The following is a 57,671-nucleotide window of genomic DNA, read 5'->3' as shown; positions in this document are numbered from 1 at the left end:
GCTCTCGGAGTGGGAATACGTGCCGCCGTGCATGAATATCAGCGCCCATCCAACGCTGATGTGGTACTATGACCATTTTGATGCCTTGATTGGACAGATTGATAAAAACGCCGAGACTACCGTGCAGAATGTGTATTTGAAAGCGCAGGACGATTGGTCAAAAAATGTGGGGATATTGGCCCAAAAAGTAATCCTGCACATAGCCGACTCGTACGATCATTATCGTTTGATACTCAACGAATCATCGCCTGCGTATTTTGTTGAATATTTCGCGCGATTTGCCCGGGTTTTTATGGGCACGTTGCGTTGTTTGCCCCAACGTAACAAAGAATACATGTACAATTATTTTGGACAACGTTTTGGCGTGACGCAGGCTTCGTTTGAGGCAAAACTCAATTTATTGGTAAAAATTCAGTATAACCACAACGACGTCGTTCCTGCTTTTGCCCTCATTAAAGATTTTCTGGACAATCTCAACGCCATTTTTAATGAATTAAGTGGCCTTGAATACGTCTACAAAGGCGATAGCGACGGCGGGTATCGCGGACGGGAGCAATATCGGTCGTAAAATGGGAAAAGTTAAAAAAGTGTCTGCTTGTAAAGAAATGGCATGAGCCTTCATTAAGTGTTTATTATAAAGGTTAAATCGGTCACCGAAGCATGAGCCCTTTTCTAAAATATATTTTGGTTAGTTTGCTGTTTTTTGGGTTGCTGACGGCAATCAGTTACCGTTTTCTGAACCCGCGCTCGGCTGGTAAAGCGGCGCTCTCTTCCCAAACGGAGGCCCGGTTTTTGACGGATGTACAGTTGTTGGATACCCTTTATCGTTCGTTCAGGATGGCCATCAAAGGCACTGATCAGAGCGCTTTGGTGCAAACAAAAAGTACTCTTCAAGAACAACTTACTGCAATGCAAAAACGCCCCGCCGAGGCTACGGTGCTCGATACCGTTTTCAGACGCGTAGTTCGCAATTATAAATTTCTAATACTGGTCAATGAAGAAGCCGTTGCCAATCAAAAAGAGATATTTGCTAAAAAACAGGCATATAAAGACCAAATTGAGCATTTGGCGCAGGATAATCAATTTTTGAAACTCCAGATTGCAACCATGCAATCACAGCCGCCACCACCGCCCGTTGCGCCCATTAAATAAGCGCGAAAATGGTATCGTAGATGTGTTCAATTTTGCCTTCTAAATTCGAATTCCTAAAATATGAAAGCCCTTAATACTGAAATCCGCCGTTCTCGCATTATGTACTTCTGGGCCTGTTATGCCAGCGTTGTGGTCTTGTTGGGTATTTCAATCTATCTAAACCTCCGTAAAATTCCTGAATTAGCCCTGCAACGGAATCAATCGACCGAAACAGAAATCAAGGGTTTTTTGGTCGAAACTGACCGCTTGGATGATTATATCGAAGTGCTGACCCAAACAAAACCGTTTTCTGCCAAGCAATTACAGACTGTTTTCGGGTTTATCACCCGCCTTCAGCAGCGATATGACAAACCGCTTTTTAGGTCTGTCCTGAAAAGTTACGAGGCGTATTTGACCGACTTGGGCAATGCAAGGTTAATACAAGACGATGAATGGAAACAACTCACGGATAAGTACGGTCAGTTGGTTCAGGAAAAGCAAAGCCTTGAACTGCGGCTCCAACAACTTGAACAACAACGCATTCAACGGTAAATTTACCTCTGTAATTGTCACGATATGATTCGCCTACTTTTTGTTTTTGGTTGTATCCTTTTTTCGATCGCAGCGGTTGCTCAAAAAGTAACTTTTGATGACTACAAAAAACGGGCGGATGCGTGTTTTAAGAAACAGGATTATCAATGCGCCAAAGAAAATTATGAACGTGCGTTGCGCATTCGAAACGAAGAACCTTACTGTAAAGGCCAACTCCAGAAATCCATCAAAGCGTTGGCTCAGAAAACTAACGCTTCCGTTACGCCCAATCCCACGTCGTTTCCCCGAAATAATACAAATTCAAACCCTGCCCCCGAAAAAAATGTAAGCCGCGCTGAATTACCCGATTTTGTACTCGTAAAAGGGGGTACATTTTCAATGGGGGACGACAAAGGAGCCATTGATGAGCGCCCCGTACATTCCGTAACCCTCGCTGATTTTTTTGTGGCAAAGCATGAGGTGACGGTTGCTCAGTACCGTACATTTGCCAAAACTACTGGAAAAGTCATGCCCGCGCCGCCCAATTGGGGCTGGCAGGATGAGCATCCTATAGTGGGGGTTTCGTGGGACGATGCCGTGGCGTATTGCGAATGGCTTTCAGGACAGCTAAAAAAAAGAGTTCGTCTTTTGACCGAAGCCGAATGGGAATACGCTGCCTGCGGTGGTGTGGCTAAAAATACGGTTTCTACCGAAGAGTTGGGGTGGTATGCTGGAAATACCGATGGCGCGGGAACAAAGCCCGTCAACACCAAAAAAGCAAACAAGCTAGGCCTGTTTGACATGGGTGGAAATGCCGCCGAATGGTGCGCCGACTGGTACGATAAAAATTATTATGCCAACAGCCCAAGTACTGCACCTGCTGGCCCACCGCAAGGAAGCGGTCGAGTGGTGAGAGGCCGTTCGTTTGGCGACGAACCCAAACCGCTTACGTTTCGTTACGGATTAGCACCTGCGTCCAAAAAAAATACGGTAGGCTTTCGGGTGTGTTATGAGTAATTGATGTATACTAAAACAGGCTCGATATGCCCGATGTAATTCTTTTTGACGGTGTCTGTAATTTCTGCAACGCGAGCATCAACTTCGTCATTGACCGTGATGCCGCGCGCAGGTTTCGGTTTGCCTCGCTACAATCTGATTTCGGTCAGCGACTCTTGGCCGAGAATCAGCGCCAACTGACTGATTTTGACACCGTACTTCTGCTAAGAGACGGGAAATTATACGAAAAATCGGATGCGGCACTGGAGATAGCGCGTTATCTAAAAGGCTGGTCTTGGCTGTATCTGTTTCGCGTCGTGCCTCGTTTCATCCGTGATTTCTTCTACGATATCATTGCCAAAAATCGCTACCGACTTTTTGGCAAGAGCGAGTCCTGCCGTATCCCCACGCCCGAAGAGAAAAAATTGTTTGTAATAGAGTGAGTTAGGGAGGGAGTGATTAAGTTTGCAGTCATTAATTCATAATTCACTCAATAATAACCTTAATGAAAGCATACGTTTTCCCCGGCCAAGGCTCTCAGTTCAGCGGAATGGGCAAAGATTTGTACGAAAATAATGCCCAAGCCCGTGCGATGTTTGATAAAGCAAACGAAATTTTAGGTTTTGAGATTACAAAAGTAATGTTTGAAGGAACCGACGAGGAGCTCAAACAAACCAATGTGACGCAGCCTGCCATATTTTTACATTCCGTTATTCTGGCTTCTACCATTGAAGATTTCAAGCCCGATATGGTGGCGGGCCATTCATTGGGAGAGTTTTCGGCGTTAGTAGCGGCGGGAGCATTATCTTTTGAAGATGCTTTGCGATTGGTTGCCAAACGAGCTGACGCCATGCAACGGGCTTGTATCATCAGTCCGTCGACGATGGCGGCAGTGTTGGGTTTGGATGATGCTAAGATTGAAGAAATTTGTGCCTCTGTTGAAGGAGAAGTGGTTGTAGCAGCCAATTTTAACTGCCCCGGTCAGGTAGTAATTTCGGGGACGCATGAAGGTGTGCGCCTCGCAGGTGAAAAATTGAAAGAAGCAGGTGCTAAGCGCGTTTTACCGCTTCCTGTGGGTGGCGCGTTTCACTCGCCGTTGATGGAGCCAGCTCGCGAAGAATTGGCGGCGGCCATTGAAGCAACGGTCTTTTCAACTCCGCGTTGCCCTATCTATCAAAACGTAAACGCCCAGGCGGCTACTGAGGTAGAAACCATCAAAGAAAATCTGATTTCGCAACTCACCGCACCCGTACGCTGGACCCAATCGGTGCGGGCCATGGTGGCCGACGGGGCAGTTGAATTCATAGAGTGCGGTCCTGGAAAAGTCTTACAGGGCTTGGTTAAGAAGATAGCGGCTGACGTCACCACGGCAGGAGTTTAAAATGTGGACAAAAAAGTTTGTATTTTTATTTTTCATAAACTCCCTGATTATCAATTCTAAAGACGTAGGCTTATTTTTTTTATCAGTTTTTTTTCAAAAACGACTTGACACGTAACCGATAAAGGGCTACTTTTGCACCACCAAAACGGAATTGGTGGATGGTGTAATGGTAACACAGAAGATTTTGGTTCTTTTATTCAGGGTTCGAGTCCTTGTCCGCCAACTGAAAAGCCTCGCAATTGCGAGGCTTTTTTTATTTGGGATATTTCAACTTCGAAAAACGCTTGAACCAGCCACGATTTTATCGTTACACAAACTGATCCAGCACCAAAACACCCAGTAAACCTACGATTGAGACGATGGTTTCCATAACCGTCCAAGTTTGGAGTGTTTCTTTGATGGAAAGGTTGAAGTATTCTTTAAACAGCCAAAAACCGCCGTCGTTGAGGTGGGAGCAAATCAAACTACCCGAGCCAATGGCCAATACCATCAATTCGGGCTTTACCCCTTGACTTTGGACCAATGGCGCAATAATACCTACCGCCGTAAGCCCGGCCACGGTGGCGGAGCCTACACAAATGCGAATCACTCCCGCAATGGCCCATCCTAAAATAAGTGGAGAGATTTCTACCCCTGCCAACAGCTCTCCAATGTACTTACTCACGCCCCCATCGGTCAAAATTTGTTTGAAGCCCCCGGCACCGGCAACAATCAACAAAATAATAGAAACGCTCTTGAAAGCTTCTTCGAGCGATTTCATGACGTTTTTGGTCGTTCTGCCGCGTTTAATCCCGAGAAAGTAAATGGCTACCAGCACAGAAATCAACATCGAGATTGAAGGGTCGCCCAAAAAAGCAAAAACCGTGTAAAGAATGCTTTCTTCCGCAAAATTACCTTTCAACCAAGGCATAAGCGTCAGGAGCAATAAAGGCAACAACGCCACGATTAAGCTGATGCTCAGACTAGGCATTTCCGACTCGCTGAAATGTTTGGTGTTAAATAAAGAAGCGTCGGGTTTTGGGTCGTATTTTTTGAGGGTTTTGGCAAAAATAGGCCCTGCCAGAATAATGGCTGGGATAGCGACGATTAAGCCGTAAAAAAGCGTTTGACCTACATCCGCCTTAAATTGTGCGGCAATGGCCGTAGGAGAGGGGTGAGGCGGCAAATAACCATGCGCCACCGACAATGCCGACAACATCGGAACTGCCACGTACAGCATGGGTAATTTGGTGGATGCGGCAATGGTAAAAATAAGCGGGATAACAATGACAAACCCGGCATTGTAGAACAACGGTAGGCCAATGATAAAACCCGCCAATGCCAACCCCCAAGGCAAATATTTTAGGCCAAAAATATTCATTAGGGTAGTGGTAATCCGCTGGGCTGCTCCGCTGTCGGCCACGAGTTTTCCGAGCATCGAGCCAAAACCGATAATAATGACCAAGGAACCGAGCGTACCACCAATGCCTTTTTCGAGCGATTGACTAATCGACGTCACACTCATGCCACACGCCAGGCCAAGCCCAATACTGACTAAAACAAACGAAATAAAAGTATCTAAATGAAAATAAGCAACTAAGATAATAAGTGCTAAAATGCCCAGCAGGACGTACAATAAGAGCATACAGGGTAGGAGTTAAGAAGTTAGGATTAGTAACTGACTTGGTACAGTTAATTTGTGCAATAATACTAACTTAATGGGTTTAAGTTGTACAAAATCGTGAGTCGGATAATTTTAACCTAACTGTCCAAGTTTTGAAAAGTAAGCAGCAGACGCTGGTAATCTACTCCCATACCAGCTGAAGAGTTCGCCATCTACCACCAAAATGGCCGCATCTGGACAAATATTCTGAAATTCCTGAAGATGTTTTTCTTTAAAAGGATAAGGCTCGGAAGATAAAAAGATATAGTCAGGTTGGGCCTCTCTAAGTTGCTCAGCGGATATTTCAGGATAACGGCTCAATGAACCAAAAACATTCTGAAATCCTGCGCGTTTGAGCATATCGTCAATAAATGTACCAGAAGCGGCTACCATGTATGGTTTACGCCAAATAAAGTACGCCACTTTTTTGGGTGGGAGCTTCGTCGTTGGAAGTGCTGAAAAACCCCTCTGGATGTTTAAAACGATAGATTCTGACTCTGACTCTTTTCCTACCAATACTCCAATCCGTAAAATCATATCGACGGCATCCTCAAGGTTAAAAATATCGGACATCCACACGGGAAAGGATTTTTTGAGGGTGTTTATCCCTTTTTCTTCGTTTTCCTCTTTATTACCGATAATTAAATCTGGATTGAGCCTTTTGATGACCTCGACATCAAAGTTTTTAGTGCCTCCAACCTTGGTTTTGTGCTTTGTTTCCTCGGCGGGATGAATACAGTAGTTAGTAACTCCCACGATTTCTTCGCGCAGTCCGAGGGCAAAGAGTAACTCAGTTTGTGAAGGTACAAGCGAAACAATACGTTTTGGTGAAACAGGCCACGTTACTTCCTGATTCATTTGGTCTTTTACGGTTTTTGTCATGGCAAAAAAGGGTTACTTTTTACCCGACCAAGTTTTACGGATACCAATTTTACCGCCAAACGTATTGGTATAAAGTTGTCCCTGATCAAGGGCAATGGCGGCGTTCCATTCAAGGCCTTCCCATAGGCCAATTTGGCCATCCACTTGTAGCAAACCCGAAAATTGCTTGGGTACAGATTCATAAGGGAAACCGTAGGTTCCGTAATTCAAGCTGTAGGAAAGTTTACTCAAAAAATGCAGTTTTTCGCCATAGTAGCCTTCAAAGCCAAAATGATAAACCACTACGCGGTTGTTGTTGGCGATTTCGTTGCTGTTATAATCATCAGAGTTATTCGTATCTCGGTAATTGGTAATGAAAGGAGTGCCTATGATGCGTCGTTTGTATGACCAACCATCGAAGTATTGTTGGTGATTGAAATAGTTGTCACGACCAAAAATACCGCCTTCAAAATCAAACGTCGAGCCTCCTTGGCTTTTGGTGTATAAAAACTCAAATAATACTTTTTTTAGGCTAAGTCTCCCTTTTTCTCGTTCAGGGTAAAGAAACTTCAGCACGATTCCTTGAAGGCCATCAGCGATGTTGTTGGCTTCTTTTCGAAGTAAAGAACCATCATCGTATAGACTCTGTCGGTAAATGGAAAGGCTCATACGACGAAATTCAAATTCTGCACCGACATCTAATGTGCCTAAGTGGTTTCCAACCCTATTGGTTGAATCAAAAGCGGTATTTCCTAGGTTTCTAGCTCCAGTAACTACCGATATGTAATCCTTAAAGCTTACGGGAAAGGTTCGATTATTGACGGTTCCAATGTCACCGTAGGTTTTGCCCCCCCACTGTACCTGATGATTGAAGCCACCGTATAATCTTAGTTGGGAAGTGGGTTTACCTATGCGAACATAAAATGTTTTCTGGTGAAGGAAGTAGCCGTAGGCGAAATCCCCTGAGCCAAACCATCCATGAGCGTATGAACCTTTGAAAGAAATCAGATTTTTGGTGAAAGTGAGTGGAAGAAAGTCTGCAATGGCTAGTTGAATTTTTGGAATGGGAAGGGCATTGCCAGACCAAACATAAGAACCACTGCCAAGGAGCGTATCACATAAACCTACCGTTTCGCGTTTTCTCCCAACATAAAGCTCCCATTTCTTAAACTGTACTTTTCCGTAAAGTTCTGGTAAAATTACCTGACTGTTGGCTGACATATTTGCCACTAGGTCGATACCGTACCCCGCTTTCAAATGAGGTGTTTGAGCAATAGAAAATAGGTTTTTTGAACCTGCACGAATCATAAGTCCTGATGCCTCTGGCACCGTAGCATATTGATTGGTTCGCATCCAAAATGGTGTCCTGGCTGTTGAGCCATATCCTGTTAGCGATACATATTGTTGATTATGGTTGCTTTGTGTCGAATCTTGGGAAAATGCGTTGTGAGAAACGAAAAAGAGCCCTTGAAAGAATAAGTGTAATACAATGGTTTTTTTTTTCACACAATTATAGCTCTTTGAATGTATAGTAGGGATATTGGTTATTCTAAATGTAAACTGCTTTTGAACAAACATTTAAAACTGGATTAGTTGACAAATAAAATCAAAAAAATACGCCCCTCAAAAAGTATCTTCTTTATATTGCTTGCTAATACAATAATAATGACCCTCGAAGAAGTAAAAAAAATCATCGGTATTCGACAAGACCAAATTTGGTTACTAAAAGCGGCCCTTTTTGCTCCTGAGCAAGCGATTACCTATTGGGAACGTTGGAAAAAATACCAGAATCTCAATCATATAACGAAAGAGGATGCAAACTATTCCATTTTCTCTGGGGTTGATACTGAATCTTTAAGGGTTCTTCCTTTAATTTATCGAAATTTAGAACATAGTGGAGATTCCCTTTTGCCAGCATTACGGGATGCCTATCGAAACACATGGATGGCAAACCAAAAGTTGTTGTATAGGGCACAAGAGATAGTTCGAGCTTGCAATGAAGCGGGTATTCCAAACATGCTGCTTAAAGGTATTCCGATGTCGTTGCATTATTATAAAGATATGGGGGTACGACCGATGGGCGATATTGATTTGTTAGTTCCATTGGAGTATATTGAGTCAACCGTTTCACTGTTAGCTTCCTACGGTAATATTCCCGATGCTATTGAGGACAAATACCGTCATCTTATCCATGCGATGCACTGTTTTGATGAAGGCGGGGTAGATGTGGATTTGCATTGGCAAGCTTTTTTCTTTCAAGAGCATCAACAAAGTAATTGGGTTTTTGAAAAAAAATATTCAGAAAAACTACAGCTTGACCCCGAAAACGCCACATATATTTTAAATGATTCATATCAACTTTTTCATACCATTATTCATGGAACATTGGAAGGGCAACCAACCATTCGATGGATTTTGGATGCCGTCAAAATTTGCAAAAGTCCTTCTTTTAATGGAGACATTAATCAAATAACGGAGTTTGCCGCCGCTAACCATCTTGATTATGCTTTGAAAGTATGCCTTTTTTATCTTAAAAATGAGTTTCAATTATCAGACTTTTCGGTAAATACTGATGCTAATAGCATTAAAGAAATTAATTTACAAAAAAAATTTTTTCGTTTATCAGGCGAATACTCAAGCAACAGTATGAAGCGTACAGTACGCATGTTTGTGAGACAAGGTATCGCCTATGATTTATTTTATAAAGGCTTAACTAAAAAAACAAAATTTGTGTGGTTATTTGAGCGTCTTAAGTTTAGATTACAGCAAGAAAAAAAACGTTTAATCAATCAATAGCTTCAATCTAAAGTAAGCATTTCAAAAGATAATAGCACATTTTACTTCCCTTTGGCTTTAAGCATCACTACTACCGTTTCCCAAATAATCAACATATCCACAAACAGCGAAACTTTTGTTAAATATTGTAAATCAAATTCCAAACGCTGAATCATTTCCTCGACGTTCTGTGCGTATCCAAATTTTACTTGGCCAATCGAAGTGATGCCTGGCTTGACCGTCAATAATTTAGTAAAATCAGGGGCAATGGGAGTTATTTGGTCAATAAAGAATTGACGCTCAGGGCGTGGGCCTACTACTGACATATCGCCTTTTAAAACATTGTAAAATTGTGGGATTTCATCCAAGCGCATTTTACGCATAAATTGTCCCCAGGGGGTTATTCTGGGGTCTTCATTGCCAAATGATAATGCGGGGCCTTCTTGTTCCGCATTCACGTACATGCTTCGAAATTTGTAAATGTTGAAAGGTTTTCCTGACTTGCCAATCCTTTCCTGAGAATAAAATATGGGCCCTTTGGAAGAAAATTTGGTGATTAAACCTAAGATAATCCAAATTGGCATACCCAGAAAAAGTATAAATGAAGAAAAGGCAATATCGAAGATACGTTTCAGGATTTGTACTTTTATGTCCTCCCAAAAGCGATTTGAAATATCAATTATCGGCAACATATCATGGTATTCTACCGTCGATTGCCTGCTGAGAATGGAAGAAAAATCGATGACTAACTTTACTTGAAAGTTTTCTTGCTCTGACTGAGTGATGATGTTGCCTAATACTTCATTGTTGATGTAAGGGGTACAGCAGTACACGCAATCAATGGTGTTTTGTTTAATAAATGTTGTTAAACGATCATAATCTCCCCGCATAATGGATTTGTTATTTTCGTCTATATCTCCAAAAAAACCGTAAAATTCATAACCAAACTCGGGGTAATTCTCGTAAAACTCTTTTAAAGTAGTGGCTAGTTTACCGTGGCCAACAATGATGTAGCGTCGTATATTATGACCTGAGGCGCGGTAAAATTTTATGAAGACTACGGCAAAGACTCGCCAGGTAATTCCTAGCGCCACAAATACCATGAGCATATACAACATGTGCAGACGGGATAAATTCAAGTCCCTTAAAATAATCCACGCAAATGCCATACAAGCCGCAAATACCCCTGAAAGTGATAGGTACTGATACAAGATATTGAAAACATGAAACTTGATGCGGGTGTAATTATAGGGCTTCACGATGACAATTAAGCCCAACCATATTAGGTTACAAACGAGCAAAAACCATTTATATGAAGTATTTAATTCAGTGGAAAGTCCAAATTTAATTACGTGTGCAATCCAAAAAGATAGATTTAGAAGTATCCAATCAAGAATAAGTTGAAATGGTAAGAAAAGAAATGAGTAACGATGTTTCATATTTTTCAATGATGAAGTGATTATTTTAATATAATACAGCTTCAGTAGAACCTTAAACCATTAAATAAGTGTGCCCAAGATAGAAGTATCTTGGGCACACTTACACAAAGAACAGCTCAATATTACTTAGTAATAAGTAAGTTTTGTACAAAACTTTGGTTTTTTTCGGTACGAAGGACTCGTAGAAAATAACTGCCGTTGGATACTTTATCACCTATCGAATATTTAGTTGAAAAATCTTTGACTTTGCCCTCCTGCTTAATCAATGAACGTCCACTCAAATCTGTAATATCAAGCGAAATATTTTCGTTGGCCGAAAACCCTTTCAAGCGAACATCAAATGAACCATTGCTTGGATTGGGATAAACGCTCACTTCTGCATTTTCGGATGCTTCTGCAATTTGTGTGCCAATCGTAAAGTAAGATGCTCCATTCAATACTGTTTGCGCCGAAACTACATTGTTTTCGACACTTCCCGCTGCCAAATTCCATTGATTGTCGCGCAATTGTAGGATTTGGTTGTTGGCTTGTTCTGAGGCAACACTCACTTGAATGTTTTGGTTTTTGATACCCTCCACTGCCCAATAGTTGTTGCCAGTCACTTCGGCAACTGCATCAGCTAGTTTATTGGACAGACGAGTGGGGCTCTGCGTCACAAATCCGACCGAAATTTTATCTTCAGTTGCGGGTTTAGAGATGGCAAAAGTATGTAGTTCGAGTCCATCTCCCACGGGGAAATCAAACGCATCATCGCCCGACTTTTGAACGTATCCCTTCACGTGTGAGCGGTTGGAGGCTCCCGTAATTTGAGCGTTATCGGCTATTTCTAAGGGGAATAACGCCGTATTTTCAATAATTCCTTTACCAAATTTTAGCTCGTTCTGTACAATTAATGGAGCTTGCAGATTCACTTTTCCGACTTGAGAAAGCAAAAGGGAGCCTACGTTGATAGAATTAGCACTCTGAATGAGTTGCGTTCCTTCTCCGTCCAATACGACTTGACCGTTCAGCGTCATTTGGCCTTGATTGCTTATCCCTTTACGGAGATGAAGCGTACCGTCGGACTTCAAGTTACCTTGGTTAATTATTTCGTTGTTCAAGGTAACAACGGCACCCGAACCAATATAGACTTCGGTGGAGGAGTAAAACTGGGCATGAGCAGCAGGAATACAGAGAAAACCCAGAAAAACGAGTAGTGGCTTTTTCATATTATAAAAAACATTTATGTCTGTTTTGAAAATTCAATGAGTAAAGCTAAGTTTTTTTTGGATTATCCACAACAAGATGGACTATAAGTTATCTAACGGTATCTTTGAGCCATTAGATTGAGGTTTGACAAAATAAAGTAAAGCGACTGTCTTGTTGTGCAAAAAAAATACCAGCAATTAAATCAGCGGTTACCTCATTAAATTGACGGTGCCAAGTTTAGAATAAGACCTTTCTTTCGTATCAGTATATTCTATTCTATAGGTATAAAATCCTGGGCTGAGCGCTCTTCCGTTTACGTCGGTTCCGTTCCATCCATTTGTTAAATCTTTTGTGTTATAAAGTACATTGCCCCAGCGGTCATAGACCGTTATTTCTAGCTTATTGATCAATTGTCCTTTTATCTCAAATGTATCGTTTAGTCCATCATTGTTGGGGGAGAAGGTATCTGGAACAAACAATTTGACCGTTCGACCGTAGCTGATGGCATTAGATAGGCTATTTTGCCCACTAACGCTCGTAGCACGAACGCGATAAACTACTTCAGCGTCATTATCACTGATGTCAATTGGCCATTCTGTAGTATTGCCAACCGGATAAGTGGCAACAACCTGACCATTTTCATTGAGCTTTTCAACTGTATAGGTGTTGACTGCAGTCGAAAAAGGCGATTCTGGAGACCACTTTAAAGTTTCCTTTTCTACTTGCAGGTAAATGGTGCAAACTGTGGGTCTTGTAGCGGGTTTACGGTCGCATGCATCGGCATAAGCCACTTGGTAGCAAGCGCCACTTTGAGTAGCATTTAGGCTGGAATCAATAAAAATGCTATTGACACGGGTTAGTTCAGTACCATTTTTGGTGAACGAATAATTTTTTACTTTTACCGTGTTGGGTACCGTTATGCTTACCTGACTGTACAGATTATTTACTACGGTGGCCGTAGCATTTGTAATAGGAGCGGGATCATTCAACACTTCAAAAGTTTGCAGGTCGCTATCCGCATTACATCCACTCAATGCTAGGGTTCCTTCCCCCCTCACCCTAATTTGATAAGTGCCAGAAGCTGCATATGTGTAAGTAGGAGTAGGTTGACCAGGTTTAAACACTTGTGCCTGCTTCCCATCTCCCCAATCAATGAAATACTGTCCAAAAGCAAGACCTGTGGTATTTATCGTTAACTTGGTTGTGTTTCCGCATTCGGATGCGAGTGAAAAGGTGGGTTTTGCCGTAGCATAGACTTGAATAGAAATGCAGGCGACCGATGGCTTGCCATTAACTATGCCTATTTGAACAATATTGTAGTATCCAGGTTGGGGGTAGGGGTAAGAGGTAGTTGATTTTGCTCGTGAAGTATCAGCAATGTTTTTGTAATCAAAAATATAACGAGCATTCACCACTGATGTAGGGGTGGTTACCGTAACAGGTCGACCAGTGCATTGTGTTCCTACTTCAATGCCAGTAATTCCAAAACTTCCATTAACCCACTGGGGACCAAACTGTGCTGGAACGGGGCATTGTGCTAAAGTAACCTGTGTGAATACCAATCCGCACAGGCACATTATATAAGGTAGAATATACCGATAGTTGAAGCAAGCCATTGTGAATAAAAATTGTATTTGCGAAATTAGAAAGAATAAGCAATATTTAAACGTACTTAAAGGCACAAAATGCTACCGTTAGATAATTTTAAGGCAAAGCATTTTTTCATTCTGTATTTATCCCTTATTTTCGGAAAGTGAAATAGAAACTGAAACAAAAAACATATCAGACACATGAAAAAAATTCTTACTCTAGCGTTGGCCTTTAGTTGCGGGGCTGCATTAGCACAGAAAGCGGATAATGTCGGGATTGGGACGACAAAGCCTGACCCTTCGGCGATTTTGGACCTTAATTCTAACACGAAAGGGTTGCTACTACCCCGAATGAATCAGGCTCAGCGCGACGCCATCAAAAATCCAGCGGCAGGTTTGGTTATCTTTCAAACCGACCAAGTAGTAGGTACATATACCTTTGACGGTACAGCATGGCAACCTTCTAATGCTCGTACGTCTGCTGTTAGTTCAGTGGGGGCGTGGGATAAGCAAGGGAATGTGATTGATGGTACTGATTTTTTGGGTAGTACTAACAATGAGGCTTTAAGGTTTAAAGTTAATAACAACAACTCTGGACTTGTTGAGCATACAGGTAGTTTGCGAACTTTCTTGGGCTATCAGTCGGGGTTAAATACTACTGGGCAGTATAACACAGCATTTGGTTGGCAAGCCCTTTTGAATAACACAACTGGACAGAGCAACGTTGCTGTAGGCACTGGAGCATTAACAGGAGCAACAGGAAGTAATAATATTGGTATAGGGGTAAACGTTCTTCATGGCAATGGTGCTTCGACAGGTGGAAATGATAACGTTGCAATTGGACATTTTTCTACATTTAAAAATACTGCTGGTTCAAGTAACGTAGGCATAGGCTTTTTCTCTCTTTATAACAACACTCTTGGCTCACATAATTTGGCTGTTGGAACTTTTGCAATGGAGAATAGCAATTCAGGAACTTTCAATGTGGGTATTGGTTCAAGTGCATTGAGAGCTAATACAAGTGGGTCTAATAATATGGCTATCGGGGCTAACGCATTGGGTTCCAATACCGGTAGTAATAACGTAGCTATTGGAGCACAAGCTTTGCGCACAAATACAGGAAGTGGTAGTGTTGCCATAGGTGGCGGCGCAGGTGAGAACGAAACGGGTAGTAATATGTTGTACATCTCAAACTCAAACACGGCCAACCCGCTAATCAAGGGGCAGTTTTATGCTACATTACCTTCTGCAACAACTCCATGGTTAAGAATAAACCTTCGTTCCGTTCCAGGGTCTCCAACTCCAAGTACTGTCGGATACTTAGCGATTGGAGATTTTGATACTGCACCTGGTGGGGCTGGGGCTGGAGGTTTGGCTCTTCCAAGTAGCTTTTCAGGTGGCCCATATCGTTTATATGTGCAAGATGGTATTATGACAGAAAAGTTGAAAGTTGCCCTCCGCAATTCTTCTGATTGGGCTGACTATGTATTTGCGCCCAACTATAAGTTAATGCCATTAAACGAAGTTGAGAAATATGTAAGTGAAAATAAGCATCTACCTAACATCCCATCTGCCGAGGAAATGTCAAAAAATGGCTTAGATGTTATGCAAACCTCTGCTAAATTAATGGAAAAAATAGAAGAATTAACCTTGTATGTCATAGAGTTAAACAAGGAGATTCAGGCATTGAAAAAGCAAAACGCACAAAAATAATTTTAGTAATATCTGTATATTCACATTAAGGGGATAGTTACATCCCCTTAATGATTTTTTAGGGTCACTTGGTAAACACGGTCTAACCAATAGAATATTTGGTTAGACCGTGTTGTTTTTTGTTTAGTTGGTTGGCATTGTTAAATTTTTAGCCAATACTCTATAAATGTCACTGTAATTACGACACATACTTAAAGTGTCAAATTCTCTTAATAGCTTATTATACGAATTATCTCCATGAAAAGCCAAGACCGATGTATCATTAAGATAGTTGATTATGTGGCTCAAAGCTTCGTTTTTTGTTTTAAAACAGTATCCATTAATACTGTTACTGACTAAGTCAATATTACCAACGCATTCATTTAGTAGTAAAGGTAGCCTATAATTCATAGCTTCTAAAACAGCAAATGGCAAACCCTCCCAAATTGATGTTGAAATATATAAATCACTATTTGATAAATATTTTTCAACTTCTGCCGATGATATCCACCCCGTTATTTTGATATTAGGGGAAGATAAAGTGGATCTAAGTTCTCCATCCCCAACCCATATAAAGTCTATTGGATAGTGTAAAAGGTTCTTGGCTATATCATTGAATAAGTGTGGGTTTTTTTGAGTTGAAATTCTCCCGATAGTAACAATTGAAAATCGCTTTCCTAACCTTATTTTCTTCTCATAACTTTTGATGCGTATACCATTATTTATAGTAATAGCTTTTACCCCTATGCTGTGAAATAATTGTGTTTCTGATTTTGATACACATATGACTTGCCCACATAATAGGCTTGAACAATATTCAATAGTTTTATATAAAGTTATTTTTAGTCGTGTGATGTCTTTTCTTGCAAAGGATGCACCATTAGGTGTATAAAGTATTATTTTGTCTGGGAAAAATAGACCCACAACTCTTCCTATGGCACCTGCTTTTGATGAATGAAGGTGAATAACATCATAGTTGTCGGATTTTAAAAAACGATATAATTCTATGCTTGCAATTACATCATTAAATATATTTATCTCTCTTTTTGCACTTTTCCAACTGACAAATCTAACATTGTATTTAAAATCCTTTTTTAATTCGTTGATATCTATTTCTCTTTGGGCATAAAAAATGGTATGTTCACATTTAATCCCGTCAGTCAGATTTTTAATAAAAGTTATTATTCCACTACCAAATGCTTCAACAATGTGAGCTACTTTCATTCTATGTATTTTTTAATAAATGAAGGATTTTCTTAGAACATTCTATCCAAGAATACTTTTCAAGAATATGTTTAGATTTACTATGTAACTTTAATGTAGTAAAGGGGTCATTTAGTAAAAGTAAAATTTGTTCAGAAAGACTTTCAGGGCTTTGAGGGTCACAATATAGTACAGAATCTTGATAAATTTCAGGTAAGCATGATGTGTTAGAAATTATACAAGCACATCCACAACTCATTGCTTCTAAAGGAGGTAAGCCAAAACCTTCAAAAAACGAAGGATAGATAAAACAAAACGCATTTTTATATAAGCTTTTCAATTCTGAATCAGAAACTCTTCCTAAAAAGGTAACATTTTTATTTTTGAACGAAACGGCATTGCCAAATATTTTAGGGTTAGGTTTTCCGACAATAACGAAATGTACGTTGTTAATATGTTTCAAACATGAAAGAATGATATCAAAATTTTTATTTTTATTTAGACTGCTAACCCCAAGAATGAATGGCTTTGAGTTATCTATTTTATTTAAGATTTCTTTATTCTCTTCTATTTCATCAAAATGTTGATACCCTTCATAAATTACTGTTATTTTTGATGGTTGTATTCCAAACTTTTCTATAATTTCATTTTTAGTGTAGTTTGAAATTGCTATTATTGATTTTGAAAGTTTGCCACAAATAAAGAAGATGATTTTATACCAAAGTCTAAACTGCCATGTAAAGCCTTCTGGGAAATTGATAAAATTTACATCGTGAAAAGTTGATACTTGATTTGTTTTAAAAAGCGGGCCTGTCGCACAAGGATTAAATAATAGACCATTTCTACAATATAGCGGCAACTCTATTTGCTCCCAAAGATGCCCTGTCAAAAAACCAACTTGTTTGATACTTATTCTTTTTAAATTTAATTCTATCGTTTGACTTTTTGGGGTTAAAATTACAACAACATCATTAGGACTAATTAATATGTCGATTGCTTTCGTAACTTCCAGGGCATACCTTTGAACGCCAGTTATTTCCTGAGTTAAAAATCTGCCATTTATGTATATGTTCATTCCTTTATTTTCTTTAAAAATGACCCTAAAATTATGAACCCTATGAATACATAGTACTGCCAAAAATTTGCTGTCAACATAATTGCATTAGCTGATGTAAAAAGGAAGGAATAGCTATAACTTTTCATAAAATTTGGAGTATTCTTCACTAATTCAGTGTTTATTTGTTTATTAACAATTGATAGTGCACTTCCCCACAAAAATCCAATAACAATAACACCTATTATTCCAAAGTTTAGATATGATTCAAAAAAAGGGCCTCCTCTGATACCTCCATGTGTTCCATCTTCATATCCGAGAAAATTATTAGTGTATGCACTAATTGCATACGTGTTTCTAAAGTCTGAGATATACCTTGGTATAAACGAAATGAAACCTGCTATATAAGACTTCCCATAAAGTAAATTCTCATCCCAGAATGATAGTATATAAGCAAAGTCTCTCAAATCTGAAAAATTATTTCCATATAAAAAGGAATAAGTAAAGAACCCTAAATTCTCAATTTCATATTCCCGCCCTCCGTCTCTCAAAAGACCAAGAAAAAATACTGAATTTACCAACCCAAAAGCCCATAAAGATAGCTTTCTTAACTTTAATTTATGCCTTAAATAAATAAGATAAAAAATGCTTCCATTTAGTGCTGTAAAAAAAACAGTTGACCTATTGCCAGTAAATGTCGCAAAAATAGAAAGTAAAATGACTACAAATAATGTCATTTTTGCCTTTTTTTGAATATATATAATGATCAAAATAGGAATAAGAACATTATAAAATGATGTCCAGAAATTAAAAATGGGACGAATTTCAGGAATAGCCAAGTAGTCATTTCTTATTTTGAAGCTAAATCCAAATCGAGAGAACGAATATACCAGTCCTAATACAGTAAAAAATAGAAGAAACGAAATGCAAAAATTTATATATACTTTATTTGATATAGTTTCAAATAAAAGTTGTCCGCCCCAGTTGTTTATCTTAATGATTGTGCGGTTAAAAGTGGAAAATACATTTAGACTAAATAGATAGTTAGCAAGAATAATGGATATATAACCTGTAAGGGTGATAAGAAAAGCATCATCTACTTTCTCTTTTATCATATCCATTCGTCCACCCATGGCAATACCATTTAGGTAAGAAGCCGCAAATGGATACATGAAAAATATTACAAATATGTAATTGTAGAATATATAAAAATGCCAATAATCAATTTTGAATCCTTGTTTATAGCATTTATAGTACCAGCTGTATAAAAATTGTAAAAACACTAAAAATGAAATAAAAAGATTGACAATGTTTGCATCAATAGCTCCAAGAAATAGTTCAACTCGTGAATTCATTTTCTAGTACAGAATTATTTCTTTTAATATTTGTTTCAATACAAAATTTACTCTTGATTTCAACTACTGTGTCATTCTCCACTAAGCCGCAACCGCTTTAAAGTAGAGACTTTGATTTTGGTCAATAAGTCATTTGGGAGTTAAATAACCTAAAATAGATAACAAAAAGTCCACTCCGAAAGGTATATATTTTTTTGAAAATCAGCCATTTCTCACTCTAATTTTATGTACTAGATTTTCAATAAAATAAATATTTTTGTATAATTTAATGATAAATACTTTTCGGAATGGACTCGATAAAATCATTTTATATTTTTCATTAAGTTCCTATGTCCCCAAAATAATAATAATATTTTTTTAGTTAAATTTATCTTTAACAAAGGGAGAATTATATATTTTACTATTTTATATTTCAAGTTATAAAAAATCACTTTTTTATAAATTTCTTTTTCATGGTAGTGTACATAATTTTTGTAAATTATATATTCATCTTTATTTCCTATTAATAACTTTACTATGGCAAAAGCAATTTCAGAGTAGATTAGGCTTTTTCTACTTAATTCAATACCTTGTGTCATTTCAGGTAGATTGTGCTTCATGTATTCTATTATACTTTTGTATAACAGTAAGCGTTCATCAATGAAGTGTTTTGCTGTATTATATCTACTACTTTCATTATCAGAATGAATTCTAAAAGTATAAGATGGTGTATCAAGAAATGCTACTTTACCATGTGCTGTTAACCGTAAATTTATGTTGATATCTCCATAAAAAAAATTAGAGGAAGGTATTTTTAAAAGTATACTTTTTCTTAGACAACATGCTTCCCACCCTAAACCAACTTTACCATTACAATAGTCTTTGAATACTTGAAAACCATCTACTATTTTATTTGAGTAATAGTCACTATATTTTCTTTTCTTTAATAATTTTTTATCATGGTAGAAATCAAGTTCTTTCCCTTTTACATATACGATGTCGCTTTCTTCCTCTAAATAGCTCACAGATTGTGATACAAACTCACTATTGATTAAATAATCGTCACTTGATAAGTACACAATGTACTTACCTTGTGATAATTCATAAATAAGTTTGTTGATATTCGCTTTTGAACCAATATTACTTTCATTGTAGTGAAACCTTACTCGTTGATCTTTTAAATAGTTTATAATTACTTCTTTTGAATTATCTTTTGAATTATTATCACAGATTATTATTTCAAAATTACTATAATCTTGACTAAGAGCACTTTCTATCGCCATTCCTATCCATTGTGCATTATTATATGAGGGAATGATTATACTTACCAGTGGATTTGATTCCATATTTTTCTATTTAAAAAATAAAATCTTAGTTGAGGCACAATAATTATGTAAGCGACTCCTGAGGTTACTAGCAGTATAAGAAATTGTATAAAACCAATGGATTGAAAAAAATGTATTTGAAGATACTTAAAAGGGACAAAAACTACCAAAGAATAAAAAAAAGGTACTATTATACTTTCTAAAAACCATTTTTTTGTCCCACTATGAATATACAGATAATGAATCAAAGGAATACTAAATAAAACATAACATATATTCACAAAAAGCCAGACTACTCCGGCTCCCAAGATGCCATATTTATTAGATAAAAAAATAATCAATGGAACAGAAATAAGAGCAATAATAATATTCTGATAAAATGTAAATTTTGTAATTCCTCTTGAAAGTAAATAAAAATATGGAACCCACATAAGAGCATTAAAAGTTGCTCCCATAGTCACAACCTGCATTAATAAAGACGTCTTATGAGTTAGAATTGTATTTCCTGTCCAAAACAATAAAATTTCCTTCGCATAAAATATAAGCTGTAAACTTATAGGGAAAATAATAATAGATACCCAAGTACAAGACTTATAATAAAGCGTCATAAGTTCATTTGATTTGAGTTTAGTATATAACTCAGTGAACTTAGGAAATAAAAAAGATTGAATAACTACTACACCTTGACTAATTATTCCAGATACAGTAAAAGCTAAATTGTAATAACCTACATTTTCTAATGATACTGTTTTACTTACTATTAGTTTATCAATTTGTGTTAAAAAAAAAGTAACTAGTGAGATCCCAGTCATCCCAGTAATGAATTTCCAAATCTTATTAATATGAGAAAGGGAAAATCTAAATTCTAAATTAGGTTCTATAAAAGACTTAATTACTCTCTTGAATAATAAAACAGTAAAGAACATAACAGCAGCTTGTAATAAAAAGTACAACTCTATATCTTTATTAAAAAAATATATTATGAGAAATACTCCTGCATTTTTTAACGTCATGTATAAAATAGATAGTAGAGCAACTTGATTTTGTTTAGAAATTCCAATTAAAATTCCGTTATATAGGCTTATTGGAAACTGAAAAACAAGCACTATACTCATATACTTTATACAATTACTAATAGTATCTATATCTACTGTAACAGTGTTTAGCCACTCTCTTGCAATAAAATCTGATGACACTAAGAGAATAATTCCCACTGTAAAAGCAAAAACCCAATAAATGATTTCAACAGATTGTATTAGATTATTTCTATCAATTTTGATTTTTGAATTTGATTCAAAAATTGCTATTTCGCGTGTAACTGCTGTACTAAAACCAACATCTAATATTGATAATGAAGTTGAAAGTGTTGAATAAAAAGTTATTAGTCCAAAAGATTCTACTCCCAATATATCTACATATAATGGAATGAAAATTAAGTTGATTAAAACAGACCATAACTTACTAAATATTGTCAAAAAAAAAATTTTGTGAGTCATGAAAGAAAATCATTATAAATATTTCGCTATTTTATTTTCTTTAAAAACCCATCAGGAGCTACGCTAATCAACAATTTATTATCTATAGACTTATCAATTTGAAAGTCTTCGGCTGTTTCTAAGAACTCAAAAACTGCAGTTTTAGGGTTATTGCCTGGATTCCAAGGCCTTCCACCTGGCATGTAATCACTTGGTAAATCTTCAACTATTGTATCAAATACTACACAATAGCTACCAATAGAAGTCAAATGTGCGTATAGTTTTAACTCTTGCAGAACGTGTTCATGTGTATGGTTTGAATCTAAGCATACCATGATATTTTTTTTAGTTTTTGCTACTTCATAAACTTTTTCTGCTGTTGATTCTTCTATTGAAGAACCTTCTATCATTTGAATACGCTTAATCATTGGGTGAGCCTCTATCAAGTCTCTATTGTGTCGTCTTATATCAATATCAATACCCAACACGAGGCCATCCCCTCCAATCAACTCTAGTAATGATGCATAATAAATAATAGAACCACCATGCGCAATGCCTGCTTCAATGATTAAATCAGGCTTTATTTCCCAAATCAATTCCTGCATGGCTATCATATCTTGTGGGTATGCAATGATAGGGCGACCCATCCAAGAAAAATTATAAGAGTATTTTGCCTTATTAGATTCTACATTGAACTGATATGCAGCATTAGTCAATGCTTTGTTCTTCCCGTTAGAGGCAATTAATGCTTCTCTTTCTTTTTGAAATTCTACTATTGGATTATTCATTAATTATATTATTTAATTTTTGATTATTTCCCCAAAAGGCTAAAGGTTCATAATTGGGATAAGGGTAAAACCCAAAATTGAGTTTTATTGAATAGTTATTTTTAGAAATGTAATCTTCAACTAGTCTTCTAACCGAAATGGGTTGACCACTACAACAATTAATAATACCAACTATTTTTTTTTGTAGAGCAATGGCAACAATATTTTGAGCAACTTTGTCTATAGAGAGATAATCCCTTAATTGTTCGCCACCTGACATGTTAAAAACACTATCACCTTTTTGTACCGCAGTGTCTAACTGAGATAATAACGCTTTGCTATATTGCCCTTCTCCATACATGTAAAATAATCGAATCCAATGAAAAATAAAAAACTGATTTTTCTGAAGCTCTTCTATAAAACGTCTTAAGCTATCTTTTGCAATAGCATAAGCACAGTCGGGTTCTGGTACTTTATCCTCACTTAGACAGCCTTCATTCTTGCCATATTCTAAACATGTGCCAATTGCCGTAATGTGCTTTCCACCATTTTGGATATAATTTTTCAAAAATTGATAATGGGTAAATAAATTTTTTTCAATATGTACTATATCTAAAAAGTTAGGTAAGCCATCCCAGGCTAAGTGTATTAATACATCTGGGCGATTGAAATATTCGTATAAATTAAGATTACTATCAAAGTTTGATATATCAAAAGGAATATACTTTACCTTATTATACCATGTTTTTTGACGAACTTTATTTTCATCTCTTGAAGTAGCAATAACTTGATGTTTTTGACTCAACAAGTTATTTACAACTTGATTTCCTATAAAACCTGATGCTCCTGTCACTAATACTTTCACAATACTTTAACATTTGGAATAGGTATAACAAATTGACCATCCCATTCTCTAATATAGTTTAACTGATTCATAATTTCATTTATTAAGTTCCATGGCAAAATGAGTACAAAGTCTGGTTTTTGTGTTTTGAGATAGTTTTCCTCCATTACAGGAATATGGCTTGCTGGTAAAAACTTATGTTGCTTATGAGGGTTAGCATCTACTACAAAATTAATCAAATCAGCCTTTATGCCACAAAAATTCAATAAGGTATTACCCTTGGCCGCGGCACCATAGGCAGCTACTTTTTTGCCTTTTCTTTTTTGCTCAATCAAAAAAGTTAGTAAATCTAACTTTACTTTCATGACTTTTTCTTGAAAGCCGGCGTAATAAAATAGTTGGTCAATTCCTTTCTTTTTTTCTTTTATAACTAACTCGCCTACTCTTGAAGAGATTAATTTTGATTTGTCTTCCTGATGTTTTGCGTAAATACGTAAAGAGCCACCATGAGTAGGTATTTCTTCTACATCAAACATTTCTAAGCCTGCAGCCTCAAATATTTGTTTGACAGTATAAAAAGAGAGGTATGAAAAATGCTCATGATAAATGGTATCAAACTGAATATTGTCAATTAGTTGAGCCAAATGTGGAAATTCCATGGTTATTACTCCTTCTTCAGCCAGTAATAGTTTCATCCCATCAACAAAATCAACAATATCAGGTACGTGTGCCAATACATTGTTACCTAATAACAAATCAGATTTATAGCCTTCCTTTGCCAGCTTTTGAGCTAATTTTGTCCCAAAAAACTCAGTAATGGTTTCAATGCCTTTAGCACGGGCTACTTCGGCAGTATTTGACGTAGGCTCTATACCAAGCGTAGGTATGCCTTTTTCCTTAAAATATTGCAAAAGATAACCATCGTTTGAGGCAATTTCTGTTACTAAGCTTTGGCTGTTAAAACCAAAGCGTTTGACCATTAAATCCGTATATTGCTTAGCATGAGCCAACCAACTTTTGGAGTATGATGAGAAATAAACATAATTACTGTCAAAAATAGAATCAGATTTTTTATATTCATCAACTTGAACCAAAAAGCAATTATGGCATGTAAAGACTTTTAGGGGGAAAAATGTTTCCGGCTCGTTTAGTTGCTCCTTTGTCAAAAAAGAATTGGAAGCGGGTGAGTTAACGAGGTCTATAAAAGTATGTTCTAATTTGGTATTACAAAATCTACATTTCATTATGATAAAATTAAATCTATGCCTTCAAAAGATCGCGTAAGATATTGATGGTTTAAGTCTCTTTCTGAAATATCAGTAGGTTCTAACGGCCATTTTATATTCAAAAGTGGTTCATCATATCTTAATGCGCCTTCAGAATTCTTTTCATAGTACATAGTATGATGATAAATCAATTCACAGTTAGCTGATAATGTCTGAAAGCCGTGTGCGAAGCCTTTCGGAATATACAACATCTTTTTATTTATTGCCGAAAGTTCGATACTAAAATGTTGTAAAAACGTTGGAGAACCTTTACGAATATCTACTATTACATCTAAGACTGCTCCCGCAATACAACGAACCATTTTTATCTCACTATGTGGAGGGTACTGAAAATGCATACCCCTTATAGCTCCTTTTGTTACAGTAAAAGAGTGATTGAGCTGTACCCATTCTTCGCTGTGTCCAATTTTTTCAAAATCTTTTTTACAAAAAGTTCGGGTGAACCAGCCTCTATTGTCTGAAAATGATTGTAAGCTTATAACATAGCTATTTTTTAGTGGTGTTTCTTCAAAAATCATTTATTTTGGTAGTCATTAATTTGCTTTTTTAAGTATTCCAGTGGTTGTGTATCACCAAACTTATAAAAATTAATCGTTTCTTGTATAGCTTGCATAGCACTCCATTTGGGCTTCCATCCTAATTCATTGATGGATTTGTTGATATCTAATTTTAAAAGGCCAGCTTCATGTGGTTGATTTGTCAAGTTAGGTTTTTCCAAATTACCTTGTCCCCAAATTGTGATAGCTTCTCTGACGAGGCTTTCAACTGTAAAAGTGTCATCTTGTAAAGGCCCAAAATTCCAGGCCTCTGCATACTTTGTTGGATTTTCGACAAGTCTTGCTCCCAAAAGTAAATAGCCACTTAGAGGCTCTATCACATGCTGCCAAGGACGAACCGCTTGCGGGTTTCGTACAATTACGGCTTGGTTTTGCTGCAAAGCTCGAATCAAATCAGGTATAATTCGGTCTTTTGCCCAGTCGCCGCCTCCGATTACGTTACCTGCTCTTGCTGTGGCAATAGATTTGTGGTGGTTGATGTATTCGTTTTTATTGAAAAAACTATTTTGATAAGAACTTACTAATAATTCAGCCATTGCTTTACTGGCACTGTAGGGATCATAGCCCCCCAATCGGTCGTTTTCTCGGTAGGGATAATGCCATTCTTTGTTATCATAGACTTTATCCGTAGTAATAACCACCACAACACAGGGGCTTTCTAAAAAACGTAAAGTATCTAATAAATATGCGGTACCAAGTGTATTAGTTTCAAAAGTTTCGGTTGGTTTTTCGTAAGATAGCCTCACTAATGCTTGCGCTGCTAAATGAAAAATAAAATCTGGTTTAAATTCTAGAATCTCTTTTTTTAAGCGATCTTTGTCTCTAATGTCAGCAATGATACTTTGGCAGAGATTATCGCCATTTATTTGGTTATACAAATCCAGCCTACTTTCAGGTACCAAAGCATAGCCTTTAACTTCTGCACCTAAAAGATAAAGCCAAGACAAAAGCCAAGCACCTTTAAACCCCGTGTGGCCTGTTATCAATACCCTTTTATTGCGGTATGTCTGTGTAAATGTATCTTTATAGTTAATCATTCCCAGATTTTCCAAGGAGAATTATTTGAATTCCAAAGTGCCTCTAATTCAATTCTATCGCGCATAGCGTCCATAGCTTTCCAAAAGCCATGATGTCTGAATGCTGCTAATTGCCCATCATTAGCTATTTCTACAAGTGGTTTCTTTTCCCATTGAATATCATCCATGTCACCTTCTAGGTAGTTAAAAATGCCTGATTCCATTACAAAAAAACCTCCATTAATCCACATACCATCTCCTTCAGGTTTTTCGTGAAATTTTTTAACTATTCCGTTACGAGATGTTTCCAAATTGCCAAACCTACCTGGGACCTGAATTGAGGTTAGAGTAGCTAATTTTCCGTGTGATTTATGAAACTCTAACAGCTTATGAAGATTTATGTCTGATACGCCATCGCCATATGTAAGCATAAAAGTATCCTGACCGATATATTTTTGTGCCCTTTTAAGACGTCCTGCTGTGTTGGTATGCAAACCAGTATCAATAAGTGTAACCTTAAAAGATTCGGCATCAGTATAATGAACTTCAATTTTGTTTTTTTCTAACTCAATAGTTACATCTGAATTGTATAAGTAATAATTTAAAAAGTATTCTTTTATCATTTGTGCTTTATAACCTAAACAAATAATAAACTCATTAAAACCATAATGTTCATATATTTTCATAATATGCCACAGTATCGGTTTTCCACCAATTTCAACCATTGGCTTAGGACGTGCCTCTGTTTCTTCCATCAAGCGAGTTCCAAGACCTCCTGCAAAAATTACTACCTTCATATTTGTATTGTTACTTGATAAGCGGCAAATAAAATTCCTAGATTTACACTTGAAGAGATGTTAAATACTACGCTTAACATTCTAGAGGTTAATATTGAAAAACATATTACAAATTAAAATTATATAGTTTTAATTTTAGATAGAATATGGACATAAAATTTACACAAATACATCTTAAATTATAATTGAGTTTATATTTTCTTTAGATGAGTATGCTGGTTAAAATTGAATAATAGTTTTTTAATAAAGATTAGTGCAAGAAAAAACGTGATACCTAAAAGAGTAGAAATAAATATTACAGTTAATCTTCTTGGCTCACTCTTTTTCAAAGGTATCTTTGCCGGCTCCAACATCTTGAAAACGGGGGTTTCTTCTTCTACTCTTATTCTGGCCTGTTCGTATTGCTGAACCAAACCGTTGTACACATTTTGGGCCAACATAAACTCTGATTGGAGACGCTGTTCGGTTATTTTGGCCGAATTCATCACCAAGAAACCATTACGGTCACGATAACTTGCCAAGGCTGCTTCACTACTTTGGTATCTTGCCTTGGCTTCGTTTACTTGTTTTTGCAAGAATGTCAGTTGTTTACGCGCTTTGTCGGTTCGATAATTCGTTACGTATTCTTTTAGGTATTCCACCGATAGTCGGGCTACGGTAGCCGCAACGACTGGGTCGGGCATTTTGGTATTAATCGTAATAATCCCCGTTTTGCGATCAAAAGCCGTTACAACCCGTTGTTGAATTTGCTTTACCAAGGCTTCTTGTTTTTGGGTAAGTTCTACCGCCTGACTCGATTGCTTGGGGTCTAGTTTAGGTTTTTCTTCATTTTCTGAATCTAAAAATTTACTAAGCCAGCTTTCATTTAGTGATTCAAAGTAGCTTTTTAGACTGATTGTTTTTTGAGTCGATGACACAAAAACATTTTGTTCCAGTAAATATAAAGCAAAAGGCAGACTTTGGGTAACACTTGGATAAAGATCGGGCCGGATGGCTTCGGTACTGTTCATCTGAGAAATATCTATTCCCGCCAATCCTGCTAAAGCACCTAGTCCTCCCATTTTGGTTAAGGCGCTACTGGATGCAATTTCGGGTAATACCACTGCTTTTGATTCAAACTCTTTTTGGGCAGTAAAGGCATAAATGGCCCCTAAAACACCAAATCCCGCTCCCCAGAGGACCATACTTCGAAGATTACTTTTAAAAAAATGAATGATATCAGCAAGGCTAATCTCTATCTCATTTGAAGCGGTAGGGTTGATATTTGATGTTGAATCTTGCATATATTGATTATGAAAAATCAATGGTGGTGGTTAAATTGATGACGTGACTTTATATAAAAGTCACGGATAAACGATTATAATCTTGATATAAGCGTAACCGCTGCGAGGATTAAGGTACTGGTAAACGACAAAATAACAGGGCCAGTCAGGTCAGAGCGTCGTTCGTCTTTTGGTTTATAAGGAACTGAAATTACGCTACCCGGTTGAATTTTTGGACGGATGTTAAAGAACAAAAATTTGCGGGTACGCTCGGTGTATCCGTTGGCATAAGTTACATATACGCGGCTTTTCATGGCCCGTTCTCCGTATCCTCCTGCCTGTGATAAATAATCATCGTAGTTAAATCCCTTGGAATAATTTACGACAGAAGGATTGAGTACCGCACCGTCTATGCGTACTAATTCGGAACGCTCGGGAATGAAGAGTGTGTCCCCTTCTTCTAAGATAATATTGCTTTCAAGGTCGGGGTTTTCGACAATCTTTTGAATGTCAAGGGCAATGCGTTCGCCACCTCTCCTGAATACTGCGTTGGGAAGGTAACCATTTAATTTGGGTCCACCCGCACGTTCCAACAATTGCGTAACGCGTTCGCTGTTGTTTTGGATGGCGTAGGTACCAGGATAATTTACTTCTCCCATTATTACTACGCTTCGTTGTTTGTCGTAGCGTGTTGATTTTCTGACATATACAATGTCAAATGGCTGAAGCTGAAATTCCTTATCAGAGGGTAACAAAGATAAATCGCGGTTTATTTTTAAGGTAATGATTTGGATGGTTACGTTTTCAGCTACGTCGGGGAGATTGTTGTCTTTGATGCGTCGTGCAATCTCAATCCGGCTGTCAATCGCCCCGTCGGTGAGTCCGCCCGCTTGGGTGATTAAATCCGAAACGGTCATCCCTTCGGCAAAAGGAAGGTCGGACGGGTTGTTGATTTCGCCCACAATAGTAACAAAGTATTCTTCCCGTAGATTTTTTATGGACGATATAACCACACTGTCTTGGTTCTTTAATTCAATATCAGGCAGTTCATTGGACAACACTTTACCTAACGCAACGGCAATTACCTCGGGTTCTCGATTGGGTTTTTCGCGGTGAATCAAGGCCCGGTTCAGAAAAGCATCTTCACGCACGCCTTCTGATTGGTTGATAAGGTCTTTAAGCGTTTTGAGATTGTCGCCAAGTGCGTATTCTCCGGGACGAAAAACAGCCCCTTCTACAACCACTTTGTTATCAAATCGCTCCAATACTTTACCCACCACGATGGCATCGCCGCTTTGGGGAAGAAAAGTAGCGTACTCATTTTTTATCACCGTAACTACCTTGCGCGCCTTATCGGTGTTGCGGCGCATGGTTATAGATGCCTGATAGGCGTGCTCATTAAAACCGCCCGCCAATTCGACCAACTGCTGAAGGGTTTCTCCCTTTTTTAGTTCATAAATAGCAGGGCGTTTTACTTCCCCGTCCAGTTCTACCCGGGTGAGATAAAACGGGACTTGAATAATGTCTTGGTCCTGTAAAATAATGTTATCAGCCTGACTGGCCCGGAGCAGAAAGTCATATATGTCAATCGTACGAACGACTTTGTTATTTCGTATGACGTTTATGGCGCGAAAAGAACCATTTTTATTCGGCCCTCCGCATAGATAAAGGGCGTTGAATGCGGTGGCCAAAGAAGAAACGGTATAGACGCCGGGTTTTACAACTTCACCCGTCACCATTACTTTGATGCTTCGGATGTTGCCCAAATTGATGGAGGCGAAAGAACCGCTAGAGTTGAGGCCCGCGTAGGATTGCCGTAATCGACCGACAATTTTGTCTCGTGCTTCTTCAATCGTAAGGCCACTCACGTAGATTGGTGCCAGATTCAACACTTTAACCGTTCCTTCGGGGCTGACTTTCAGGCGATAAGATCCTTTGGCGTCGCCGTAAATTTCAACAAGCAATTCGTCGTCGGGACCTAATTGGTAGTTTTTGGGAGTAGCAATGCGCAGGCTTGGCTCAAAAGTGAGACCTTCGGTATTAAATAACTCACTGCCATATACTTTAAGTGGCTCTTTTTTAAGGACTTTTAGGGTATCCTTTTCTTTTTCAATATCGCGCTTGCTCAATTTGCCGATTTGTTGCCGGCTAAGTTTCAGAGAATCTGCGTCAGTAAGGTCTTCTTTGTTTTCTTTGTCTTGTACTTCGGCGAGCCGCTTACGCATGAGGGAGATGTCAGAGAGCGTAAATCCCTGTGCTAAAGCCGCTTGTTCGATTTGCATTTCAGACATTCCGCTCGCTTTGGCTTTTTCGTAAAAGGCTTTCACTTGGGAATCACTCAGTTGCTCTACTTTAGACGGAGTTTGTGCTTTAATTCCCAATGATAAAGTTAAACAAAAAAAACTGACGAAGAAAAATCGAATTTGTGGAGTCACAGGTTCCGTGGTCTAGTTTATAAAGTAGGCGTTGATGTCGAAATAATACCGCAGAATTGCCCAATTATTTCTAAAAATCTTGAATTAAGATAAATTCTGCTCAAAAATAGGGAACAAATTCATACTATCGAAAAAATATTACTTTATTTTACTTATCGGTTCATCTATCTTTGTCAGTAAACCTAACCCTTTTCTCGCTTTATGCCCAATTCTACATCCAAACAATTTAAACAATCCTTAGGTCTGCTCGATGCCACGATGCTCGTTTCTGGAGCAATGATTGGTTCGGGCATTTTTATTGTAAGTGCCGATATGGCGCGGATGCTTGGCTCAACGGGCTGGCTTTTGGTCGCTTGGGTGTTGACGGGCGTCGTGACCGTGGCGGCAGCACTAAGTTATGGCGAATTAGCGGGCATGATGCCCAAAGCGGGAGGGCAGTATATCTACATTCAACGCGCTTTCGGCCCTTTGACAAGTTTTGTGTACGGTTGGACCGTTTTTATGGTGATTCAAACAGGCACTATCGCCGCTGTTGCTGTGGCATTTACCAAATATTCGGCAGTATTTTTTCCAAAACTAAATTTTCAGAATGCCGAAAATGTATTGTTTAGCCTTGGCCCTATAGATGTTTATGCGGGTACATTTTATGCCATTGCGTGTATTGTTCTCCTTACTTATATCAATACGCAAGGGGTAAATGCGGGCAAGTTGATTCAAAACATTTTTACTTCTACTAAGCTGGTCGCTTTGTTTGGCCTGATATTGATTGGTATTGGGTACGGCCTTCAAAGCGGAGTGCTGGGTCAAAACTTTGAAAATGCGTGGGATGCCAGTCGGGTGTCGAAAGAAACGGGAGAGGTGACGATGATTTCGGGGATGGCCTTGATTGTAGCGTTAGGGGTGGCGATGATTGGGTCGCTTTTTTCTTCGGATGCCTGGAACAATGTCACGTTTATTGCGGCTGAAATCAAAAATCCTAAGAAGAACATTCCATTGAGCCTTCTGTTGGGAACGCTGATTGTCACGGTACTGTACGTATTAGCCAACATTGCTTATCTGTGTATTTTACCTTTAAAAGGCTCAAGTACGGGGGTGGATGTGATGGCGCAAGGAATTCAATTTGCCGAATACCCCACCGACCGGGTCGCAACTGCTGCCATGTCGGTCATCTTTGGAAGCTCGTCGGCGGGGATTATGGCAGTGTTGATTATGATTTCAACGTTTGGCTGTATCAACGGGTTGATTCTGGCGGGCGCTCGTTTGTATTATGCTATGGCACAGGATGGCCTATTTTTGAAACAGGCTTCCAAATTGAATGAGAAATCGGTACCTGGCAAGGCGCTGTGGGTGCAGTGTATTTGGGCTTCATTGCTGTGTTTGTCGGGGAGTTATAATCAACTCCTGAATTATTGTACGTTTGGTTCTTTGATTTTCTACATGGTTACCATTACGGGAATTTTTGTTCTTCGTCGTCGTGAGCCTACGGCGGAGCGCCCCTACAAGGCAGTGGGTTATCCTTTTGTGCCTATTTTTTACCTGGTAGTTACGATGGGAATTTGTTTGATTTTATTGAGCGATTCCAATACCCGTTTTGATACTGGGATGGGGTTGTTGATTGCAGCCGTGGGGATTCCTGTTTATTACATTACTAGAAAATCGGGAGGCGGCAAAAAAGCAATTTAAAACCCTTATTCAACGCAAGTAGGTAAAGTAAAAACTCAGTAGTATGGAAAAGAACAAACCCTCCATTCTTAATGCTTGGTGTATGTATGATTGGGCCAATTCGGTGCATTCACTGGTCATTGTTTCGGCCATTTTTCCGATTTATTTCAGCAATACGGCGGTCAATGCACAGGGTGGACCCGACGTGGAATTTCTGGGAATGACCGTTAATAATTCCGCGCTTTTTTCGTTTGCGGTGTCGTTTGCCTTTTTGTTTATTGCCTTGGTCAACCCCATTTTGGGTGCCATTGCTGACTTTAGCGGCAGCAAAAAGCGCTTTATGCAGTTTTTTGTGTATTTGGGGTCATTTTCTTGTTTACTTCTTTATTTTTTTAATCGTGAAAACCTGGAGCTTGGCGTCGTTGCATTTGCCATTTCTCTGATTGGGTGGTCGGGGAGTATCGTCTTTTATAACGCCTACTTGCCCGAAATCGCGACTGAAAATCGCTACGATAAGCTCTCGGCTCGTGGCTTTACGATGGGCTACATCGGTAGTGTACTCTTGTTGATTTTCAACCTTACAATGCTCATCAAACCCGAATGGTATGGCGGGATTGACTCGGGTACGGCCTGTCGGATTTCATTTGTAACGGTGGCGGTTTGGTGGGTGGGTTTTGCCCAGATTCCTTTTTACTATTTGCCAAACGGCACTCCGTCGGGGTTGAAGCGGGAAGGGGGATGGATTTGGAATGGCTTTCGTGAACTCAAAAAAGTATTGGGTGAATTGAGCCATTTGCCCATTACCAAACGATTCTTGGTGGCCTTTTTCTTCTATAACATGGGCGTTCAGACCGTTATGTACATCGGCACAATTTTTGGTAGCAATGAATTGCACTTGCCCGACAATGCCCTGATTGTAACCATTTTATTGCTTCAACTCTTGGCCATTGTGGGGGCGTACTGTGCGGCCGTACTGTCGGGAAAATGGGGGAATACAATTACGATTTCGGGGATTTTAGTGATATGGATTGGCGTGTGCGTAACGGCTTACTTTGTCACAACCGAAGTGCAGTTTTATGGATTAGCGGCGGGGATTGGTTTTGTCATGGGCGGGGTTCAGTCGCTTTCCCGTTCAACTTACGCGAAGCTTTTGCCCGACAATACCCCTGATACGGCGTCTTATTTTAGTTTTTATGATGCATGCGATAAGTTCTCCACTTTTTTGGGAACGACCATTTTTGGCATCATCACTCAAGTATCAGGGATGCGAAACAGCCTTTTGTTTTTGGCGTTGATTTTTGTGATTGGGTTATTGATTTTACGTCGAATTCCCTCACAAAAAATTTACCGAAGCCCTTTGAGTACTTCCTAAAGTTAGTATCTTTGCGCTCCAAAGGAAGAATAATGCAGGCAATCACCCCATCGTTATTTCTCCTTTGACATAAAAATAGGATCTTAGCTCAGTTGGTTCAGAGCGCTGCCTTGACAGGGCAGAGGTCATCGGTTCGAGCCCGTTAGGTCCTACAAAAAGCCGTAACTTGCAGATTATTAGCATGTTTCGGCTTTCTTGTTTTCGGTAAATTTCTAATGCTTGCTTACATTTGCTCACCACTATCCCATAAGCGGCAATTCTTTTCTGATAAAACACTAAAACTTTGGCTTGAGTACTCACAAGTCATTTCACCACTTCATTGACTTTTTGTAGCCATATTCCCTGCCCGTAGCAGCTCCAATGCGTGTCGCTGAGGGCGTATACTTCGGTGGAATGTTGATTGAAAAGCCCCCATACATCTATGATGGGCGTTTGGAGTGCTGGGTGGTTTTGCACTCGCTCCACCAAATGGTTGTAATTGCCCATTTCGGGCGCTACAATGCTGGTTTTGTTGGGAATGATGGCTAAGTAAACTTCATCAAACCCCAGCGAACGATAGTAGTCTTTCGTCGCATTTACGCCTTTAATTAACTTGTTAAGTTCTGTATCTGGAAAAGGATAGAAAGAAGAGGTGATGCGGGTAGAGTCGGTATCCCAACAGAACAAAATGTTTTTGCCGTCGGGCGAAATCGCTACTTGGTCGTTGTGACGGCCAAACCAAGCCAAATTCAGCGCTGCTTTCCACTCTTTTATTTTTAAGAAAAAATCGCTTGAAAACACAAAACTAGCCAAAGCTTCTTCGCTTTCATGAAGGATGGCGTCCCAACTTTTGGGTGGGGGGGCTTCATTGGTAGTCGGGCTTTTGACGGATGCTTGGCTGATTTTTAGGGTTCGAACGGGCACCGCAAAATGTTCTCTGAAATGCCGTTCAACGGTTTCTAAGATTAAGATATTTCGTTGTTCGGGGTTCAATTGTACCTCTAGCGAGTCATTCCAGTGGGTACGCAGGTAAGTTTTAACGTTAAAATCACGTTTGTCGATGCGCTGCTTTTCGGTAAAACTATCCCCGATGATGTAGAGCGCGATGTTGTTTTTGGGTGGAGTATTGACGAATTTTTTCGGACAGGCTTCCGTTCGTTCTTTGAACTGGGGCAAATTGGAAAGTCGGTATAGATCCCCGTAGCGGTACGAATCTTCGGTGAGCCCCAATTCCAGCGCTCCACGGCTCAGGATTGGGTGGCAACCTATGACCCAAAGCAGTGAAAAAAAAGCAAGACAGATGTATTGAAGGACTTTTTTCATCATGCTGTAAAATTGAAATTGCGCGTCTCGTTACCGAATCTTCAAAGACCAGGTTTGTAATTTTTTATTGGCGTAGCTGTGAATCAACAGCTTATTGTAGCCTTCGACGAGATTGACACGTATCGGGATTTCACTCGGAATGGGCTTATCGCCGATTTGAGTGCCGTTTAGGTTGTATAGCGTCGTAAAATTACCCGATTTTACGCTTAAAAACTTTACTTCCGAACCCAAAAAATGGTATTGAACATCGTTGCGGAACGGAATAAGCCCTTGGGCCGAAAACAGTTCTTTGCCTTGCTTGTCCAATACCGCAAACTGGGTTTCAGACTCGCGGAACAAAATCCAGTCCCGGTTGTTGATGGCGGCCCGGGCCCGGAAAAAAGAGGTAGGATCAGAACGGAATAACTGCACCTTGCGCTTGACTTGCCCACCGAGCGTTATTTCAAAAAGTTCACCGTATTTACTGATACCGATGAGGGTAGTGGTGCCGTTTTCGGGGGTAAATACCCCAAAAAATGGCCCCGAAAAATTGGTATTCAATTCCAGTTTATATGGGGAAGGAATCACGCCTGATTCGCTGATTAAACCTACCTGACCCGAACCCTGCGTAAACAAAAAATGACGTTTTCCCATGTATTCTACTTCGTTGATGGGCAGCAGCAAATCAACAAAAGGCCGGGAGCGATTCAGGACAACAGGCGCTTGATTGGGGCTGTTCCAGAGGTATAAAAAGCCTTCAGTATCAATCACTAAGAATCTAAAACTGCCTTCAATGCCGCTTTCTAGGCGCTGAAAACTCCGAATTGTGCGCCCGGCTGGGAGCGTAATGGGGGGGAGCGATAGATAGCGTTGGCGGTCGTCTTCATCAATGACATTCAGGCTTTTTTGCGTTGCAAATACGTATTGTAGTCGGCCAATACTCAGAAAATCGACCGAATAGATATCTCCCACGATGGGGGCGTCTAACTGCGTAATTTTACGCTTATTCTCTTCCAATAATGGATTCTGTAACTCGCGCGATGGCGTGACTACAATGGTTTTTTCGAGGCTACTCGGATAGTTTCGAACGAGGTAAATTCCACCAGCAGGAGGCGTTTCAAATGGTTTCTCCTGTTGTAAAAATACCTTATTGAGGGTTTTAGCACTCGTGGCTTTGTTTAATCGGCCAAATGTGAGCGACGAGTAGGCTTTCCCGTTCTTATAGGCGGATTGGAACACCAACTGGTCAAAGGGGAGTTTTTCGGTAATATCATAGTTGAGATTCGTGAATAAATAATTCATAAATCCTGTACCCATGTACTCTTTGCTTTTGCGTGGGTTGACAATAAATGTAAGATTAGAAGCGCCGAGGGTCGTTTTTAAAAAGGTGTTATAAAGTGATGAATTGGCCCATGTTCGCTGGTATTCTAAGTCAATGAGATAATCTTTAAGTACTTGTGAATCATTGGCATATACCACAAAGTTTTTGTGAAACGCCACATAACATTTGGGGAATCCTTTGAAAAGTCCGCCAAAAAGAACCGCGGGTAACTCATGCCAATTGATATTGTAAACGTATCCTCCCTGAAAAGGCTCAAATGGCGTACCGGTGTTTTTGTTGAAAAGTACGGATAAACGCTTGAAAAAGGGTTCGAGTCCATTTTTTGGTTGAACCTGTTGTAAGATAATCTGTCCTTTGGTGAGGGAGTTGTTGGGTTCCAACTGGCACAGAATGAGTTCTTTATTAAAGCTTCGATAAAATGTATCCAACCGGGCATTTCCGATGAGGTTCAGCAGCTGTTTGCGCGAACGATTGACGGAATCAGTGGATAAGGCTTCCAGTTGCGGGCGTAATTTTCGGACAAAATTGTCTGAATTTTCAAATCCCAAACGGTACATTACCGCCGTAGTATTTGGGATAAAAAAAGTATGGTTAAGCGGACTGGCTTTCTGGTCATTTAAGGCTTCAACGTAGCCTTCTAGTCTTACTTTTTTTCCTTGTGAGGTAAGGGTAGGATTTTTGGTAGAGAAAAGTTTATCCAAGTGTAAGCCTTCGGTACCTGGAAGAAACGATAAGAAATAAAGCAAACCCGCATCGGGACTGGTAGCGGCTTCGCGTCGAATGGCCTCCGATAGCACTACGTTGTCAAGGTAAATGCTCAACTCACTGCTTTCCTGTTTGATACTTTCAAAACGACTGGTATTGGTGGTTCGCAGGGGGCTTTGGGCAAAACGAACCCAATCTTCTAGCACATCTCCCGAAACGCAGGAAACCAAAAAGTTATTAAAGAAAGTATACGCAAAAATAGGCTCCGAGAGAGGATTGGTGACGTCATAAATTTTTTGCCCGCTGTGAATGTGCGACGTTACCCGCACGTTTTTGGAGGCGGGCGCTTCCAGCCACGCATAACTTTGAAAGGCCTCCATGGGCAAAAAAACAAGGTAGGCAAACCGTCCACCAGCGGTTTTTTGCAAAACGTACGTAATTGACTGCCCTTTAAGAAGGTTTTCGGCGCGGGCTTTGTCGTCGCTCAATTGACGAAACATATCCACTTGTCGAGCGGCGAGGTTTAGGAGTGGCACCTCACGCATTTCAATGCCTCCTCTTTGAACCTTGTAGGTGGTATCTTGCAGATGCCGGCTCTGAATCAGAAAGAAGGCATTTTCGGGCAACAATTTCCAAACGGATGCCGAATACATTTGCCAACGCTGAAAGCCCCACCATCCTGTCAGCAACACCACCAGCGCAATAACAACAATTAGCCCTCTTCTTTTCATAGGTTAGGTCATAGTTTGTAATTCATAGTTTGAAAATAAGATAAACTATTACTATGAACCATAAACGTCTTTATTTCGCCTTGATTGCCTTCACTTTGCCGTTGAGATCAAGACGGAAACGAAGCAATTCTTTAAAACTTTGAATACACACTTTTAAGAGCTTCCAACGCAAAATCGAAACCGTACCTGTCAAACGTTCTTTGTGGGTAATGGGTATATCAAAGGTGTTTTCGCCCGCTTTTTTAGCCATTACTGCCAGAAAGATATTCGGGGCAAAGGGCTCAGGATTAGGCAATTGTGCCAATAGTTTCTTTAGAAAACTTCCTTTGATAAGGCGGAACGGAATGTTGGCATCATTGATGAAAGTGCCATATGCGAAGAAAATCGTGTATTTTAAAATACGCGTAATGACCAATCGGGCAGGGGCATCATAGCGTATTTGACGATAGCCCATAACGAAGTTAGAATCATTGCGCTTTTCCCATAATTTGAGCACATCTTCTGTAACGAACTGGTCGTCACTATCCGTTTGAAAAACCCACTCAGAATTTAGTTCAGCCGCTTTTTTATATCCGTTAACAACGGCATTTCCATGACCGCCGTTGGGTTGGTGTACCACTAACAAATTATCAATTTTTGGAGCTAGGCCATCTAACAGCACTTTGGTACCATCTTTGGAGCCATCGTTGATAACAATAAGTTTGGTTTCTTTGCCTGGGAACGTATTTTTAAGGAAGGAGGTCCACATAGTAACTACCTGCTCAATACATTCTTCTTCATTATAGGCAGGCATGACAATCGAAAAATATAAACTCATTATGAGAATTGTTAACTATTTAAGGAAAGCTTGAATATTGTTATTAAAAACTCGACAAAACTACTCAAAAAATGACTCTTAGCCTACTGTACAAGGTTAAGCTTTTATTTAATGGCATTGATATTTACATTATTTCAGGGGGCATATTTGTCTTTCAATGCGTTAATGGGCTTTTCAATCAAATACCACGAGGCCGATGCTACGATGACAGTGAGCGTAAAGAGAATTAAAACGCGCAGCTGGTGCATATCCTGAAAGCCTTCAATGTTTCGGCCTAGCTTATTGAAAAGTCGAACCACTGGGTGGTTGGCAGGCGAATGGTAATGATTATAAACGAAGTTATGGTAAACATAAAGACCGTAACTGATTTTGCCTAAATAATTGCTGACGGGGTTTTCCAAAAACCACTTGAACCATCCTTTGTAGCCAATAATGGCACCTCCAATCAAAAACATAAAGAAAATAGAAGCCACAAAACGTTCCCAAACGTTGACGTAAACATTGTTGTCTTGCGTAATTCCTGCTTGGGTGGCTTGGATGGAGAGCACAAAGATAACGCCCAAAGCCGCTAAACTTAACCACAAATAAAGACGATTGGTGAAGAGTTTTTGAAAAACGGCAGGTTTGTAAAGCTGGGCGTAAGCCATCAATGCCCCAAAGCCAAAAGCATCTAAGGCGGCGGGCATGGTCACGTACGAAACATACCAAGGCTGACCTGTCCATAAAAAATAAGCGCGTAGCAATACACTCAGCCCGATAAGTACCGTAAAAAAGGGAATGACAAAGCGGCGAGGAATGAAGAAAATCAGGACTGGGAAAAAAATGTAAAATTGCTCTTCAACGGCCAACGACCAAAAATGGTCCGTAACGCCCAGCCACGTTTTTTTGAGTACAATGTAAATATTGGAGGCGTACAAAAACTGCCATCCTTCTTTGCCCCGGACGGACGGATCGTTTAACAGCCACAGAACGATTAAAGAAAGGTAATAGATAGGAAATATACGAATGGTACGACGGATGTAGAATTTCTTCAAATATTGCCCCAAACCTCCCGACTTCGTGTAGTTTTTGTCTTTACTACTGAGGAGAATGCGCGTAATTAAAAAACCACTCAGAACGAAAAATAAATTCACTCCTAATTTACCAAAAGGCAATTGATGAGGTTCGGGCATCCAGTGGTCCCAAAGTACTAAAGCTACGGCTATAAATCGTAACCCATCCAGTTGAATCAAATAATTATCCTGCGTTTTTGCCGACATAATTTAGCTTTTAATCGGCGAAGGATGCACCCCTTTGGCCAATCATTTTTTTACGAATTACCAATTTGTTTTTATAACTGCCTTTTTCACGTCCTTGAATGTCATGACCTCACACTCTGCGTTTTCCAAATACAGTTTGCCTTTTCGGTCATAATGCAACCATCGTATTCGGTAGGTTCCAGGAATGACTTCGGCGGCCCCAATACGCGCCGTTGAACCTTTGATGAAAAATCGGTTGTAATTGACGAAATTCCGCAGTGAATGCTTACGGGCCTGCTGGGTTGGGAAGATGTATTGGTGCTTTTCATTTGACAAAAGCACATACAAGCCTCCATCGCGGAGGTCATAAAGGCGGTAATTGGGTTGTTTCAATTCCAATAAAGAGTCGTTGCTAGAACACGCCTTTCCCCCAACCACAATACTGTCTTTGGGAAGACTTATTTTCTCCAGAAACAATTTGGGCGCTTGATAAATCGTATTGGTGGCGGGAGCCTCATTGCGCCAGTTAAAACTGGTGCTTATCAGGTATTTGCGTAGCTGAATAGCGTCGTACAAATGATAATGCTGATTGCAGGCGTATAAAAAACCTGCACTTACCACAAAAGTAACCGTCAAAACCTCCCGAAAGCGTGAATTTACGAGGCGGGTCAGATAAGCGATATTAAAGCTTACCAATAAAGCTGAGTAGAGTTTATAGCGACTCAGTAGCATGATATCTGAGCCTAAACCCGTACGTGAGTAGTTGACAATCAATGCAGTAATCAACGCAAACCCCACTCCCCCTAAATAAAAGTAGTCAAATTCGTTTAATACAAAGTGGCGCTTCCAATAACTTCTCAGAATGTAAAGCAGCATACTCAGGCTTACAAATAACGACAAAGCCCCAAACCAGAGCGGCATTTGAAATGGAAAATTGCCGAACGGCAGTCCCTCGAACATCGAGCCACAAAAAAGTAAAAAACCCCTGATAAAAGAGTGAAAACTGCCCGACGCGCTCAAATCAGTGGGAGGGCTTTGATAATCCCAAAAATAAAGGACAATGCTCAAAATGCTGAATACCGTCCAAATAGCGGCAATTTTCCAACGCTTTTGTAGCAATAAAACGCCCAATGCAAGGGGTAAAATCAGGAGGCCATTGCCACTGGTGAATACGCCCATAAATGCCATCGGTAAGGCCCACCACCAGTACTTGTCGCCTCGACTTAGTCGCCAGAAGGTTAGTACTGCCCAAGCCACCACCCATAAGTTTTGAACGGCGGCCATGCCCCAAAAGGTATTTTCCCAAAAAGCCAGTGAAAACCAAAGCGTAGCAATGGGCAAGGCGTACCAGACTGCCCCGGGCAAGGGTTTAAAAAAACGGGTAAGTAGCCACCAAATCACCAACAAGGCCAAATTTCCGAAAAACATCAAATGCTCGTAATTGAGATGACCGAAGATTTTATAATCAATCACGGCAATTAATCGGGTCAGGGCTACCCGGTGCTCGTTGTGCTGACGGTAAATTTCGTATACTTTTCCGCCAAAACTATCGGCTTTATCAAAATTAATTAAGGTAGCTTTAAAGGCGTGGTCATCCCATTTTGGGATATTAATGGCATAACGATTCCAAAGCTGATAATACACAAATATCAGGGCAAACGTAACCAGTAAGGATGCCAATGATCTTTTGTTCATCAACTATGGGGGTGATTAGTGTGTAGTAGTGGCGATTCGGCAAATGACCGTAAGACATTTACGATGTTTTTAACATCCAGCCCCGACTGGGTTTGGTGGTACTGCTGACTTCCATAAAGCCCGTTGGGGTATCCTTGGGCCGACAATGATTGAAAACGCTGCGGATGAATCCCCGTTTCGAGCAATTTTACCGAGAGTTGTTGGCCTAAACCCCCAATACTTACGTGCTCTTCTACCACCAGTATATTTTCTGCCTGCCGCAACTCTTGTAAGGTAGTATCAGTGAGTTGAAGCGGAAGGCTAAGTGCGGTATAAACGCTACAATTAGCCTGCAATTCAGGCTCTTTAAGTGCTTTTAATACATTGGCCGCAATGGGTCCTAAAGCGATAATGGCAGTTTGGGCGTTGGGCGTGTGCACCACTTTTTTCAACGACCCCGACAAAACAGCTCCTTCGGGAGTGAGTGGACCCACGCCGAGGCGTAAATAGGCGGGGCGTTTTTCGTGTACTATCTGCGTTAAAACAGGTTCAACTTCGTCGCTAAAAGCTGGAATCCATGTTTTTACATTTTGCAGGCTGCTCAGGCATGCCAAATCTTCGATGGCATGGTGCGTACTGCCCATGATGCCGTAGCCGTACCCACCACCGTTGCCCACAAGAAACACGGGCAGGTTATGGAGACAGGCATCATTGCGGAATTGCTCGAGACAACGATATACCACAAAAGGGGCGATGCTATAACAAAAAACTTTGTAGCCTTTGTAAGCCATTCCTGCGGCTACGCCTACCATATTTTGCTCGGCTACACCAGCATTGATGAAGCGTTTCCCTAATTTTTCCTGTAAATTTTCTAAGGCATTATATCCTAAATCACCAGTAATGAATACTATAGATTCATCGGCGAGTGCTAATTTTTCGATGGCGGCTGAAAATTCTTTGCGCATAACTAACGGTATGTTGCTTCAAGAGGGCTTACTTCACGATGAAGTGGCTATCTATAGAATGAAATGGCTGCAAATTAAGTAAAATTCAAAAGGCTACCCAAATTCAGCAGGCTAGTAAACATGATTACTCTCCTGAACGACCTCAAAAGTAAAGGGCTGCCACTTGAGTTCTACGGTATTATTGCTACTGTACGCCACACCGATTTGGTAAGTTCCCGTTGGAAAATGTCGGTAGGTCAATTCCTTGCGGAATTGAGGATAATAATAATTCTCTCCCATGAGCACCAGTCGGATACTTCGGCGCTTATACGTGGTTGCCACCAAAAACGTGGTGGATGTTGTAAGGTTTTTAAACGCAATATAATAATCTTCAGAGGCACCAAATGGGCGTAATTTGGGCGCAGAACCCATCATTTTGAGCATTTTTTTGCTTTTATTTTGCTCAATCTTAAAATTTGAAACGGCTTCCTCTTTGACTATTACCTGAGAAAAAGGAGAATCGGTAATGCGAAAATTAATGCTTTTCGCTGCCTTGTCCATGATTAGTTTGGAGGATTCTTCCCAGTAGGAAGTATCTCGGTAGATAAACCACTGATTACTCGTGACCCAGTTGTATTGGGCCGTAATATACTCTCGTTTATACTGAGCGAATATATTATAAAAATGAAAATACGAAAGCATAAAAATGCCCAGAATACTCCCCAAAGTTAGTGCATAAAGAAGTGATTTTGACTGTAAATAACGGAGGCCCATGCAATAAGTGAGGAGCAAGCCAACTACCGAATGAATACGATAGCGGTTGATATGCGCAAAAATCTGGTCTTTATCCACGCGTGAAATGCAGAGTAAAAAGCCTGTTAGTATAAAAAAAATAAAGCTACCAAATAGGAATTCTGTAAATCGACGCTCACTTTTGCTAATCTTTTGGGGGCCGAGGTTTGGCTGAATCCAAGCCTTGATTGTCTTAAAAAACAAATAAAAGAAAGTGGCAAGCACCAGTCCGCCTGCCAGTACCGAAGCGGAGTCGTTTAGATTGAGAGGTCTAAGCCATTCTTCATCCCAATTGAGGGCTGAGCCCAGAAAAACCAGAAAATTGAGAAAAATATATTGAGGATGATTGAGCAGGTTATGAATTGGATTATTCCGATTTTCGTATTGTTGATAGTCTGAAAAATATACAAATAAGATGGAAATGGTGAATATGCCCCAAATCAGAAGTTCTTTCCAACGTTTTTGTATCACCAACAATCCTGCACCTGCCACCAAGACTAAGACTCCATTACCAAAGGTATACATGCAAATGGCGGCCGCACCTAAGGCCAACCAGAAATGAAAGTTATGACGGCTTGAAAGCCAATGAATTGTCAAAAGCGCAAAAAAGGAAACAGAATTGTAAGCGAGGGTAGCCGCTGGCCATAACACCCCATCGTATGAATAACAGGGTTGAAATACCAAAAGTGATATGGGAATGAGATAGTAAACGGAATGACTGGCAAGCTGTAACTGTCGCCAAGTAAGAATTAAAATGCCGACTAAAGATAAGTTGCCTAGAATGGTAATGGTATAAAAGGAGACCTCTCCCGATAGGAGGTACTGGCTTAGTACAATAAATCTTGTATAAAAAAGACGGTGTTCGACAAACTGGTCACTCAATAGCTTCCACTTTGCAATAAATCCACCTTTTGCGGAAACATATTCAGATAAAAAATTTAGAATTAAAGCAAAATCGTCTCCTTGTGGAAGATTAGTGGCAAAAAATATCAAAAAAATACAAAAAAAAACGAAGGGAAGGATTGCAAAAATGAAGGAAAGTGAGGAAGTGGTAAACTTTTGTTTCATCAAAACGGAAAGTAAGGTAGGTAGGGGATTTACCAAGGCTGACTATAATAGCTAACTGCTTGGTTGGCAAATTGTAGGATGCAACAAAAATATACTAATAAGATTTATATCCAAAATATTTTGGTGTATATCAGAATAAAAAAGGGGTGAAGTTTCATGATAGAAGCCCATACTATCAACCATTTTCAAGACAGCAAACTTTCGACTAGTTTTAGAAAAACTGCAGAAGCCGTCAACAGAGCCCAATAGCTAATTGGGCTCTGTTGACGGCTTCTCACCTTAGGTATGATTTGGTTATTTCTTCCGCTGTTTTACCAAGGTCATGATTTCATCCGAAGTACGAAATGTTTTTTCGCCTTTTTGAATTTTAGTACGGATAAACTTGGGCCTTTTTTTGGTTTCTTCAAAAATTTTGCTGATGTATTCGCCTAAAAATGAGATACCTAGCATGGTCAAACCTCCAAAAAGTGTAATCAGAATTATTACCGTTGTGAAGCCTTGAGGGGTATCGGGGGCGAAAAAATATTTCGCCAATATTTGGTAGAAAATCCCCAAAATTGAACAGGCCGTAAGACTAAAGCCCGCGTAACTCATGAGTTCTAAAGGTGCAAAGCTGAACGAGAAAATGGCTTTCTTGGCCCACCAAATATTTTTTCGCCAGTTGTTGGTCGATACGCCAAACATTCGCTCGGGGCGCACGTAGTCTACGCCCGTTTGCTTAAAACCAACCCACGCCCGCAGGCCGCGCAAAAACTGCTCGGTTTCGGGCAGGGCCACCAGCTCCTTAACCACTTTGCGGTCAATCATGGAGAAATCGCCCGCGTCGCGAGGAATGGGGATGTAGCTGAGGTTTTGGAAAACTTTGTAAAAAGCTTTATAAAAAAAGTGGATATGAGGCTTCATTTCGCGTTGTACGCGCACGCCGTATACCACATCGAAGCCATTTGACCACTTTTCATAAAAATGAGGAATCACTTCTGGCGGGTCTTGCAAATCACCGTCCATCAATACAACGGCGTCGCCGGTGGAAATTTCCATACCGCTCAAAAAGGCCGATTGAGAGCCAAAATTCCGCGAGTGCGTGATGCCGATGACGTTGGAATCACGTTGGCAAATGGCGTTTATTACTTCGTCCTGATTGTCGGGCGAAGCATCATTGACAAAAATAATTTCGTACCGTACTTTAAGTACATTGAAGGTTTTGACCAACCGCTCGTACATGAACGGAATCGCCTGAGCATCTTTGTAGCAGGCTATGATGGCTGTAATCACAGGATTAAGCTTTGGATTGGCAAAAGCGGGCAGAATCCGTTCTTCGTATTGGTTTGCTTCCTGCCATTCTTTGTTCAATCTAAGCCCCTCGCTAAGGGATGTGCGGGCTTTCCAACCCAAGTCTTTTTGGGCTTCGGTAGGGTCACCGTACCAGTCTGATAAATCCCAGCCGCGATTGGGCATACTTCCCCAGACTGGTACATCCGTCTGACCAAAGGTCTGACGGGAGGTTTCGACCAGCTCGCGCATGGTGGTTTTTTCACCCGTTGCGATGTTATAAGATTTGCCCGAAATGTTTGTATTTACCTTTAATGCCGCGTCCAAAAATGCTTCTACACAATCATCGGCGTACACAAAATCGCGGCTTATATCGGGAGAAACCAGCGGTGGATAACCGCCTTTGCGGGCTTCTTCAATCAGGCGCGGAATCAACCGGTCGGGTTCTTCCCAAGCACCATAAATGGAATAAAGGCGCAGGTTGAGGGCTTTTCGTTGATGAACTTTGGCGTAAAACTCAATCAAATATGCCGCCGAGACCTTCGAAACGGCGTAGTGACTGTTGGGTTTAACGGGGTCGGTTTCTTTAGGGGCTGCACAGTTGAACCCGTATTCAGAACTGCTTCCAGCATGAATGTAAACCGTTTCGTCGGTGCAGTTTTCTAAGATATTGACCGTTCCGATGACGTTGGTCTCGTAGGTCAGATTGATGTTTTTTTGCTTGCTGTACGCTCCGTAAGCGGCCAGATTGAAAATGGTTCTGGGCTTATATTGCTCAAAAGTCTGCTCAACGGAGTTGTTTGATAAAATATCGCAGTGAACGATATTCTCAAAGGGAATATCCAACAATTTTAAGCGCCAAGCTTTGGTGGCGTCGTGGGTGAGGGCGTAGACATCCTCACGAACTTTGAAAATGTCTTTGAAAAGATTGGCTCCGATAAAACCGCTGGCTCCAAATACAAATATGGGCCCTTTAAGCTGAAGTATTTTTTCCTGATAAATCAAAACAAATGAGATTTTGGATGTTAGTAAAATAAACACCCAAGGTTGCTAATTTCTATTTTGAAGAATGTTGATAATTACATCTAAGTTTGGTCTCGACATTCTCCATGCGTTGTTCTATCTTGTCCATGCGTTGCTCAATCTTGTCCATACGCAGACCCAAGCCATCTATTTTGGAATTGAGTTCATTCAGCTTTTCTTCAAACTCAGTCTGTTTTTTGAGTAAAAACTGAATATCATCATTATTTTGTTGAATACCTTTCAAACAAATCTTTATCGATTCTTCAAAACGCTTGATTTGCAGAGATATACATTCTTTTTGGCGGAGTGCTCTTCCAAATAGCCGAATGCTAATCTCGCTTGATTGCAAATTCCGCGATTAAAAGCTCTAATTGCTCGATACGTTGTCGGTCAGTCATCATATAAACAAAACCAGAGTTTGGCCAAAATTAAGCAAAACCTAAGAAAAGTAAGCATTTATTACATCTGCTTTTGCCGTTTCGTATTGGGCGTCGCTCATGGGTAGATAGTGCCATTCCATACGGTTTTCCATGTATGAAACTCCTTTGCCTTTTATGGTATGGGCAATGATGATCTTAGGCAATCCGTTTTTGCGCAATTTGACTGTTTCAATGGTTTCAATTAATGCTTCAGGATTGTGGCCATCAGCCTCAAAAACGTCAAAACCAATAGCCTTCCATTTGGCTACGGTGGCGGTTTCTCCCAGTACATCTGTTGTATTGCCAAAGCCCTGTAAGCCATTTTTATCCACCAACACCACTAGGTTATCGAGTTGATTTTGAATCGCATAGTGGGCCGCTTCCCAGGTGGTACCTTCGTTGGTTTCGCCGTCTGACATTAGCACGAACGAAACGGAATCTTCATCCGAAAGTTTGCTGGCGTGAGCCATACCCGTAGCAATCGGTAAGCCGTGCCCCAATGAGCCCGTAGCAAACGGAATGCCGGTGTGTTTATTGGGGGCAGGGTGGGCGGGAAGGGTGGTTCCATCCTGATAAAAAGTGTCCAATACTTCGTCCGAAATCTCTCCTAAATGATTAAGTGCCACGTATAAAGCCGCCGCCGCATGGCCTTTTGAGAGTAGGAAAGAATCCTGCGGGCGTTTTTGTTGGATGAGAGCAGCAATTAATAAATCAATGCAGCTTAGAGAACAACCAATGTGCCCCGCGTTGGCTTTTTTGTAAAGGCCCAGTACCTTGAGGCGAAGCTCGCCGCTGAGCCGTTTGTAGTCAGTGATGATCGTTTGTGTTTCAACCATTAGTATCGTTTTCCTTTCAAGTCTGTTAATTCAATTAACTGCCCAGAGGCTTTTTTAAGGGAAATTTTATCCACATTTACCGTGTCTAACCGTTGCACAAAGATACCGTCTTTTGGTAAATACAAGTTAAAATATTGCGCATCGGTTACTGAATGACGCATAAAAGTACGGTCCATGGGGTTGTCAAACACGTTAATTTGGGAAGCAATGAGGATTGTATCGCCTTTTTGATACAATTCGCGGGCTTTTTGGGCAGCAGCGTAGTGCGGGTTGGGCAAACGAGGCTCACTGCGATAATTATATTTGGGCGAAACATCGTCGTAGAAACTTTGAAGGGTACGTCCGACAAACATCGCCTGAATGACCAACACCGCTATTATTAGGTATTTAAACCCATTTTTGCTTTCCAGCAGGTGCCACAATGCAACACTTGCCAAAATAATAACATACGGAAACGAAAATCCCGAGTAGCGTTGGGTCAAGCCATAGGTGTGTCCGCTGCGGGCGGCATTGAAAATCAAGAAAGCCGAGGGAATAATGGCGATAATGATGAGAAACCAAATCAGGTTTTTGTTTTTGAATGTTGTCTGATAAAATGCCAAAAAAAGCATCAGAATGGCGACCGAAGCGACCGAAAATCCTAGCTTATGATTGCTGTAAAATATGGTACAAACTCCCAAAACAACGGCAGCTCCTATGCTGATAATGGTTGATTTTTCTGGATTTTTTTGAGAATAACGAAAAGCCACAATAAGCCCCAAACCCATCAAAATGGCCACAATTGCATTTTTTTTGCCTTCCAGCGTGCCTACCAGACTATTTGAATAGATCCATAAATCGGTAAATATCGGCAGGCTTTTATCGAATAGATTTTTAAACGTAGCGGGCAAAATAATGCCGTAAGGGTTATTATAGGGCCGATTGAGCGCACATTCTAAATACAATGCCGATTGATGATTGAGTGATCTCAGGGTCCAATCTCCGCCTCCCCAAATCATCCAAGCCGCCAAACCCGAAACTGCTAATGCACCGGCTCCAACCAAAGCTACCCAAGTGCGCAGCCGACGAACCGTGATAAGGGCATACATTCCGTGGGCTAAGCAAACCGTTGCGGCCAGAAAATGAGAAAGAAAACTCAATCCAGCCACCAATCCATAAAACAGAAACCAACGCGCAGAAGGTTTACGTTTTTCTTCGGCTTCGAGTGCACGTAGGAAGCAATAAGTGGCGAGTAATGTCAGAAAGAAAGTAAGCGAATAATTGCGCGCCTGTTGCGAATAAGTAATAAAAAAAGGCTCAATCGCCGCCAAGGCCGCCGCCGTAAGCGCCAATCTCGATGATTTTAAAAAATGATTTGTAAAAATAAAAATCAGCCACACCGTCAGAACGCTGAAAAGCACAGAAAGCAGGCGAGAGGTAAAATCTGAAACGCCCGTTAGGTTGAGCCAATTGTGGAGCAAAAGGTAATAAAATGGACTGTTGCCGATGTCGCTGCGGCGCATCGCCTCCAAATATTCATCTAAGGTTTGTGGCTGCCAAAATTCTTGATTGGTGAAAGTATACTTCGTTGGGTTAAAGACATCGTGTTGGTTACCGCCGTTTTGTACCATGCCTTGGCTTACCATCATCGTTGCTTTTTCGTCAAAAAAGATTCCGTGGGCATCCAATTTATAGAGACGAAGACATGCCGCAAGTATCAAAACGGCAACCAGCCCATAAGAGACGTACTTGGTTTGGAAAAGAGTGGACGTTTGTGGCAAAGACATATTTCGATTTTGTTGACGCAAATTTATTGAAAAAATAGTAGGATAATGTGTTTATGATTTATTTACTTTGTAATACAAAGTACTTTTTAAACAAAAACAACTAACATGAACAAAACCAACTTGCTTTGGCTGACTGCGGTTGCGGTCCACACGTATTTGTTTTACAATCAGGCGCAGGGCTACAATGCGCCCGTATTCTCTTTGGTGCTTATCGTATTAGTGGGAGCGGCGCATCGAGCGTTACTTTCTTTTCGTTATTGGTGGATGGGTGCTACGATGCAATTGATTGCGGCCATCGCGGTGGGTTGGCATGTAAGTAGCTGGTTACAAGCAATATATGTGTGTTCGTTGTTTGTGTTTGTAGGCTTAACGTACGCTCCCCGAAGCAGTTTGCATTTGGCTTGGCTGAATGGCCTTGTGGGGGCATTTTTGGGAGGGTTTGCCAACCATCTACCTTTTTTAAGAAAAGAATTTAGTGCCCAAACGGGCAAAACTTTTCAAGGATTATTTCGCTTTAAGCCCTCTTTTTTGGTCCTTCCATTTTCGGTCACAACGGCCTTTTACTTTCTCTATAATTGGGCAAATCCAGCCTTTTCTGTCGATTTTTCTTTTTTTACAACCCACATAAATTTTTTATTTATCGGTGCTATTTTGATTGGGATAGTGTGGCTATGCCCTCTTTTTTTTCCGTGGGGCATTGAGTCAGCCGTAGAAGAAGATTCTAGAAGAAAGGATGAATTGGTGCGTATTAGAAAGGTGAAAAAGGGAATTTTGCCTTTAATGCTGCGGTATCAAAATCAGCAGGGAGTGTTACTTTTCGGAATGTTGAATGCGCTTATTTCCTGTTTTATCCTTTTTAATGTACTTCAAATGTTGATTCCAGACTTGCAGCAAACTCCGAAAGGATTTTCAGAACAGGTACACGAAGGGTTTAATGCGTTGCTTATCAGTGTTTTGGTGGCAATTTGGCTGATTATGTTTTATTTCAAAGCAAATCAAAATTTCTATCCAAAACGCAAACGGTTGGTGCAGCTTTCTCTGCTTTGGATTGTCCTGAATGGGCTTTTAACGGTATTTACATTCTATAAAAATGCGCTTTACATCGATGTTTTTGGGTTGACATTCAAGCGAATTTGGGTGTACATGGCGCTGGGATTGACGTTTGGAGGGCTGTTGTTTACTTTTATTAAAATTATATATTTGAAATCAAATTGGTACCTGATTCGTCGTACCTCTTGGTTGGTTTATGGCGTCCTTATTTGTTACGGTTTGGTGGATTGGGATAGGTTGATTACTTGGTATAATATTAAGGAAGCAAAAAACTTGGATATGGGCTACATTACAGAGCTAGGACCGACAAAATTGCCTTATTTACTGGAATTAATCCAACAAAAAGACGCACGAATTGTTGGTTTTGAGAATAAAATTAAAACCCAAATAAAAAACTGGAAATATTATCATCGGGAGCATCAAGATTGGCAGTCGCGAACGCTAGATGAGGATTGGTTGAGAAAAATAATGATAGAACAATAGTAAAGGCTGCCAGATATACAGTAATTGTAAGTCAAACGTTTCTTTATACCATTAAGCAAAAATTTTAAAAACCATTCTTGGTTACCTTTTTCAATAGACATACTTATGAGTTTTCAAATCAAAGAACAACCTATCGTTTATGATGTTTGCATCGTAGGCTCGGGTGCGGGAGGCGGGATGGCTGCCAAGGTTTTGGCAGAAGCAGGCGCTAAAGTCGCACTCATTGAGGCGGGACCTTGGTACGATCCTGCTGACCCTAAGTACATTACCCAGCTCAAGAATCCTTGGGAATCTCCCCGCCGGGGTGCTGGCAATCACCGTCCTTTTGGTGATTTCGACGCTGCTTGGGGAGGTTGGGAAATTGACGGGGAGCCCTATACCCGCAAGAGTGGTACGCAGTTTGACTGGTTCCGTTCGCGGATGCTAGGCGGCCGTACCAACCACTGGGGGCGGATTTCGCTGCGTTTTGGTCCATTGGATTTTAAACGTAAAGATGTTGACGGACTTGGCGACAACTGGCCCATCGGCTACGAAGATGTGAAGCCGTACTACGATAAAGTAGACCGATTGGTGGGTGTTTTTGGAAGTATTGAAAACATTGAGAATGAACCCGACGGCCTCTTTTTGCCTCCTCCCAAACCGCGTTTGCACGAGTTGATGTTGAAGCAAGCTGGTAAGAAAGCAGGAATTCCCGTGATTCCGTCGCGCCTTTCTATCCTTACAAAACCCATCAATAAAGACCGGGGTGCGTGTTTTTATTGCTCGCAGTGTAGCCGTGGATGTCAGGCGTATGCCGATTTCTCCTCCTCTTCGGTATTGGTAAAACCTGCCGTAAAAACGGGCAACGTCAAAGTATTTACCAACGCAATGGCGCGTGAAGTAATTACGAACCAGGATGGTAGAGCAACAGGGGTTTCTTTCGTAGACAAAAACAATTTACAGGAATATACCGTTAAAGCGAAGATTGTAGTGCTGGCAGCAAGTGCCTGCGAATCAGCTCGTTTGTTGATGAACTCTAAGTCGTCGCGCCATACCAAAGGTCTTGGTAACTCAAGCGGTGTACTTGGTAAATACTTGCACGATTCGACCGGTGCTAGTCGCAGTGCCTTTTTGCCCCACTTGGTTGATCGTAAGCGCTACAACGAAGATGGAGTAGGAGGTATGCACGTGTACACGCCTTGGTGGTTGAACGGCAAAAAACTTGATTTCCCTCGTGGATATCACATCGAATACGGTGGCGGTATGGGGATGCCAGGCTACGGTTTTGGTTTTGGAATGGAGAATATCAACGGAAAATATCCTAACAAAGAAGGTAAGATTAAACCAGCAGGTGGGTACGGACTTTCGTTGAAAGAAGATTATCGTCATTTTTACGGAGCCAACTTCGGAATGGCAGGTCGTGGGGAGGCTATCGCGCGGGAGGATAACTTCTGCGAAATTGACCCTAATGTGGTTGATAAGTACGGAATTCCAGTGTTGCGCTTCCAATACACTTGGTCTGAGCACGAGATTAAGCAAGCAAAACACATGCAAGATACGTTTGAAGAAATTATCGCAGCAATGGGTGGTATCGCAAATGGTTCTAAACCTGGCCCTGAATCAAACTATGGATTGGCCGCTCCTGGGCGGATTATTCACGAAGTAGGAACCACGCGGATGGGAGATGATCCATCCAAATCTGTGACCAACCGTTACAGTCAGCTGCACGATGCAGACAACGTGTTTGTGGTGGATGCGGGAACCTTTGTTTCGCAGGCCGATAAAAACCCGACTTGGACCATTTTGGCCCTTTCGATGCGTGCCTCTGAGTACATTATTGACCAACGTAAAAAAGCGAATTTATAATTAAGTGGTTTGTGATTGGAGATTCATAAATAGTTGATTATCAATATTTATTTTTCTTTAATCACCCACTGCCAACCACTCAAAAAGATGAAACGCAGAGATACATTAAAAGCCCTGTCGTTGGGAACCCTGACCGCTACGATTGCGGGTACAGAAGCCCACGCTGATGTTCCCAAGAAGGCCGTACCACCTTCTTTGTCAGATTTTAAGAATGGAAAAAGTGCGGCAGAATTGGCCCGGGATGCCAAAATTGCCGCCGAGAAGTTTTTTACGCTGCATGAACTACAGACGATTCGTGTGCTGGCCGATTATATCATCCCTGCAGATGGTCAATTTGGTGGCGCAACGGAAGCGAAAGTGGCGGAGTTTATTGAATTTATCGTAAAAGATATGCCCCAGCACCAAACGCCAATGCGTGGAGGTTTGCTATGGTTGGATACTGCCTGTGTAAAACAATTTGGCAAAAAGTTTGTAGCCTGCCCTAAAGCGCAACAAATCCAAATGCTTGACCAAATTGCATATCCCGGACAAGCAAAGCCCGAGATGAGTCAAGGGGTAGCATTTTTTAACCTGATGCGCAATCTGACGGCTACGGGCTACTTTACTACAGAGGTAGGATTCAAGTACTTAGGCTACGTAGGCAACCGCCCCAATGCATGGGATGGCGTGCCTGAAGATGTGTTGAAGCAGTACGGATTAAGTTATGATTCATAATTAATTCAACCCTTTAATCGTAATTTTAAATAGCGGGCACAATTTTTGTCCCGCTATTTTGTTATGAATATCAAAAGGCTCAAAAAATGCAATTTTTGGGAAAATTATATCTAATAATAACCTTTACTTTTTGCAGACTCCCGCTTATTCAATCCAAAAAGCGGTATTTGCTGTTTCTTACCATTGGGCTTACTACTTCGTTGGCCTTTGGGCAACAAATAGTAGATAACCAGTGCAATATTATTCCTGGAGGATGGGCAACGGGGGAGTTTAATATCCTCAATGAGGTAGGTTGTGCGCCTTTGCAAGTACGAATCTCCAATAAACAAATTATCTCTTACAAAAATAGCTACATATTTGATTATAAAGGTGGGAATCCTGATACATATAAAACCACTACCGACTCGATTTTTCCTTATACAAAGCCAGGCTTATATTATGTAATGAAGCTATCGGAAACGGCTACGGGAGTGCGCCAAAGGGCGTGTCGAGTAGTGACTGTGCAGAATCCTACACCGCCCACCTTTAGGGTTTTGATATGTTCTAACGGAAAGGCTAATCTAACGATTACCAATCACGCTGTGACTGAATATGAAGCCTATGATGTTGATTGGGGCGATGGTCAATTTACTATTCTCAACAAATTAAATCTGCTAGCTACCCACAAATATACAGACAAAACATCTAAGATCATCACAGTTTACGGTCGGCACCGCATCAGTAACTGCGGTGGAAAAAGCAGCCAAACCCTTTCACTAGATTCGGAAGCAAAGCCCGCTATTCTCTCAAAACTTGAAATGCTGGATGCTACGACTGGAGAGTTAACAGTAACCAATCCTAACCAACTTGAGCTAGAAATCTTTCGACAAGAAGGGGGAGGTGGTTTCAGAACACTCGGAACGGTGGTGAAGAATGTAGAGGAAAAAGTAAAAGTACTGGTCGACACAAATAAGATATTTTGCTACAAACTTAAGGCCCGGGATAGCTGTGTGGCGTCGTTAGAGTCAAACGTATTGTGCAGCAGTTTTATCAAGTTAACCAAAGAAGCGGATGCAAATGTGGTTAGCATTGTGCCCTATTTATATCCTTCGGACATAAAAGGGATGACGGTAACGCGTAATGATGAAAATTGGTGGAATCCGACGTTTTCGCAATGGTTTAAGCCCGATAATGAAGGTAATTGCGGGATCAAAACCTGCTATCGTCTCCAAATTAACACCAAAGACGCAACCATCCTTTCCAATAGGCTGTGTACTGACGCGCCAGCCTCACTTTGTAATCCGTTCGGCAGTCTTTTTGTTCCAGATGCTTTTACTCCGAATGGAGATGGAGCCAATGATTTTTTTGAAGTAAAAGGTGAAATTGAAGGAGAGCCGCAAGTGATGATTTATGATCGTTGGGGTTCTGTTGTATTCCGAAACAGTGTGAATGTACGTTTTTGGAACGGGATGATTAATGGAAGCCCAGCCCCCGCGGGCGCCTATTTATACCGTATCAAGGTCACTGATAAAATTGGACGAACGTTTATTAAACGCGGCACTGTTTCGCTGCTTCGTTGATAATATATTGGTCAAATGTGGGTGAATCAAAGCCAACCCTGATGGGCCAGTAATAAAACCGTGCTTCTTGTAATCCCATTTTTTCAAGTAAGGGAAAAAGCTTCACCCAATCTTTCTCAGTGGTTAATATAGGCGATTTCTGCGCCATTTTGGCAAACGTCCTGACGTCTTCTTCGATGTAATTGTGGTGGTCGCCAAGAGTAGTATGCACTATTATTTTATAAATAGCAGAGGCTGCTTCTTCAAATAATGCTGGTTGCGCAATTCCAGAAATTAGGCTTATTGATTGGTTATCAATTAATAATGGCAAATGATTGAAGTAAGGAACGGGAGTTTCGTACCTAAAGGACGAAAAAAATATTGGGGTTGATGGCAAGGTAAATTTCTGAATTTGACGTACTATTTCATTTTTATCCGTGTCCGTTAGGTGCTGTGGGCATTTAGTGACGATAACGGCGTTGGCGCGCTTGGCCCCCCGCCTGAATTCCCGCAATAGGCCCATCGGAAGTACATAATCTTGGTAAAAAAGCCGTCGGTAGTCGGTCAATAAGAGGTTAAGGTGGGGGCGAATGGCGCGGTGCTGAAAGGCATCATCCAGCAAAATGATTTGGGTATTTGGTTTTTCTTTTTCAATTCGCTGAATACCTTCAACCCGTTTTTCACAAACGAACACGGGTGTTTGATGACCGAATTTGTGGTAAAATTGTAACGGCTCATCGCCAACTTCAATTGCGGTAGATTGGTCTGTCACTTCTCGGTAACCCTTCGTTTTTCTTCCGTAGCCTCTGCTCAAAATGGCTATTTCCCAATCAGCACTCAAAAGTCGCTGTAAGTACTCAATATGAGGCGTTTTACCCGTACCGCCGACTGTCAAATTTCCAATATTAATGGTATATAATTCTGATTGGTATATTTTTTTTAAATCATTGTTATACAAATAATTACGGATATAGGTGACGATGCCATACAGGACGCTCAGCGGCCAAAGTATCCATCGCAATACGTTTGATAACTTTCTTAACATTTTCTTAAAATGACTTTGGCAAAGTAAGGGATTTTTCTCTATTTTGTGAACCTGCTTACCCCAAACATTGTCTTTCGAATGCCCTTACAAGTTCACTATCAGCCTTATAAACTGAATTTTCGGTTTGCCGCCGGTACTTCCAGGGGTATCTTGACAGAAAAAACGTCCTGGTTAATCAAAATATATGATGACGACATTCCTACCGTTATTGGTATCGGGGAGTGCGGGCCGTTGAGTGGCCTCAGCATTGACGATCGACCTGATTTTGAGGATATGCTCCAAAGTATTTGTCAAGAATTTAATAAATTAGATCTTGAGATTTACAGCTGGAATATCCCCATTATTCTCGAACAACTAATTGGCAGTCAGTGGCCTTCGCTTCGTTTTGGGTTTGAGTCAGCCATGCTGGATTACCTCAATGGGGGTAAAAGAGTGCTGTTTGATAATGCTTTTGTCAAGCAACAAAAACGAATTCCAATCAATGGCCTTGTATGGATGGGTAGCCATGAGGCCATGCTTCGGCAAGTAGAAGAGAAAATTTCCGATGGATTCACCACCATCAAACTGAAAATCGGTGCGATTGACTTTGAAGAGGAATGCGAAATCTTGGCGTACATCCGTCGCCATTTTTCTGCTCAAGAAATTACACTTCGGGTGGATGCCAATGGCGCGTTTACGGCGTCTACGGTGTATGACAAGCTGAATAAGTTGGCTGAATATGACCTTCATTCGATAGAACAGCCCATTAAGCCAAAACAAAGGGAGTTGATGGCCGAACTATGCGAAAAGTCGCCCGTGCCGATTGCCTTGGATGAAGAGCTTATCGGAACCTTCGATTACGCCGAAAAAAGGCGCTTATTGAAACAGCTAAAACCCAAATATATTGTTCTAAAGCCAACGCTCCTCGGAGGATTTGAGCAGACTCGTGAATGGATAGAAACCGCCCAACGGCTGGATATTGGGTGGTGGATTACCTCTGCGCTCGAATCAAACATCGGATTGAATGCCATCTCTCAATTTACGGCAGAGTTTGATAATGCTCTCCCCCAAGGACTGGGAACGGGGCAGTTATACCATAACAATATTCCAAGTCCGTTGCTCATTGATCAGGGGCACCTCCATTACGACCTCCTTCAACCTTGGGACTTCGGTGTGTTGAATTCCAGCCGTATTTCTTCAACGGCCTAGTATTTTACGAACTTTTATTTGTTTGAGTCGTTAAGTAAATGAAAAGAAACCTTTCGGAGAATGGATTCTGTTTCGGCGTTTTCTACTAACAAATGATGTAAAAACATGGAAGAAAGCAGTAAACTCGATAAAATCATTGAGGCTCGGATGAAGCTAAAGGCTCGTTTTGAGGATAAAATGAAAAACACGCCGTCGATGGCGGATGAACGTCCACAGGGGCATGGTGAAATCAATCGCCATGGTATGCCGCAAATTCCGGTTGGGCAAACTCTGACTACCAAATGGCCCG

The 57,671-nt window shown here is 40.5% G+C and carries 47 protein-coding genes and 2 tRNA genes (2 of these 49 cut by a window edge); 18 read left to right on the top strand and 31 right to left on the bottom strand.

All coding sequences use genetic code 11. From position 1 onward, the window contains the following. From GVN20_RS09225 to GVN20_RS09195, 7 genes are all read left to right on the top strand, one after another. Positions 1–568, top strand: partial view of a hypothetical protein gene (locus GVN20_RS09225; RefSeq protein ID WP_147277023.1) — the 3' portion only. Its footprint begins 539 nt before the window's first position; 568 of the gene's 1,107 nt are visible here — the last part of the coding sequence; the start codon falls outside the window, past its left edge; the stop codon is at positions 566–568. Between the two features lie 92 nt (positions 569–660). Further along, a complete protein-coding gene (locus tag GVN20_RS09220; RefSeq protein WP_166558023.1) occupies positions 661–1,152 on the top strand; it encodes a hypothetical protein in 492 nt (163 codons plus the stop codon). 60 nt (positions 1,153–1,212) lie between these two features. After that, a complete protein-coding gene (locus GVN20_RS09215; protein WP_166558022.1) occupies positions 1,213–1,683 on the top strand; it encodes a hypothetical protein in 471 nt (156 codons plus the stop codon). Between the two features lie 24 nt (positions 1,684–1,707). Next, the gene (locus tag GVN20_RS09210) at positions 1,708–2,679 is read left to right on the top strand and encodes a formylglycine-generating enzyme family protein (RefSeq protein ID WP_166558021.1); all 972 of its coding nucleotides are present in this window, start codon (positions 1,708–1,710) and stop codon (positions 2,677–2,679) included. Between the two features lie 26 nt (positions 2,680–2,705). Then, positions 2,706–3,101 (top strand): thiol-disulfide oxidoreductase DCC family protein, encoded by a 396-nt coding sequence (locus GVN20_RS09205; protein WP_166558020.1) that lies wholly within the window; start codon positions 2,706–2,708, stop codon positions 3,099–3,101. A gap of 62 nt (positions 3,102–3,163) precedes the next feature. Then, complete coding sequence (gene fabD, locus GVN20_RS09200; protein ID WP_166558019.1) at positions 3,164–4,039, top strand: ACP S-malonyltransferase; 876 nt, start codon at positions 3,164–3,166, stop codon at positions 4,037–4,039. 152 nt (positions 4,040–4,191) lie between these two features. After that, positions 4,192–4,262, top strand: a tRNA-Gln gene (locus GVN20_RS09195). Between the two features lie 84 nt (positions 4,263–4,346). On the opposite strand, the gene GVN20_RS09190 is transcribed toward GVN20_RS09195, so the two are convergent. From GVN20_RS09190 to GVN20_RS09180, 3 genes are all read right to left on the bottom strand, one after another. Continuing rightward, complete coding sequence (locus GVN20_RS09190) at positions 4,347–5,663, bottom strand: gluconate:H+ symporter (RefSeq protein WP_114065196.1); 1,317 nt, start codon at positions 5,661–5,663, stop codon at positions 4,347–4,349. Between the two features lie 111 nt (positions 5,664–5,774). After that, positions 5,775–6,563 carry an ABC transporter substrate-binding protein gene (locus GVN20_RS09185; RefSeq protein ID WP_166558018.1) on the bottom strand — a complete coding sequence of 263 codons (789 nt, stop codon included), beginning with the start codon at positions 6,561–6,563 and terminating at the stop codon, positions 5,775–5,777. A gap of 12 nt (positions 6,564–6,575) precedes the next feature. Next, the gene (locus tag GVN20_RS09180; protein WP_166558017.1) at positions 6,576–7,895 is read right to left on the bottom strand and encodes a capsule assembly Wzi family protein; all 1,320 of its coding nucleotides are present in this window, start codon (positions 7,893–7,895) and stop codon (positions 6,576–6,578) included. Positions 7,896–8,207: 312 nt separating this feature from the next. Here GVN20_RS09180 and GVN20_RS09175 point away from each other — a divergent pair, with 312 nt between their 5' ends. Continuing rightward, positions 8,208–9,338, top strand: a complete 1,131-nt coding sequence (locus tag GVN20_RS09175; RefSeq protein ID WP_166558016.1) for a nucleotidyltransferase family protein — start codon at positions 8,208–8,210, stop codon at positions 9,336–9,338. A 41-nt stretch (positions 9,339–9,379) separates the two neighbouring features. On the opposite strand, the gene GVN20_RS09170 is transcribed toward GVN20_RS09175, so the two are convergent. The 3 genes from GVN20_RS09170 to GVN20_RS09160 form a co-directional block, all read right to left on the bottom strand. Further along, the gene (locus GVN20_RS09170; protein WP_166558015.1) at positions 9,380–10,756 is read right to left on the bottom strand and encodes a sugar transferase; all 1,377 of its coding nucleotides are present in this window, start codon (positions 10,754–10,756) and stop codon (positions 9,380–9,382) included. Positions 10,757–10,878: 122 nt separating this feature from the next. Then, positions 10,879–11,964 (bottom strand): T9SS type A sorting domain-containing protein, encoded by a 1,086-nt coding sequence (locus GVN20_RS09165; protein ID WP_166558014.1) that lies wholly within the window; start codon positions 11,962–11,964, stop codon positions 10,879–10,881. Positions 11,965–12,153: 189 nt separating this feature from the next. Then, on the bottom strand, positions 12,154–13,359 hold the full coding sequence (locus GVN20_RS09160) for a gliding motility-associated C-terminal domain-containing protein (protein ID WP_166558013.1): 1,206 nt from the start codon (positions 13,357–13,359) through the stop codon (positions 12,154–12,156). A gap of 375 nt (positions 13,360–13,734) precedes the next feature. Between GVN20_RS09160 and GVN20_RS09155 the strand changes: the two genes are divergently transcribed. Next, entirely contained in the window at positions 13,735–15,246 is a 1,512-nt protein-coding gene (locus GVN20_RS09155; RefSeq protein WP_166558012.1) for a hypothetical protein, read from the top strand. A 123-nt stretch (positions 15,247–15,369) separates the two neighbouring features. Here the strand turns inward: GVN20_RS09155 and GVN20_RS09150 are convergent, their stop codons facing one another. The 13 genes from GVN20_RS09150 to GVN20_RS09090 all read right to left on the bottom strand — a co-directional run bounded on the left by GVN20_RS09150 (position 15,370) and on the right by GVN20_RS09090 (position 30,526). Beyond that, on the bottom strand, positions 15,370–16,449 hold the full coding sequence (locus tag GVN20_RS09150; protein WP_166558011.1) for a glycosyltransferase: 1,080 nt from the start codon (positions 16,447–16,449) through the stop codon (positions 15,370–15,372). 1 nt (position 16,450) lies between these two features. Continuing rightward, entirely contained in the window at positions 16,451–17,503 is a 1,053-nt protein-coding gene (locus GVN20_RS09145; protein ID WP_166558010.1) for a glycosyltransferase family 1 protein, read from the bottom strand. Beyond that, a complete protein-coding gene (locus GVN20_RS09140; RefSeq protein ID WP_166558009.1) occupies positions 17,500–18,837 on the bottom strand; it encodes an O-antigen polymerase in 1,338 nt (445 codons plus the stop codon). Before GVN20_RS09140 ends, GVN20_RS09145 begins: the two co-directional genes overlap by 4 nt. 302 nt (positions 18,838–19,139) lie before the next feature. Further along, a complete protein-coding gene (locus tag GVN20_RS09135; RefSeq protein ID WP_166558008.1) occupies positions 19,140–20,162 on the bottom strand; it encodes a glycosyltransferase family 2 protein in 1,023 nt (340 codons plus the stop codon). Further along, the gene (locus GVN20_RS09130; RefSeq protein ID WP_166558007.1) at positions 20,141–21,637 is read right to left on the bottom strand and encodes an oligosaccharide flippase family protein; all 1,497 of its coding nucleotides are present in this window, start codon (positions 21,635–21,637) and stop codon (positions 20,141–20,143) included. Before GVN20_RS09130 ends, GVN20_RS09135 begins: the two co-directional genes overlap by 22 nt. A gap of 26 nt (positions 21,638–21,663) precedes the next feature. Continuing rightward, complete coding sequence (locus GVN20_RS09125; protein WP_166558006.1) at positions 21,664–22,404, bottom strand: cephalosporin hydroxylase family protein; 741 nt, start codon at positions 22,402–22,404, stop codon at positions 21,664–21,666. Beyond that, positions 22,397–23,248 carry an NAD(P)-dependent oxidoreductase gene (locus GVN20_RS09120; protein ID WP_206023231.1) on the bottom strand — a complete coding sequence of 284 codons (852 nt, stop codon included), beginning with the start codon at positions 23,246–23,248 and terminating at the stop codon, positions 22,397–22,399. Before GVN20_RS09120 ends, GVN20_RS09125 begins: the two co-directional genes overlap by 8 nt. Further along, positions 23,245–24,471 (bottom strand): class I SAM-dependent methyltransferase, encoded by a 1,227-nt coding sequence (locus GVN20_RS09115; RefSeq protein ID WP_166558005.1) that lies wholly within the window; start codon positions 24,469–24,471, stop codon positions 23,245–23,247. The genes GVN20_RS09120 and GVN20_RS09115 overlap by 4 nt, the downstream gene beginning before the upstream one ends. Continuing rightward, entirely contained in the window at positions 24,471–25,031 is a 561-nt protein-coding gene (rfbC, locus tag GVN20_RS09110) for a dTDP-4-dehydrorhamnose 3,5-epimerase (protein ID WP_166558004.1), read from the bottom strand. Before rfbC ends, GVN20_RS09115 begins: the two co-directional genes overlap by 1 nt. Continuing rightward, positions 25,028–26,122 carry a CDP-glucose 4,6-dehydratase gene (gene rfbG / locus GVN20_RS09105; RefSeq protein WP_229599007.1) on the bottom strand — a complete coding sequence of 365 codons (1,095 nt, stop codon included), beginning with the start codon at positions 26,120–26,122 and terminating at the stop codon, positions 25,028–25,030. Before rfbG ends, rfbC begins: the two co-directional genes overlap by 4 nt. Continuing rightward, positions 26,104–26,883, bottom strand: a complete 780-nt coding sequence (gene rfbF, locus GVN20_RS09100; RefSeq protein ID WP_166558003.1) for a glucose-1-phosphate cytidylyltransferase — start codon at positions 26,881–26,883, stop codon at positions 26,104–26,106. The genes rfbG and rfbF overlap by 19 nt, the downstream gene beginning before the upstream one ends. 191 nt (positions 26,884–27,074) lie before the next feature. Beyond that, positions 27,075–28,166: a lipopolysaccharide biosynthesis protein gene (locus GVN20_RS09095; protein WP_166558002.1), complete on the bottom strand. Its 1,092-nt coding sequence runs from the start codon at positions 28,164–28,166 to the stop codon at positions 27,075–27,077. Between the two features lie 74 nt (positions 28,167–28,240). Then, on the bottom strand, positions 28,241–30,526 hold the full coding sequence (locus GVN20_RS09090; RefSeq protein WP_206023230.1) for an SLBB domain-containing protein: 2,286 nt from the start codon (positions 30,524–30,526) through the stop codon (positions 28,241–28,243). Positions 30,527–30,781: 255 nt separating this feature from the next. On the opposite strand from GVN20_RS09090, the gene GVN20_RS09085 reads away from it, so the two are divergent. The 3 genes from GVN20_RS09085 (at position 30,782) to GVN20_RS09075 (ending at position 33,766) form a co-directional block, all read left to right on the top strand. After that, complete coding sequence (locus tag GVN20_RS09085) at positions 30,782–32,263, top strand: APC family permease (protein WP_166558000.1); 1,482 nt, start codon at positions 30,782–30,784, stop codon at positions 32,261–32,263. Between the two features lie 43 nt (positions 32,264–32,306). After that, positions 32,307–33,614: an MFS transporter gene (locus tag GVN20_RS09080; RefSeq protein ID WP_166557999.1), complete on the top strand. Its 1,308-nt coding sequence runs from the start codon at positions 32,307–32,309 to the stop codon at positions 33,612–33,614. Positions 33,615–33,691: 77 nt separating this feature from the next. Continuing rightward, positions 33,692–33,766, top strand: a tRNA-Val gene (locus tag GVN20_RS09075). 151 nt (positions 33,767–33,917) lie between these two features. On the opposite strand, the gene GVN20_RS09070 is transcribed toward GVN20_RS09075, so the two are convergent. The 11 genes from GVN20_RS09070 to GVN20_RS09020 form a co-directional block, all read right to left on the bottom strand. Beyond that, on the bottom strand, positions 33,918–34,919 hold the full coding sequence (locus GVN20_RS09070; RefSeq protein ID WP_166557998.1) for a hypothetical protein: 1,002 nt from the start codon (positions 34,917–34,919) through the stop codon (positions 33,918–33,920). Between the two features lie 27 nt (positions 34,920–34,946). Continuing rightward, on the bottom strand, positions 34,947–37,673 hold the full coding sequence (locus GVN20_RS09065; RefSeq protein WP_166557997.1) for a hypothetical protein: 2,727 nt from the start codon (positions 37,671–37,673) through the stop codon (positions 34,947–34,949). A 70-nt stretch (positions 37,674–37,743) separates the two neighbouring features. Further along, on the bottom strand, positions 37,744–38,490 hold the full coding sequence (locus GVN20_RS09060) for a glycosyltransferase family 2 protein (RefSeq protein WP_166557996.1): 747 nt from the start codon (positions 38,488–38,490) through the stop codon (positions 37,744–37,746). Between the two features lie 134 nt (positions 38,491–38,624). After that, positions 38,625–39,749: an acyltransferase gene (locus tag GVN20_RS09055; RefSeq protein WP_166557995.1), complete on the bottom strand. Its 1,125-nt coding sequence runs from the start codon at positions 39,747–39,749 to the stop codon at positions 38,625–38,627. A gap of 57 nt (positions 39,750–39,806) precedes the next feature. Continuing rightward, a complete protein-coding gene (locus GVN20_RS09050) occupies positions 39,807–41,423 on the bottom strand; it encodes a hypothetical protein (RefSeq protein ID WP_166557994.1) in 1,617 nt (538 codons plus the stop codon). Beyond that, positions 41,423–42,367: a transketolase family protein gene (locus GVN20_RS09045; RefSeq protein WP_166557993.1), complete on the bottom strand. Its 945-nt coding sequence runs from the start codon at positions 42,365–42,367 to the stop codon at positions 41,423–41,425. The genes GVN20_RS09050 and GVN20_RS09045 overlap by 1 nt, the downstream gene beginning before the upstream one ends. Before the next feature lie 111 nt (positions 42,368–42,478). Next, positions 42,479–43,822 carry a hypothetical protein gene (locus GVN20_RS09040; protein ID WP_166557992.1) on the bottom strand — a complete coding sequence of 448 codons (1,344 nt, stop codon included), beginning with the start codon at positions 43,820–43,822 and terminating at the stop codon, positions 42,479–42,481. A 678-nt stretch (positions 43,823–44,500) separates the two neighbouring features. Continuing rightward, positions 44,501–46,480, bottom strand: coding sequence for an NAD-dependent epimerase/dehydratase family protein (locus GVN20_RS09035; protein WP_206023229.1), 1,980 nt, complete (start codon positions 46,478–46,480; stop codon positions 44,501–44,503). Positions 46,481–46,532: 52 nt separating this feature from the next. Continuing rightward, positions 46,533–46,847: a hypothetical protein gene (locus GVN20_RS09030; protein WP_166557991.1), complete on the bottom strand. Its 315-nt coding sequence runs from the start codon at positions 46,845–46,847 to the stop codon at positions 46,533–46,535. A 90-nt stretch (positions 46,848–46,937) separates the two neighbouring features. Further along, positions 46,938–47,753 carry a transketolase gene (locus tag GVN20_RS09025; RefSeq protein WP_166557990.1) on the bottom strand — a complete coding sequence of 272 codons (816 nt, stop codon included), beginning with the start codon at positions 47,751–47,753 and terminating at the stop codon, positions 46,938–46,940. Beyond that, positions 47,753–49,519, bottom strand: coding sequence for a glycosyltransferase family 39 protein (locus tag GVN20_RS09020; RefSeq protein ID WP_166557989.1), 1,767 nt, complete (start codon positions 49,517–49,519; stop codon positions 47,753–47,755). Before GVN20_RS09020 ends, GVN20_RS09025 begins: the two co-directional genes overlap by 1 nt. A 105-nt stretch (positions 49,520–49,624) precedes the next feature. Between GVN20_RS09020 and GVN20_RS09015 the strand changes: the two genes are divergently transcribed. From GVN20_RS09015 to GVN20_RS09000, 4 genes are all read left to right on the top strand, one after another. Then, entirely contained in the window at positions 49,625–51,052 is a 1,428-nt protein-coding gene (locus GVN20_RS09015) for a DUF4173 domain-containing protein (protein WP_166557988.1), read from the top strand. A gap of 105 nt (positions 51,053–51,157) precedes the next feature. Beyond that, positions 51,158–52,897, top strand: a complete 1,740-nt coding sequence (locus tag GVN20_RS09010) for a GMC family oxidoreductase (protein WP_166557987.1) — start codon at positions 51,158–51,160, stop codon at positions 52,895–52,897. An 87-nt stretch (positions 52,898–52,984) separates the two neighbouring features. Further along, complete coding sequence (locus GVN20_RS09005) at positions 52,985–53,611, top strand: gluconate 2-dehydrogenase subunit 3 family protein (protein WP_166557986.1); 627 nt, start codon at positions 52,985–52,987, stop codon at positions 53,609–53,611. Positions 53,612–53,778: 167 nt separating this feature from the next. Beyond that, entirely contained in the window at positions 53,779–55,170 is a 1,392-nt protein-coding gene (locus GVN20_RS09000) for a gliding motility-associated C-terminal domain-containing protein (protein ID WP_166557985.1), read from the top strand. On the opposite strand, the gene lpxK is transcribed toward GVN20_RS09000, so the two are convergent. Further along, on the bottom strand, positions 55,139–56,194 hold the full coding sequence (gene lpxK / locus GVN20_RS08995) for a tetraacyldisaccharide 4'-kinase (RefSeq protein ID WP_166557984.1): 1,056 nt from the start codon (positions 56,192–56,194) through the stop codon (positions 55,139–55,141). The two genes, GVN20_RS09000 and lpxK, sit on opposite strands and share 32 nt — an antisense overlap. Positions 56,195–56,272: 78 nt before the next feature. On the opposite strand from lpxK, the gene GVN20_RS08990 reads away from it, so the two are divergent. Together GVN20_RS08990 and GVN20_RS08985 are read left to right on the top strand one after the other, a co-directional pair. Further along, on the top strand, positions 56,273–57,382 hold the full coding sequence (locus tag GVN20_RS08990) for an o-succinylbenzoate synthase (protein WP_166557983.1): 1,110 nt from the start codon (positions 56,273–56,275) through the stop codon (positions 57,380–57,382). 105 nt (positions 57,383–57,487) lie between these two features. Next, on the top strand, positions 57,488–57,671 hold the 5' portion of the coding sequence (locus tag GVN20_RS08985; RefSeq protein WP_166557982.1) for a sulfite oxidase-like oxidoreductase. It continues 509 nt past the right edge of the window; 184 of the gene's 693 nt are visible here — the first part of the coding sequence; the start codon lies at positions 57,488–57,490; its stop codon lies beyond the right edge, outside the window.

Source organism: Runella sp. CRIBMP, from assembly GCF_009905605.1.
Taxonomy (GTDB): domain Bacteria; phylum Bacteroidota; class Bacteroidia; order Cytophagales; family Spirosomataceae; genus Runella.
This window is presented reverse-complemented; position numbering and strand designations above follow the sequence as displayed.

Coding starts and splice junctions, on each gene's coding strand:
- GVN20_RS09220 (WP_166558023.1), top strand. CDS start 661: ATGAGCCCTTTTCTAAAATATATTTTGGTTAGTTTGCTGTTTTTTGGG.
- GVN20_RS09215 (WP_166558022.1), top strand. CDS start 1,213: ATGAAAGCCCTTAATACTGAAATCCGCCGTTCTCGCATTATGTACTTC.
- GVN20_RS09210 (WP_166558021.1), top strand. CDS start 1,708: ATGATTCGCCTACTTTTTGTTTTTGGTTGTATCCTTTTTTCGATCGCA.
- GVN20_RS09205 (WP_166558020.1), top strand. CDS start 2,706: ATGCCCGATGTAATTCTTTTTGACGGTGTCTGTAATTTCTGCAACGCG.
- fabD (WP_166558019.1), top strand. CDS start 3,164: ATGAAAGCATACGTTTTCCCCGGCCAAGGCTCTCAGTTCAGCGGAATG.
- GVN20_RS09190 (WP_114065196.1), bottom strand. CDS start 5,663: ATGCTCTTATTGTACGTCCTGCTGGGCATTTTAGCACTTATTATCTTA.
- GVN20_RS09185 (WP_166558018.1), bottom strand. CDS start 6,563: ATGACAAAAACCGTAAAAGACCAAATGAATCAGGAAGTAACGTGGCCT.
- GVN20_RS09180 (WP_166558017.1), bottom strand. CDS start 7,895: ATGCGAACCAATCAATATGCTACGGTGCCAGAGGCATCAGGACTTATG.
- GVN20_RS09175 (WP_166558016.1), top strand. CDS start 8,208: ATGACCCTCGAAGAAGTAAAAAAAATCATCGGTATTCGACAAGACCAA.
- GVN20_RS09170 (WP_166558015.1), bottom strand. CDS start 10,756: ATGAAACATCGTTACTCATTTCTTTTCTTACCATTTCAACTTATTCTT.
- GVN20_RS09165 (WP_166558014.1), bottom strand. CDS start 11,964: ATGAAAAAGCCACTACTCGTTTTTCTGGGTTTTCTCTGTATTCCTGCT.
- GVN20_RS09155 (WP_166558012.1), top strand. CDS start 13,735: ATGAAAAAAATTCTTACTCTAGCGTTGGCCTTTAGTTGCGGGGCTGCA.
- GVN20_RS09150 (WP_166558011.1), bottom strand. CDS start 16,449: ATGAAAGTAGCTCACATTGTTGAAGCATTTGGTAGTGGAATAATAACT.
- GVN20_RS09145 (WP_166558010.1), bottom strand. CDS start 17,503: ATGAACATATACATAAATGGCAGATTTTTAACTCAGGAAATAACTGGC.
- GVN20_RS09140 (WP_166558009.1), bottom strand. CDS start 18,837: ATGAATTCACGAGTTGAACTATTTCTTGGAGCTATTGATGCAAACATT.
- GVN20_RS09135 (WP_166558008.1), bottom strand. CDS start 20,162: ATGGAATCAAATCCACTGGTAAGTATAATCATTCCCTCATATAATAAT.
- GVN20_RS09130 (WP_166558007.1), bottom strand. CDS start 21,637: ATGACTCACAAAATTTTTTTTTTGACAATATTTAGTAAGTTATGGTCT.
- GVN20_RS09125 (WP_166558006.1), bottom strand. CDS start 22,404: ATGAATAATCCAATAGTAGAATTTCAAAAAGAAAGAGAAGCATTAATT.
- GVN20_RS09115 (WP_166558005.1), bottom strand. CDS start 24,471: ATGAAATGTAGATTTTGTAATACCAAATTAGAACATACTTTTATAGAC.
- rfbC (WP_166558004.1), bottom strand. CDS start 25,031: ATGATTTTTGAAGAAACACCACTAAAAAATAGCTATGTTATAAGCTTA.
- rfbF (WP_166558003.1), bottom strand. CDS start 26,883: ATGAAGGTAGTAATTTTTGCAGGAGGTCTTGGAACTCGCTTGATGGAA.
- GVN20_RS09095 (WP_166558002.1), bottom strand. CDS start 28,166: ATGCAAGATTCAACATCAAATATCAACCCTACCGCTTCAAATGAGATA.
- GVN20_RS09085 (WP_166558000.1), top strand. CDS start 30,782: ATGCCCAATTCTACATCCAAACAATTTAAACAATCCTTAGGTCTGCTC.
- GVN20_RS09080 (WP_166557999.1), top strand. CDS start 32,307: ATGGAAAAGAACAAACCCTCCATTCTTAATGCTTGGTGTATGTATGAT.
- GVN20_RS09070 (WP_166557998.1), bottom strand. CDS start 34,919: ATGATGAAAAAAGTCCTTCAATACATCTGTCTTGCTTTTTTTTCACTG.
- GVN20_RS09065 (WP_166557997.1), bottom strand. CDS start 37,673: ATGAAAAGAAGAGGGCTAATTGTTGTTATTGCGCTGGTGGTGTTGCTG.
- GVN20_RS09060 (WP_166557996.1), bottom strand. CDS start 38,490: ATGAGTTTATATTTTTCGATTGTCATGCCTGCCTATAATGAAGAAGAA.
- GVN20_RS09055 (WP_166557995.1), bottom strand. CDS start 39,749: ATGTCGGCAAAAACGCAGGATAATTATTTGATTCAACTGGATGGGTTA.
- GVN20_RS09050 (WP_166557994.1), bottom strand. CDS start 41,423: ATGAACAAAAGATCATTGGCATCCTTACTGGTTACGTTTGCCCTGATA.
- GVN20_RS09045 (WP_166557993.1), bottom strand. CDS start 42,367: ATGCGCAAAGAATTTTCAGCCGCCATCGAAAAATTAGCACTCGCCGAT.
- GVN20_RS09025 (WP_166557990.1), bottom strand. CDS start 47,753: ATGGTTGAAACACAAACGATCATCACTGACTACAAACGGCTCAGCGGC.
- GVN20_RS09020 (WP_166557989.1), bottom strand. CDS start 49,519: ATGTCTTTGCCACAAACGTCCACTCTTTTCCAAACCAAGTACGTCTCT.
- GVN20_RS09015 (WP_166557988.1), top strand. CDS start 49,625: ATGAACAAAACCAACTTGCTTTGGCTGACTGCGGTTGCGGTCCACACG.
- GVN20_RS09010 (WP_166557987.1), top strand. CDS start 51,158: ATGAGTTTTCAAATCAAAGAACAACCTATCGTTTATGATGTTTGCATC.
- GVN20_RS09005 (WP_166557986.1), top strand. CDS start 52,985: ATGAAACGCAGAGATACATTAAAAGCCCTGTCGTTGGGAACCCTGACC.
- lpxK (WP_166557984.1), bottom strand. CDS start 56,194: ATGTTAAGAAAGTTATCAAACGTATTGCGATGGATACTTTGGCCGCTG.
- GVN20_RS08990 (WP_166557983.1), top strand. CDS start 56,273: ATGCCCTTACAAGTTCACTATCAGCCTTATAAACTGAATTTTCGGTTT.